This window comes from Providencia alcalifaciens (assembly GCF_915403165.1).
In the GTDB taxonomy this organism is placed as follows: Bacteria; Pseudomonadota; Gammaproteobacteria; order Enterobacterales; family Enterobacteriaceae; genus Providencia; species Providencia alcalifaciens_C.
Window position 1 is genome coordinate 346029 of record NZ_OU659204.1, and the last position, 57671, is coordinate 403699.

Below are 57671 nucleotides of genomic sequence, written 5' to 3' on the forward strand. Positions count from 1 at the left end.
TTAACTGGCAGTTATTACAAACACCACAGCGTCCAAATGACCGAATTCAACTTCGGTTAGCGATTAAAACAGGTTCGTTATCTGAAAAAGCCAGCGAAAAAGGATACAGTTATCTGATCCCTAGAATGGCGCTATTCCATCAATCTGAAGCTTTTCCTGCCGCTACATTACAAAATTTTTGGCGTCAGGCGACTGACCCTGATATGCCGTTGCCTCCAGCCGTGGTTTCTTACGACTACACAATTTATAGTCTAAGTCTGCCTAACAACCGCCCTGATTTGGTGAAACAAGCATTAAGTTGGTTGGCAACTTCTGTCGCTGGGGCGCAATATACAGAGAATTCATTGCAGAGTGGGTTAACGATTCCCAATATTCCAGTGGCTACCTTACCTGTAAATGCCAACGACCCTGTTTGGCGTGCTCGCCTCAATGGATCGGCGATGCTAGGTTATGATCCGGGGCAGAAGCCAAACGGTAAAGTCGATTTAGCCAGTGTGAATTCGTTCTATCAAAAATGGTATACACCTGATGTCATGACGTTATACGTCGCGGGGCATGTGGATTCTCGCATGTTATCTGACAGTATCACCCAAGCGTTTTCATCATTAGAAGGCAAACGTTCTGAGCCTGTTTCGGTAGCTGTTTTATCGTCAGTTAAGCCTCAGTCAATTGATATTCTTCAGGATAAATCAACGCAAGATACACTTTCTCTAATTTGGGATATCGATTGGTTACCAATTAAAGATTCCAATGTATTGCTGCGTTATTGGGGAAGTGACCTCGCTCGCGAAGCCATTTACCGCTCATTGCAGAAAACCTTTAAACAAAAGTTTGCTGAAGATGGTGTGACACCAGGCTTAGATTGTCGTGTTCAGTATCAAAAAGCGAGCTGTACGTTAGCCATTTCCGCGCCACCAGAAAAAATGGCTGCGGTGGCAGATGTGGCGTTGAATGAGCTGGCTGCAATCAGCCAAAATGGCATTGATCCAGAGTTGTTCAATAGCATGATGAAAGAGAAGCAAGTTCAATTATCACAACTGTTTGCGGCGTATGCTCGTACCAGTACCGATGTGTTAATTAGCCAGCGTTTGATTTCACAACAAAATGGCGTCGTGGATATCGCACCTGAGCAGTACCAATTACTCAGACAAGCGTTCTTAGGGACTCAAAATCTTGAACAAGTGAACATGGAAGCACGTCGTTTACTGTCTCAAGAAGCGGCGATTGTCTTAGCGCAGCCGAAAGAAAAACAGACCATGGACGCGGAGCAAATTCGTCAGAAATTTACGCAAGTGTTATGGCCTAAATTGCCAGCGGTTGTGGAGGCTGCACCAGAATCTCCAGCAGTAGCAGAGCCTCAAGAAGGTGAACCTGCACCAGCGTTACCGATCCCTGCTCCATTGACTCGATAGTGGTCAACTGAATAAAATAGCCCTCACTAGTGAGGGCTATTTTTTTGTGTTGATGGCGCTTTATTTAGACGTCAACAATGCTTCAATCGCGTTAATCAGTACGTTCCGTGAATCTCGGTTATCCACAAAACCCGCAGCGCTGGTTTGAGTTGCTGGTGAATAGTACGCAACGGAACCCCAAAAGCCCAAATGGGAATAGAGTGTCATGCCGTTGATCTCACTGACCATGATCCCTTGTCGATAGCCTTGAGCCCCTTCATGGGAACCTGCACTTAACATGGTGTCTAAGGTTTCTGATTTGGTAAAAATCTTACCGCTAAATAGCGCTTCAAAGAACTGCGCCATTTGTTTCGAGGACATCACTAAGCCACCACCGCCATACACATCCATTGAAGGATCCATGTCGGTGCAATCGAGTTTTCCGAGGTACTGTTTTGCACGAGGTTCCGTTGTGGTAGGGAATTCAAATGTTTCCCAGTAGGCGCTCAGCAAGCCAATTTCATTAAACTTCAAGAGTTCTCGGACGGCTTCTCCCAATGCTTGCCCCGTCATTCGCTCAATAATATTCCCAAGCAAAATATAGCCCGTATCAGAATAGATAAAAGCTTCGGAAGGACGGAAAAAGGAGTGATCTTGCTGAACATATAGCTCAATTTGCTCTGAACGTGTCCATTGATAATCAGGGCGTTTTAAGACGTCTTTGAGGTATTCCTCGTTGGCATGATCCAATAGCCCGCTACTGTGGTTGAGTAGGTGGCGGATCGTAATTGCATCAGTGTCGTATTTTGATGAGAGTAATTGATTGTATTTTGGTGAAATATAATGAGAAATACTGTCATCTACAAACAGCTTACCCATTTCAGCCAAGCGTAAAATCGCCGCAGCAGTAAAGGGTTTGGTGTTACTCGCAATGCGTAAAGGCGTATCGACAGTTAATGGTTTCCCCGCAAGATCGCTACCTCGCGCGCAGAATGTTCCAACGCAGTTTTGTGGCTGGTTATGGTAATAAACGACGACACCACAAGATAGATTTTCCAATTGAGAGATTAGCATTGTCGACTTCCTTAGGCAGGGGCTCACAGTATCTTAGCCAGTTTGTTGTTATAACATACACGCTTAAAATACGTTTAGTTTGCTAATTTTATGATAGTAATGAGAAATGCGGTCGCTATCACATTCCGAAAAACAGTTAGGTTCATTAGGAAAAGATTGGGATAGAATGATAAAGATACATATTATATGCAATTTATTAACATGCTATTCATCTATCGCGTAAGCATAAAAAGGTAAGGAAAGTATGAGCCATTCCAATGTATTAATGCATCGCCTCAACCTACGTTATCCTATTATTCAAGCACCTATGGCGGTGGTTTCAACACCTGCGTTGGTAGCCGCCGTTTGTGAGGCGGGCGGATTGGGCTCCTTAGCACTGGGTGCGAGCTCGGTAGACCAAGCAAGGTCAATGATTGCAGCCACTCAAGCACTGACGGACAAGCCGTTTAATGTGAATGTGTTTTGCCATACCACGCCACAACGTAATAGCCAGAACGAGCAGGCTTGGTTAGCGCATTTGCAGCCTAAATTTCAGCAATTTAACCGTCAAGCTCCAGAGCAATTGGATGAAATTTATCTCTCATTTTTAGATAATCCAGCCATGTTGGCGCTTTTCTTAGAAATGAAACCCGCTGTCGTGAGTTTTCACTTCAATGTGCCGTCTCGTGAAGTTATCAATGCTTTGAAAGAAAAAGGTATTTTTACGATGGCGACGGCGACAAACTTACATGAAGCCCAATTAATTGAACAAGCCGGCATTGATGCGATTGTGGCACAAGGAATAGAAGCTGGTGGACATCGTGGTATGTTTGATGTGCAATCCAAAGATGAAGAATTGACGACAAATCAGTTGGTTGCGCTACTTGCTAAACACACTCAATTACCGATTATTGCGACAGGGGGGATCATGGATGGTGCGGATATCAAGCAAGCCCTTGCTCATGGTGCCTCTGTCGCACAATTAGGAACCGCCTTTCTGTTATGCCCTGAATCTGCGGCAAATGAAGGATATCGTCGTAAGCTGAAAAGCCAAACGATGGACAATACTTATTTAACTGCTGCTATCTCAGGGCGGCCTGCTCGAGGTATTTTCAACCAGTTTATGCAAGCGGGGCAGCAGTATGATGAAAGTAAATTACCAGATTATCCCATCGCTTATGATGTAGGTAAGCAACTGAATGCCGCGGCAACTCACTCCGGCAATGATGAATTTGCCGCCCATTGGGCGGGACAAAATGTGGCAAAAGTCCGTGAAATGAGCGCAAAAGATTTGATGGCGGCATTAGTGAAAGAGATGGAATAAATGCATGAGGGGAATGATAAATCCGTCATTCCCCTATGATTGAGATTAAGAAGTGAGAACGTCTTGTGAACCACCTTTCGGCTCATCCGTGGCAATCCACGCGGCGCAAAAGAGTGTGAGTCGGGCAAAGAAATAGAAAAATGCCATTAACCCCAATACTGAACCGAAAGCTGCCCCCGATGGCGAAGAGGCTAAGGTTGGTAAAATCCATGTCATGATAGATTTGATGATTTCAAACCCAATCGCAGCGAGCAAGGTGCCTTTCAACAGTGAGCGGCGACGGTGCTGCATGCGTGGTAAAATCCAGAAAATCCACAAAAATAATAAGAAGTTAGCGGTAATGGAAATCGCTAAACCAATCAAGGTCCAAACAGGCTTAAGCCACTCAATGCTGTCTAAGCCAAGAGTGCTGACAATGGTCGCTTGTGCAGAACCTGCTACAGAGGTCAGTGTAATGGTGACAATTAACGCAATTAGCAAGCCAATTAGCGCGAAAAAGTCCCGAACATAGCGAAAAACGATATTCTCCTGCTCTGCTTCATTCCGTTCCCAAGTGGTGCGAGATTGCGCCAAAATCGCTAAGCGCAAGTTATTCACCCAGTTAACCCCAGAATAAACGGCTAATGCTAAACCCGTTAACCCCACGGTAGTACGCTGGCGGATGGCGGTATCAATGGTCTGCTCAAGGGTATTCGCGAGTGTGGGATCTGTAATGTTGGCAGAAATGCCACGAATGAGTTTTTCAAGTAATTCAGGATTGCTGGCTAACACGAAACCCGCCGCCGCGAAGCTAAACATCAGTACGGGGATCAGGGATAAAAATGAGAAATAGGTAATTGCGGCACCAAATTGGTTACCCATTCTATCGGTAAAACGCTGAGCAGTGCGGATTAAATGCGCGATAAATGGAATTGCACAAACAAAATCAACCACCCTCATTGAGAGCGTTAGGGCTTTTTTACTGCCATCTAGGCTTTTGTTCAGAGTGGATTTTAATTTGTTGGTCTCTTTTTGTTGCTCATCTTGCATGCCTGACATGCGTTCCCCTTTTCACTGCTTAATCAAAATGTTCTTATAATTCACCATTCTATATTCTTTTATACTATAGCCTAAGTTTGTTGATAATTTCACCCCATGCCTTTATTTATCCAAAATTAGGCATGGGGTGAGATAAAGAATGAAGGTTAACTATTTGATTAAAGCTGAGTTTTCACTAAAGGGTGTCTTTGTAGATATCTGAGAGGTCTTGGGCTTCTTGAAGCTCAGCCTTTGCTTCGGCAACTTTACGCTTATGTTTAGCGATTTTTTCAGGATCACCTTTTTGAATGGATTCTTGCAATTCAGCTTCGCGCTCAGCGACTTTTTTCTGCTTTTCGGCAATTTTCTGCTGGCTATCGCGATACAGTGAATCAGAGGTACAGTAGCGGTTAACGTTCTCGAGAGCGCGCTCTAAGCCATTTACGCGGTAAGTATTACCGTGTTCTTTGGCATATTTGAGCTGAGTTTCAATTTTCTGCTTTTTAATTTCACACCCTTGAGATGAATTTTTAGCCATTGCAGAATTATTCACTAAAAACAACGCTAATATTGAAGATATTATAAATACTCGTTTCATTGGTTTCCCCTGTTATGGTTTTTAATTTCGCTTAGGATAGCGTTTCGGTAAGGAAAGGTCATGTGCAATTTTGTCATGTTTTGTCACTATGACAATCCCATCAAATTTTAGCTATAATGGCGCGAAAGAAATTATTCGGTCTATTTTTCATTCAACAGACCTTCTGTACAGATTCTATTAACAGCGTTCACAAATGTGACTGCTGAATTCCTCAGGAAATAAACGCGACATGTTAAGTTATCGTCATAGCTTTCACGCAGGCAACCATGCGGATGTTCTCAAACATACGGTGCAAAGTCTGATCATTGAATCTCTTAAAGAAAAAGAGAAACCATTTCTGTATCTGGATACCCATTCCGGCGCGGGTCGTTATCAATTAACCAGCGAGCATTCAGAAAAAACGGGTGAATATCTCGAAGGGATTGCGCGTATTTGGGATCAGCCAGACCTGCCAGAAGAACTGCAACCTTATATGAATATCGTGCGCCGTTTAAATGAAAACGGACGTTTACGCTATTATCCGGGTTCCCCATTATTGGCGAAACATTTACTGCGTGAGCACGATAAACTGATTTTAACGGAATTGCATTCCAGCGATTATCCATTATTACGTGGTGAATTTTTAAAAGATCACCGCGCGCAAGTCTCCCGTGAAGATGGTTATCAACAATTAAAATCAAAACTACCACCACAAAGCCGTCGAGGCTTTATGTTGATGGACCCATCTTATGAAATGAAATCTGATTATGAAACGGTGGTTAAAGGGGTTGTAGAAGGTTATAAACGCTTTGCCACGGGTACATACGCTATTTGGTATCCTGTTGTTTTACGCCAACAAATCAAGCGTATGGTGAATCAGTTAGAAGCAACGGGTATCCGCAGAATTCTGCAAATTGAATTAGCGGTGCGTCCAGACAGCGACCAACGTGGCATGACTGCATCCGGTATGATTGTCATTAACCCGCCTTGGAAACTTGAGCAGCAGATGAAAAATGTCCTGCCATGGTTACATAAAACACTGGTGCCAGAAGGCACTGGTCATACATTAGTTGAGTGGATTGTACCTGAGTAAATTGTACCTGAGTCATTTATACCGGAATAACAATAGACTCTGGCTATTGCAGTAACAGGCAATAGCTATCTTAAATGTTTATGTTTACATAGCATAATAAGAGAATATTAACGTATTCGTAATTCAACAAATGGGAATCACCAAGTTATGAGCAAACATTACGACTATATTGCAATTGGCGGCGGTAGCGGCGGTATTGCGTCAATGAACCGTGCGGCCATGTACGGACAAAAGTGTGCCCTGATTGAAGCTAAAGAGTTAGGCGGCACTTGTGTTAATGTCGGTTGTGTACCGAAAAAAGTGATGTGGCATGCAGCACAAATTTCTGAAGCAATTCGCGCCTATGGTCCAGACTATGGTTTCGATACCACTATCAATGATTTCAACTGGAAGAAATTAATTGAGAGCCGTACTGCTTATATCGACCGTATCCACCAATCTTACGATCGCGTACTTGGCAATAACAAAGTCGATGTGATCAAAGGTTTTGCTCGTTTTGTTGATGCTCATACAGTTGAAGTGAATGGCGAAATTTACACCGCGGATCATATTCTGATTGCAACCGGTGGTCGTCCGGTGATCCCTGAGATCCCAGGTGCAGAATATGGCATGACCTCTGACGGTTTCTTTGAACTGGAAGCGTTACCTAAACGTGTTGCAGTCGTCGGTGCCGGCTATATTGCTGTTGAACTGGCGGGTGTTTTAAATGGTTTAGGTAGCGAAGCGCACCTGTTTGTGCGCAAACATGCTCCACTGCGTGCATTTGACCCGCTTATCGTTGAAACATTAGTAGAAGTGATGAACGCAGAAGGCCCAACGCTGCACACGGAATCCATTCCGAAAGAAGTGGTCAAAAATGCAGACGGTTCACTGACACTGAAATTAGAAAATGGTCACACGCAAACTGTCGATGCTCTGATTTGGGCAATCGGCCGTGAGCCAATGACGGATAACCTGAATATTGCAGCGGCAGGCGTTGAGCTAAACGCGAAAGGCTATATTAAAGTCGATAAATATCAGAATACTAATGTCTCTGGTGTTTACGCGGTGGGCGATAACACTGGTGCGGTAGAGCTAACACCAGTAGCGGTTGCTGCGGGCCGCCGTTTGTCTGAGCGCTTGTTTAACAACAAACCCGATGAGCATTTAGATTACACCAACGTGCCAACGGTTGTATTCAGCCATCCGCCAATTGGCACCGTGGGTTTAACTGAGCCAGAAGCCATTGAAAAATATGGCGCTGATGCAGTGAAATGCTATAAATCTTCATTTACTGCGATGTATACCGCGGTGACTTCTCATCGCCAACCATGCCGCATGAAGCTGGTGTGTGTGGGTAAAGAAGAGAAAATTGTCGGCATCCACGGTATCGGTTTTGGTATGGATGAAATGTTGCAAGGCTTCGCGGTCGCTCTCAAAATGGGCGCAACCAAGAAAGATTTCGACAACACTGTCGCAATCCACCCGACTGCAGCAGAAGAGTTTGTGACAATGCGTTAAGCATCGTTTAACTCTCTTTAGCAAGAAATTAAAAAGGCGCAGGTTAACTCTGCGCCTTTTTGTATTTTACGGATGGATAATATGTATTACATCGCCAGCAGCGCAGCAATCTCTGGGTGCGTTGCTAAGTTATCCATATACGTTTGCATTGCTGGTGTTGCGGTATGCCCGCAATACTTGATTAAAAACATCACAAAGCTGCCTACATACACATCTACTGCGGTTATGTTAGCACCACAAATAAACGGTTTGGCATCTTCTAAACCGATATTTAATGCAGCCATAGCGCGTTCATAGGTTCCGAAACCGAATGATTTTTGTTGTTCTTCGTTGAGTTCCACACCTAAATCACGAACAGTAAACGCAGATTCAATTGGACCTGCGGTGAACAAAAACCAGCGGTAATAAGCACCACGGTCAGGGCTATTGAGTGCAGGGGCAAATCCCTTTTCAATAAATTTGTCAGCAAGATATAGGCAAATCGCTGCACATTCAGTCACCACAACATCACCATCAACTAAAGCTGGCACTTTTGCCATCGGATTAATGGCTAGGTATTCTTTGGTGTGCATCTCTGCACCGTAGGCTACTTCGATTCGCTTATAGGGAACACCCATCATTTTTAACAATAAATCGACAGTGTTGCCACGGGACATTGAATTAGTAAATAGAACGAGCTCGCTCATCTTGGTTTTCCTTAAATGAAGTAGAAAACCTACTATAAGGGAGTGGAGTGTCAGAAATTGTCAGGAGTGTCGCAGAGAATTTCTTGCCTCCAACGATTGAACAAATAGCTTTTAGGATAGGGTAGTGAATCACTTAAAACCACATAAGATTGAATTCTATCTAAGCGGAAATGGCGATAGCTTTGGCGTAGCTCGCACCACGCCGCTAACACTTGTGTCTCTTTCATATAGCCAACCGCAATCGGCCAAATAATGCGTTCACTGGATTGTCCTTTAATATCCACATACGCCATTTTGGCTTTGCGCTCTTCTCGTAAACTCAGGCGCAAATCTTTCGCGACATTATCGTCAATTTGATTAAGTTGGGTGGTAGGAGCGAATAGGGTATTGCTGTTTAGGATGATCTGCGCATCTTTGGCAACTACAGCATTAATTTTATTGAGTGTGCGTAACGCAGAATTTTTGAGTTCTTCATCGGCATTACTTTGTACCCAGCGTAAACCTAAAATCAGCGCTTCCAGTTCATTCTCATCAAACATCAATGGCGGCAGTAATAATCCGCTTTTTAATTGATAACCGATGCCGGCTTCCCCGGTAATTTCAGCTCCCTGATCTCGCAGTGATTCAATATCACGATAAATGGAACGAACACTCACCTCTAACTGACAGGCGAGGGCATCTGCGGTGACCGGATAGCGATTCTCTTTTAGGATCTGGATCAGCGTGAGTAAACGTTGGGTGCGAGTCATTCGGCTCTCAGTTAGGATGTTATGCAAAGAATTGCCAATCATACTAAAGAAAGCCGCTATTGAATTCCAATCGTCTTTGCCATTCTGAATAAAACCTTCACTTCATCTTCATCTAACTGTCATCTTCCAGCCGTAGCCTGCCATGGCAATTTGAACGCGCGTGCAAAAACGACTCAACCGAAAATTCATACAAAAAACAAGAGACATCCACTAGGAGAAGCAAATGATTAAGCGCACATTATTGGCATCCGCTCTGATAGCCTCAACACTTGGCGCTAGCGCCTCAGAATTAATTATTGCCGGACGAGACAGCAGCTACGGTGATGCGATGCAGTTTGTTGTCGACGAATATAAAAAAAATAATCCCAAGGCAGACATCACGTTAGTTAAGCGCCCGAGTAAAGGGCTGTATGAAAGCGTCGTGCTCTCCATGCGCGAAAAAACCGGTAACTATGATGTGATTTTAATGGATGACACCTGGGCACCTGAATTCCTCGCTAACAAGTGGTTATCCCCACTTCCTGATTCACTCCAAGATAAAGACTTTATTCAGTCCACCGTGGATATTGGTCGCCAAGATGGTAAAGGTGCGAGCTATGCATTGCCAATGGTGGGCAACGTGGCGATGTTTGCGTGGAATAAAGATCTGTTCGACCAGTACAAGCTTCAACAGCCGAAAACATGGACGGATGTGTTGAACTCTGCGAAAACCATTAGCCAAGATGGCAAAGCCAATGGCGTGGTATATCGCGGAGTGAAAGGTAACCCGATCGTGACGGGATTTTTACCCATTCTGTGGGGATATGGTGGCGATGTTGTCGATAAAAACGGAAAACCGACCTTAAATACCCCGCAAGCCAAACAAGCGTTAGAAACCTTCTTAGCCATGAAGCAATATGCGCCGAAAGGGGTGGATGTGTTTAATGCGGATGAAGTTCGTGATGCATTACAAAAAGGTACCGCAGCGATGGCAATCGAAGTGTGGCCAGCTTGGGTGCCTGATCTTGATAACGCCAAAGTCTCAAATGTGGTCGGCAAAATGGAAATGATGGCTCCACCAGCAGAAACCGGACAGCCAGCACCGATGCTGGGGATCTGGCAGCTAGCCATTCCGGCAGATGCGAAAAACAAAGTGGAAGCGGAGCAATTCCTCGCATTTGCGAGCAGTGCTGAAATGCAAAAAGCATTAGCACTAAACTTCGGTACACCGCCAACGCGCCATAGCGTGTATGCCGACCCGCAAGTTGTTAGTCAATACCGTTGGTATCCGCAACAAGCTGCCGCATTAGAAGCCGGTAAAGCACGCCCACGCATTCAAAATTGGGCAGAAGTAGAAAGTATTCTTGGGGACTTTTTACAAATGGCGATGATGGGGCAAATGACCGCGGATCAAGCTTTGGAACAAGCGCAAAAACGTATTGAGCGTAGTACCAAAAAATAGCACCCAAAAAATAGTGATGTTTTTCATGGCGCTAGTTTCTAGCGCCTTTATGGAATGCTGAGTATGTTATTTGAAAACCGTAAACAGTTGTTTTGGTTACTCCTCCCAGCGTTGATTATGCTGGGGTTATTGACGTTGTATCCCATCGTATCTGTGCTGTATCACGCATTTGGGCAAGTGGATTATATCGATGACAGCTATCACTTTATTGGCTGGTCGAATTTCTCGGAATTGTTCGACGACTTTTTCTTTCTGGCTGCAATTAAAAATACCTTCGTGTTTACCCTCGTGGCCTCCATCGCCCAAGTTCTCTTAGGGCTGTGGCTTGCACTGTTGTTTAACCGTCAATTTGCTGGGCGCAAATTTGCGTTACCCATCATTATTTACCCGATGATGCTCTCCACGCTGGTGTGCTCCTCGATTTGGCGCTCTTGGTACAACTATGATTTTGGATTCTTAAATAGCCTGCTAATGGCAGTGGGGCTACCCGCCCAAGAGTGGCTGTTTAACCCGAATTTAGCACTGTATGCCATTGCATTGGTGGATACATGGCAATGGACGCCAATGGCATTTTTGATCATTTTGGCGGGCTTGCAGTCCATTCCTAAAGATATTGGTGAAGCGGCGATGGTGGATGGGGCAAAAGGTTGGAAATCCTTTGTCTACATCACGCTTCCACTGATCAAGAAGCAACTGATGCTGGCATTTTTATTGCGATCTATCGATACCTTTAAGTTATTCGACAAAGTGTATGTGATGACGGGGGGCGGCCCAGGAAATTCAACCGAGACATTATCTATGTTTGTCTATAAATACGGTTTCCGCTTCTTTGACTTGGGTATGGCGAGTGCGGCGGCGCTAGTGATGTTGGCGATTTCCTTGCTGATGACATTGATTTATGCCCGCAACGTAATGAAAGGACGCTGATCATGAAAGCCAAAATACACACATTGTTGGTCTGGTTGGCGGTGTTTTTCATGACGCTGCCGATTATTTGGATGTTCGGCACGGCGTTTAAATCCCCGTCAGAAATTATGCAATCGGGGGCAAAGTTACTGCCGAGCCAATTGAGCTTATCGTCGTTTGAAAAGCTATTTGAAGGGGATTTGCTGCGCTTAGTGGGCAACACGGTTTTAGTCTCGGTGGGGGCAACCGCGGTTTCGGTGGTGCTCGCGTTCCTTTGTGCTTACGCTTTAGTGCGTTATCGCTTCCCCGCTAAGCTCGATAACGTGTTTTTGCTCGGTGTATTGATTATCAAGATGATGCCGCCGATTGTGATTGCCATTCCACTCTATTCCTTAATGAACCAAGTCGGGTTACTGAATACGCGCATTGGGCTGATTTTGTCTTATCAGGTGTATACCTTGCCGTTTTGTATCTGGATGCTGCTCGGTTTTATTCGCGATATTCCATTAGAAATTGAAGAGGCTGGGGCGATGGATGGGGCGAACTTACTGCGCCGCTTAGCTTATATCGTATTTCCTCTGTGCGCGCCGGGGTTAGTCGCGACGGCGATTTTCTCCATGATCCTCGGTTGGAATGAATTTTTATTTTCGCTGTTATTTATTCACACACCAGACAAATTCACCATCCCATTATTTATCTCTAACTTTATGACTGAAGACGGTACCGCGTGGGGAGAAATGATGGCGATAGGGATTGTTTCTTCGTTGCCGATGTTGGCACTGGCAGGCTATATGCAGCGTTATTTATTACGTGGTTTCTCGATGGGATTGAAATAGTAGGCACTTATCATGAAAAAACTCGAATTGATTAACATTGGTAAAAGCTACGCAGGGCACTGCGTGATCCCGCAAGTGGATTTAACCATCGACAATGGCGAATTTGTGGTGTTTGTCGGGCCTTCTGGCTGTGGGAAATCCACATTGCTACGCATGATTGCAGGGCTTGAATCCATCACCGAGGGAGAGCTGAAACTTAATGGCCAACCTCTAAATGATGTGCATCCCTCACTGCGACAAGTGGCAATGGTGTTCCAATCCTACGCCCTGTATCCCCATATGAGTGTGGAAAAAAATATGGGATTCCCGCTGAAGATGGCGGGAATGAGAGCGAGAGAAATTACCCAAAAAGTACGGGAAACCGCAGAGAATTTACAATTAACCCATTTGCTTGACCGCCTACCTTCGGCGTTGTCTGGCGGGCAGCGTCAGCGGGTGGCGATTGGGCGCGCGATAGTGCGTGACCCGGAGTTATTTTTGTTTGATGAGCCGCTGTCTAACCTTGATGCCAAATTACGCGGGGAGATGCGCATTTACTTGAAGCAACTTCATCAAAACTTGAAAGCCACCATGATTTACGTGACTCACGACCAAGTTGAAGCGATGACCTTGGCTGACCGCATTGTGGTCTTAAATCAAGGACGCATTGAGCAAGTAGGCACGCCTGAAACCCTGTACCAGCAGCCAGCCAATAAATTTGTAGCGTCATTTATTGGGTCACCGGTGATGAATTTTCTCCCACCGCAAATGTTCGATTCAATCGATATTTCGCTACCTGCTGGGGCGGAGTGTATAGGCGTTCGCCCTAATCAAGTGGTGGTGGATAGCCAAAACCCAGATGCCTTTATGCCAATCACGGTGGTGGAACCTCTTGGGCATTCACGACTCTACTATGGCCTATTACAAGACAAGGGTTCTCTCCAAGGGCAGCATTTTGTGGTGGAAAGTGACCAAGTTTATGGTTTGGGAGATAAGCTACCCATAAGCTTAGCGCGTTCGACGTTGCACTTTTTTGATGGGCAAGAACAACGGATTGAAATGGCTAAAACAAGGACAAACCATGCAGCCTAGCTTTCAAATTACGGTAGTGGGAACGGGGGATGCTTATGATAGTGAACGCACCAATGCCAGTATTCTTGTGGAAGAGTCAGACTACCAATTGCTGGTGGATTGTGGCCCGACGGTGCCTCAAGCGCTGTTTGGGCAAATGCATGTGGAAGAATTGGATGCTATCTATTTGACCCACACTCATCCAGATCACTGTCTTGGGTTAACCACGTTACTCAATTGGATGGATTCGTACCGACGCCAGCGCCCACTCACAATTATTGCTCAGGGGGAACAACGGGCGCTATTAGCGCCGCTTCTTGCCTTTGCTCATTGGCCAAAAGCGCAATTAGGTTTTGAGGTCATCCAACAAAATAGTGAAGAAATTCAATTTATTGGTGATTGGAAAGTGACGACGGCATTAACCCAACACTCGGTAAGTAACCGTAGTTTGCACCTGACGGCGAATTCGGGGCGCAGTCTGTTCTACTCCGGTGATGGTGAGATTTCACCTCAAGGGGAACAACTGGCACTGCAAAGTGATTGGGTATTTTTGGAGTGTGAAACCCTCGATATTCACCCGAGTCATGGCTCTTGGGCGTCGCTACACCAGCGGTTGCAAAAGTTATCCCCCAAACCTAATAGCCAATGGCGGCTTTATCATATTGAACCTCGTTACCGAGATAGCCTGCGTGAACATATAGCCGAATATCTGTTTCTTCAGTTGGCTCAGCAGGGGGAATGCTTATCATGATGCAAAATCGAAAAGTGACGGCATCGGATGTGGCGGAAGTGGCAGGCGTTTCCCGCTCGTCGGTATCCCGGGCATTTACCGAAGGCGCGAGTATCCACCCGAAAAAACAGCAAAAGATTTTAGATGCGGCGAAGCAGTTGGGTTATCAACCTAATTTTTTTGCTCGTACACTGAGTACGCCTAACCAGAAAAAACGTTCCAATATCGTGGCGATCCTTGTCAGTGATTTATCGAACCCGTATGAATCCTATTTGTTTGAAGCCTTATCCAGCGCATTACAAGGGCACGGAAAACAGCCGATGTTGTTGAATGTGAAGCAGGCGGGCGACCTTGATGCGGCGATTTTGCAATTATCGGGATACCAAATTGATGGAGTGGTCGCTGTGGTGGGGTCACTGCCAGCGGAGCATTTTCATCAATGTTTAAAGCTCTCTTTACCGCTAATTACACTGGGGCGCAGTGATGCTGCGGGATTGATCCCTTCAGTACAAACAGATAACCAATTAGCCGGTGAAATGGCAGCAAAATATCTATTAAGTTTAGGCTTAACTAAGTTAGGATTTTTGGCAGGGCGTGGAGATGGGCAGGCATCAAATGAACGCTATCAAGGCTTTAAAAACCATTTAATGGCAGCGAACTATCCTGAGCCAGCGCGTCTATCAGCGGGGAGTTATCGTTATCAAGCGGGCTTTGGGGCGGCGTTACAACATCAGCAGCAACTTCAAATGCTGGATGGTTTATTTTGTGCCGCAGATTCTTTGGCGCTGGGGGTAATGGATTGTTGCCAGCAAGCGCTGAATATTGCGGTTCCTGAGCAACTTAGGATCGTGGGGTGTGATGATATTCCGATGGCGGGGTGGGAAGGGTATCAACTCACGACATTGGCGCAGCCTGTGGATCGCATTGCTCAGCAAGTGATTACCTTGCTTGAAGGCATTTGGGCGCAGTCAGAGAATCAACCGAATCTTATCAAGCTTGAACCTGAGCTGATGGTGCGCAAAAGTGCATAAAAAATGCCTCGAATGAGGCATTTAGAGCGGCAATTACTGGCTTTTCTGCCACCAGGAAACAATATAGTCCGCCACTTGTTCAGGGTTATTGATATCCAATTGAGGGACGTCGGTATCAATAATTTCATCGCTGGCAACCGCCACCACATACTCGTCGATTAAGCCGTTTAGCGGTTTACCCACATCGGATCGAAACAGCGCGATTTTATCGATGGACTCACTTTTGAATCCTTCCACTAAGATCAGATCTAACGAAGCAGGATCAAAGCGGCTAGCCAGATAGCTCAGATCCATTTCATTGCATTCAGGGGTTTCGGTCATTAATGCCCAGCGCTGATTGCTTGCCACTAACGTTTGGTCTGCTCCTGCTTTGCGTAATTCATAACTGTCTTTGCCCGGCGTATCAATTTCCATATCGTGATGAGTGTGCTTGATTAGGCCCACACGAACATGACGCTGTCTCAGTAAAGGGATAACTTTCTTGAGCAAAGTTGTTTTCCCGGTGCCACTGTAGGCGGTGATCCCGAGTAGAGGTAACGTGTTCTGGTTCATGATTTTTTTTGTTGTAACTCCCAGTTACGGCTATCTTCCGGCGTATTTAAATTAGCAAATGTGCCAGTTTCAGAGGTAAACATGACGCCTTTTGCATCGATTTCACGCATAAATAGCATCAGTTTGCGATCTCCTCTTGCGAGGTAATCATCCAACGATTTCTGGAGAGACCGATGGAGTAGGGTAAATGTCGGGTGCTCCCGTTCGTTATCGCAGGCGTAGCAGGCAAGGTGCTCGCCTTTTTCGCGAAACATTTTTTCGGCTAAATCAGTTGGAAATTCGGGAACATCGCAAGGTACAAATAATAGCCAATCGGTGGTGACTTGATGGAGTGCGGCTTGCATACCGGCTAAGGGGCCCGAAAAATCCGCAGTTAAATCCGTGAAAACAGGCAGCTGGCTTTGTGCATATTCTGCATGATGGCGATTAGCATTGATCATCAATTGACCGACTTGCGGTTGCAAACGTTCAATAATGTAGCGGTATAAAGGTTTGTCCAATAAAGGTATTAAACCCTTATCTTGGCCGCCCATGCGGGTGCCTTTGCCCCCTGCGAGGATAACGCCTGTAATCGACTGACGAAATGACATGTTCAATATCTCTGAAAATCTTAGCGAAAATGTTTTAACGAACTTAAGTAGTTTTTTGAGTATAGTAACAGCTAAAATCTATTCTATTTTCCTATAAAATCAATGAATATTAATACAAGAAACGGTTAAACTTTACTTAGATTGACAACTGTTCCCTTTTTCTCTTGTAGGATTATTGGTAACTTGTATCGAATATTCGTGATAAGGAATAAACATGAAATGCCATCGTTTAAATGAAGTCATCGAACTTCTGCATCCAGTATGGAAGGACAATTCAGATTTAAATTTAGTGCAATTACTGCAAAAACTGGCAGATGAAGCGGGTTTTAAAGGCAGTTTATCTGAACTGACAGACGACGTATTAATTTATCATCTAAAAATGCGTGGCACCGACAGTAATACGGTGATCCCCGGTATTCAAAAAGATTACGAAGATGATTTTAAAACGGCCATCCTACGTGCTCGTGGCATCATAAAAGATTAAATGAACATGGATTTAACAGAACAATCGAGCTTCCATTTTAGTGGGATCTCCCCTGATTTAATTCTTGATGCGCTGATGGAAGCGGGGATTTACCCTGAATCAGGGCTGACAGAGCTTAACAGCTATGAAAATCGCGTTTACCAATTTCAGGATGAAAACCGCCAACGCTATGTGGTGAAATTTTACCGTCCTGAGCGCTGGAACCGTTCTCAAATTCAAGAAGAGCATGATTTTACCCTTGAGCTACAAGATGAAGGTTTATCGGTGGCTGCGCCTTTAGAATTTGCCGGACAAACGGTATTAGAGTTTGGTGGGTTTATGTTTGCACTCTTTCCGAGTATCGGAGGGCGTCAATATGAAACGGATAACTTATTCCAGCTTGAGGGTGTCGGTCACTTATTAGGGCGTGTGCATCAAATTGGTAAACAGCGAAACTTTGCATTTCGTCCGACTCTTGGTGTGGAAGAGTACCTTGAGCAACCGAGAAATATTATCGCCGCCAGTTCATTAATTACTGAACGTGATAAAGCACCATTGATAGATTCACTGGATAAGTTGATTACCCAAGTTAAAGCCCTGTGGCCTGCTCCGCAATCTTTTATTCGCCTACAAGGGGATTGCCATCCCGGCAATATTTTGTGGCGTGATGAAGCTTGGCTGGTGGATTTTGACGATGCACGCAATGGTCCTGCGGTGCAAGATTTATGGATGTTGCTTAATGGTTCGCGCCAAGAGCAAATTGTCCAACTGGATACGTTATTAGAAGCGTATAACGAGTTTTGTGATTTTGATGTACGTGAGTTAAAGCTGATTGAACCGCTACGTGCGATGCGAATGGTGCATTATTTAGGATGGATCCTTCGTCGCTGGCAAGATCCCGCTTTCCCGAAAGCATTTTCTTGGATCCAATCTGCTGATTTTTGGCAAAAACAATCTATCGAGTTTGCACAGCAAACTGAGCGGTTGTTAGATGCTCCTTTGCAATTGAACCCGCAATATTAATATTTAAGACTGTGTTTTTGGAGAAAGTTTTCTATGAAAAAAATCATGTTGGCTTTGATTGGTATCGCCATGTCTTTTGGTGCTGCAGCAGCAAATTATTCAGAAGGTAAAGAGTACACGGATGTTAAGCCTCCGGTACAAGACTTACCGCAAGTTTTGGAGTTTTTCTCATTCTACTGCCCACACTGTTATCAGTTTGAAAGTATCTACAAAGTGCCACAAACGGTTGAGAAAAATCTGCCGGAAGGTGTCACTAAAGCGCGTTATCACGTTGATTTCTTAGGCCCTCTAGGGGCTCAAATGACTCAGGCGTGGGCTGTGGCGATGGTGCTGAAAGTTGAAGATAAAGTGACGCCAATTCTGTTTGAAGGCATTCAGAAAACCCAAACTATCAATACCCCTGCGGATATCCGTAATGCGTTTATTAAAGCGGGCGTAACGGGTGAAGAATACGATGCAGCGCTAAATAGTTTTGTCGTGAAATCGTTAGTTGCTAAGCAACAAAATGCCGCACAAGATTTAAAACTGCGTGGCGTGCCAGCGTTATTCGTCGATGGTAAATATCAAATCCGCAATAACGGAATTTCTGTCGATAATGCAGACGATTATGCTAAAGAATACTCAAAAGTTGTGAACTTCTTAGTCAGTAAAAAATAATCAGTGAAGATAGCGGCAATTTGCCGCTATCTTTTTATTTGCTGATTGTCCGTTATCAATATCCACAATTCGACCATCCCCCCTGATTTGCGACAAATCAAAGCTTTGTTAGCTAACTTATTGATTTTATTTTGTTGTTTTCTTCTTGCGATTTTCTTACTCATTGAATCCGTTAGATAAGTGAATTTTACTCACAAAGTTATCCACAGGATGTTATCGCGTAAAAAATGGGATAACTCGGCGGGAAATTGAATCTCAAGGTGTATCTAAAGCCACAATGTGGCATCCTATCCCCCATTCATTCCCGATAAAAAAGATGATGACAGATTATGGCTCAGATTGCTGAAAATCCCCTTATTTTGGTAGATGGCTCTTCCTACCTGTACCGTGCTTATCATGCATTCCCTCCATTGACCAACAGCGCCGGTGAACCTACCGGAGCGATGTATGGCGTGTTGAATATGCTGCGTAGCCTAATCATGCAATATACCCCGAGTCATGTGGCGGTTGTCTTTGATGCCAAGGGAAAAACGTTCCGTGATGAACTGTTTGAAAGCTACAAATCCCATCGCCCGCCAATGCCGGACGATCTGCGTGCTCAAATCGCACCATTGCATGAGATGGTAGAAGCCATGGGGCTGCCGCTGCTAGTGGTACCTGGTGTGGAAGCGGATGACGTCATCGGTACGTTGGCGCGTGAAGCCAGCAGCAAAGGGATGTCAGTGCTGATCAGTACAGGTGATAAAGATATGGCGCAGTTGGTGGAGCCGAATATCACCCTGATCAACACGATGACCAACACCATTCTAGGCCCTGAAGAAGTGGAAGCGAAGTATGGGGTTCCACCAAGTCTCATTATCGACTTTTTAGCCTTAATGGGTGACTCATCGGATAATATTCCAGGGGTGCCGGGTGTCGGTGAAAAAACGGCATTAGCGTTATTGCAAGGTATTGGTAGCTTAGATGACATCTATAAAAACTTAGATGCGATTGCCCCACTCGGTTTCCGTGGCTCTAAGACCCTAGCGCCAAAAATGGAAGAGAACCGCGAACTCGCACTTTTATCTTACCAATTAGCGACGATTAAGACAGATGTTGAGCTAGAAAAACCGTGTGAAGAACTCAAAGTGACGGAACTGGATGCGGATAAACTTCATTCGCTGTTTAGCCGTTATGAATTTAAACGCTGGTTGGCCGATGTGGAAAATGGTAGCTGGATGGACGGCAAAGGGGTTAAACCTGCCAAAGCCGCAGAAAGTTACCGCGCACCAGAAAGCCAACCTGCGGCAAAATCTAAGCCAGCAGTCCCAACGCTATGTGCTGAAAATTACCAAACAATTCTCGATAAAGAACAGTTAGATAGCTGGGTGAAAAAACTCAGCGAAGCCACGCTGTTTGCCTTTGATACAGAAACTGACAGCCTTGATACTCAAGAAGCGCGTTTAGTGGGTATGTCTTTTGCCATCGAAGCTGGCCATGCTGCGTATTTACCTATTGGACATGACTATCTTGATGCGCCAGACCAGTTGCCTTTAAAAGATGTTTTGGCAGCCATGAAGCCTATCTTAGAAAATGAGAAAATCGGTAAAATTGGTCAGAACCTAAAATACGATGCGGAAGTGTTATTAAATTACGATATTTCGCTAAAAGGCATCGCGTTTGACACTATGTTGGAATCTTATGTGTTGAACAGTGTGGCAGGTATGGGGCGTCATGATATGGACAGCCTTGCAGATCGCCATCTCAACCATAAAACTGTGAGTTTTGAAGAGATAGCGGGTAAAGGTAAAAAGCAGTTAACCTTTAACCAAATTGCATTGGAACAAGCGGCAAACTATGCGGCGGAAGATGCGGATGTGACATTGTTACTGCATCAAGCGCTGTATCCGCAACTGGAAGCAGAGCCAAAATTAGCTCACGTTTTCCAAAATATCGAAATGCCGTTGGTACCAGTGTTGGTGCGTATGGAGCGCAAAGGGGTGCTGATTGATGCGGCGGCATTAGGGGCGCAGTCTCAGGTGATCACCGCACGTTTAGCGGAGCTGGAAAAACAGGCGTTTGAGTTAGCGGGTGAAGAGTTCAATTTGGCATCTCCGAAACAGTTGCAGACGATTTTATTCGAAAAGCTGCAATTACCAGTTATCAAGAAAACGCCAAGTGGCGCAGCTTCAACCAACGAAGAAGTGCTTGAAGAGTTGGCATTAAACCATGCATTACCAAAGTTACTGTTAGAGCATCGTAGCTTAGCGAAGCTAAAATCCACCTATACAGATAAGCTGCCGCTGATGATTAATCCAAAAACTCATCGTGTGCATACCTCTTATCACCAAGCAGTAACAGCGACGGGGCGTTTGTCTTCCCGTGACCCTAACTTGCAAAATATTCCGGTGCGTACTGAAGAAGGTCGCCGTATCCGCCAAGCGTTCGTGGCGCGCGATGGCTACAAAGTGATGGCGGCGGACTATTCGCAAATTGAATTGCGTATTATGGCGCACCTTTCCCAAGATAAAGGCTTATTGACGGCGTTTGCGGAAGGGAAAGATATCCATAGAGCCACCGCAGCCGAAGTGTTTGGGGTTCCATTAGAGGAAGTCACCAGCGACCAACGCCGTAGTGCAAAAGCGATTAACTTCGGTTTGATTTATGGCATGAGTGCATTTGGTTTGGCTCGCCAGTTAGGGATCCCACGCGGGGAAGCGCAGCGTTATATGGATCTCTACTTTGAGCGTTATCCAGGTGTATTGCGTTATATGGAAAATACCCGTCTGCAAGCGTCTGAACAAGGTTATGTTGAGACATTAGAAGGCCGTAGATTGTATCTTGCAGATATTAAATCCAGCAATGGTATGCGCCGTAAAGCGGCTGAACGCGAAGCGATCAACGCCCCAATGCAAGGTACTGCTGCCGACATCATCAAAAAAGCGATGATAGCGGTAGATAACTGGCTCGAAACCGAAAAACCAGATGCAGATATGCTTATGCAGGTGCACGATGAACTGGTGTTTGAAGTCAAAGAGTCCGAGCTAGAGAAGGTGCAAGCGAAGGTTCAGACGCTGATGGAGCAGAGTATGACGCTGGATGTTCCCCTAAAGGTGGAAGTCGGTGTTGGCTCGAACTGGGACGAAGCCCACTAATACTCGTCTACTCGTCATATTTCGGGCTGTAGGGGTGTTGGCTGCACTCGGCCACCCTAGTCACATACTTGTGTATGCTCCTAGGGATATCCTCATTTGCCGCCTACCTACAGCCGCGAACTATTTAGAGTATTGGATGGGTAAGAGATAAAGAGAAAAACTCTTAGTAAAACCTAAAAGAAAAAGACAAGAGCAAAAGCTAAGAGTTAAGCAGAAGATAATGTAAGGCACCCCAAAGGTTGGCAACAATGTTTGGGGTGTTTTTTTATGTTTAGAATATTTTTTATAGTGGTATTTACGCAGCTAATTGGAGGCGTGTTATTCCCTTTAAATTGCACATAATTCATGGGTAAAACACTGAATTTTAAATATATCGTTGGGATGGGGAATGGCGTTATTATGCGACTTAGATCTCATAAATATGTAGTAAAAATACGTTTTTAACGAATTATTAGGCAATAAATAGGGCTGAATCGTAGTAAGCTTTGAAAAAAAACTACAAAAATCCTTTTTTTCGGGCGGAAAATAAAGTACATTATTAGGCGTAGGGTACAGAGGTAAGATGTTCTATCTTTCAGACCTTTTACTTCACGTAATCGGATTTAGCTGAATATTAGCTGCTCCAGTCAAGTTTTTGACTGGAGCATTTTTTTTGCATAAATTCTGATGCGCTAACGGCATAGACCGTTGTACGCCACATGGGCGCACAAGGAATGAAAAGATTATTCTGCGGCGTTATTGTACCAACTGTCGAGTTTGATACGTAATTTATCGATACCCATTTTTTTCAGAGCAGAGAAATATTCCACTTCAATATCGCCTTCCGCTGATAATGGCGCTAATGCTTGGCGAACTTCCATTAACTGTTTCTTTCTTGCGCCTGACGCGAGCTTATCCGCTTTGGTCAGTAGAACAAGAACAGGAATACTCATGGCGACTGACCATTCGATCATCTGCATATCGAGGTCTTTTAATGGATGACGGATATCCATCAAAATCACTAACCCTTTGATACATTCTCTTTTCTGTAAATATTCACCGAGAGCTTGCTGCCATTTGCGCTTCATCTCTTCAGGTACTTCGGCATAACCGTAGCCTGGAAGGTCAACTAGGCGAATGCCCTCTTCAACTTCAAATAGGTTGATAAGCTGAGTTCTTCCCGGTGTTTTACTGGTTCGCGCTAAGCTTTTTTGCTGTGTTAATGCATTTAATGCACTGGATTTGCCCGCGTTAGATCGGCCAGCAAACGCCACCTCAATGCCCGTATCTTTTGGTAGATGACGGATATCGGGGGCACTGATGACAAATTTTGTCATGTGGTAGTTGTGGTTTTTAATTGCCATTGGTGGTTCTCCCTGAGTAGCCTCAAAAGGCTGGGGGATTATAGCGACTCAATAGCATACAAACAACAAAAGGGGGATATTTGGTGTGATATCTATTTGAGAATGGCATTATGTGAAGGCTTTTTCATTAAATTACTCTACAATTGATTTAATTCAGCAAAATTTAACTATTTGGCGTAAATATAGGTAAATCTTTAGTAATTACTCCCGCTTCGCTCTAGAATTGGGCATTAATATGTTTTTGGGTATTAACAAAAGGGATCTTGAATGTTGAAACGAATTTTTGTGCCATTATTGGCAATCTGTGCAATGAGCACAACTTCTCTTGCATTAGCCGCGGGTGAAACTTACGTTAAATTAGTCACCTCCGCAGGTAATATTGAATTAGAACTCAATAGTAAAAAAGCCCCTGTTAGTACTGAAAACTTCCTGCAATATGTTAATGAAGGTTATTACAATGGTACAACCTTCCACCGTGTTATTCCTGGATTTATGATCCAAGGTGGCGGTTTTAATAAAGAATTGCAGCAAAAACAAACTCGTGCACCAATCGCTAATGAAGCTGATAATGGATTACGTAATTTACGTGGCACTATTTCAATGGCTCGTAGCGCAAATAAAGACAGTGCAACTAGCCAATTCTTTATTAATGTCGCTGATAATGCGTTTTTAGATCACGGTCAACGTGATTTCGGCTATGCGGTATTTGGTAAAGTCGTTAAAGGAATGGATGTTGCAGACAAAATTTCTAAAGTGAAAACAGAGAACGTAGGCCCATATCAAAATGTTCCTGTTGAACCTATTACGATTATTTCCGCGGAAGTGATTAAAAAGCCTTAATATCATTTCTAATGAAGAGGGTGGTTTATTGCAATCATCCTCTTATCTACAAAGCCTTTCTTTGCATTTTTTCTTACACTCTTTCCATTATAAGTCATCCCAACTCACTTCTATTTCATCATCATCCATGCGTGCGATTGCTTTTTCTAATAGGAGTTGATCGCCAAGTTTTTCTACCATTAGCTCGAATAAATCGGTAGGTACGCAGTAAAAGATCGCTTTGTTGTGGCTCAAAATGGCAACAGGCTCTCCATTTGATTCATTCATTGCGGCGGAGGGATTCTTTTTAAATTCGCTAATTGATGATGTTTTTTTAGCAAGAAGCGTTTTGGTATACATAGCAACCTCTAAAATTAGCACTAAATATGGAGCTTATTTTAGAGTAAAAAAACATATTGTCCATGAAATACACAATATGAAGGGCAATCTAATTTAGTCTGGCTGCTGCTATTTTATTCCATTGTATTTAAAGCAATTATTATCAAATTTTGAATGTTGTTATATTCTTGTAAACATAATCCCATGATTTTTATATGGAAATTTTGTACTGAAAGTGGGTTACTTGACGTAAATAGGCTATTTTCCTGTCTTGGCTGTGCTATGATAGCCGCCCTTTGTGATAATTTATGGTTTTTGGGACGCGTTCTAATTGCTAACCGCCACAAATTATGCATAAACAAAAAAACTTATAATGATAAAAATCAGTCGGATAGGCTACTATGCTTTTACTTATTGATAATTACGATTCATTTACATACAACTTATACCAATATTTCTGCGAACTAGGGGCGGAAGTGCTGGTGAAACGTAATGACGAAATTACCATTGAAGAAATTGAACAATTGGCTCCAACCCATTTGGTCATTTCACCGGGTCCTTGCACGCCTGATGAGGCGGGGATTTCTCTGGAAGCGATAAAACATTTTGCCGGAAAGGTCCCCATCTTGGGGATATGCTTAGGTCATCAAGCCATTGGGCAAGCTTTTGGTGCCTCTGTCGTGAAAGCGAGAGAGGTGATGCACGGCAAAACGTCATCTATCCACCATAATCATCAAGGGGTATTTAAAGGACTCAATCGGCCTTTAACTGTAACTCGCTATCACTCTTTAGTGATTGCGGCGGAAACGCTACCAGCCTCTTTTGATGTCTCCGCGTGGTCATTGAATAATGGGGATATCGATGAAATTATGGGGATCCGCCATAAAACCCTGCCAATTGAAGGGGTTCAATTCCATCCTGAAAGTATTCTCAGTGAGCAAGGCCATGAGCTGCTGAGTAATTTTCTCAAATATTAGTGGTTAATTTTTGCGAATAGCAAAATTAATTATGCATATTTTACCCTTTCCTATTGCTCTTTATTGATTTTTTATTCATATTTGATGCTTATATTTTCACTTAAGCATTCGATAAAGAGCAGGTGAGGGGTATGTCAGAACAACACGCAGTCAATCGGCAAACTTTTGATCAGGTTATGTTACCTATTTTTTCGCCAGCTGAATTTATTCCAGTTAAAGGCGAAGGTAGCCGCGTTTGGGATCAGCAAGGTAAAGAATATATTGATTTCGCAGGCGGGATCGCGGTTTTAGCTCTGGGTCATTGCCATCCAAGTCTAGTTGCTGCTGTTCGTGAACAAAGCGAAAAACTTTGGCATGTGAGCAATGTTTTTACCAATGAACAGGCGTTAAAACTGGCCCAAAAATTAACGAAAGCAACGTTTGCAGATCGCGCATTTTTTGTGAACTCAGGTTCTGAAGCGAATGAAGCCGCATTCAAGTTAGCGCGTCGTTATGCCATCACCAAATATAGCCCATATAAAACGAAGATCATTGCATTCAAGCAAGCGTTCCACGGCAGAACATTATTTACTGTCTCAGTCGGTGGGCAAGCGAAATATGCAGATGGTTTTGGTCCAAAGCCTGCGGATATTATTCACGTGCCTTTTAATGACCTTGATGCCGTTAAAGCCGTGATTGATGAAAATACTTGCGCGGTGGTATTGGAGCCTGTTCAAGGGGAGGGCGGAGTAACCCCGGCGACATCAGAATTTCTGCAAGGAGTACGTAAACTTTGCGATGAAAATAATGCATTACTTATTTTTGATGAAGTGCAAAGTGGTATGGGGCGTACGGGGAAATTATTCTCTTATATGCATTATGGTGTGACTCCCGATATTTTAACCACGGCAAAAGCCCTCGGTGGCGGTTTCCCTATCAGTGCGATGATAACAACTGCGGAAATTGCGAAAACAATGGAAGTAGGTTCACACGGAACAACTTATGGCGGTAATCCGCTGGCGTGTGCGGTCGGTAATGCTGCTTTTGATATTATCAATACCGATGAAGTACTTGATGGGGTTGCTAAACGTCGTGAGTTATTTGTCGCCCATTTAAACAAACTTAATGACCAATATGGAATTTTTGCTGAAATTCGCGGTATGGGCTTATTAATTGGCGCAGAACTAAATGGCAAATTACTGAATCGCTCAAAAGATATTTTGCAAGCTTGTGCGGCAGAAGGGCTGATGATGCTGAATGCGGGCACGAATGTATTGCGCTTTACACCATCGCTGATTATTTCTGAAGATGAAATCAATAGCGGTATGGCGAAGTTAGAAACAGCAATTAGTAAACTGTTGGGTTAATTGTTTTTTTATAGTAACAGAGGCATATTTGCCTCTGTTACTGAACTATTATTCAAGTTGTTACTTGTTATTAAGCTTAGCTAATTTTATTTTAATCTTCGCAGAATGTACTTCTTCTTTGGCTATTTGCTCGCTTAGACTATTTAGACCATGAAGGGTTTCTTGCGTTTTTTCCAACAGCGCATCTAATTTTTTAGTATCGGGTTTTCCTTGATTTGATGCTATGTCTGGTGAGTTTTCATTTAGTGAAAACTGATATTTTTCACTATTATGTTTAGCTCTTAGCATTGATGTTTTAGTTTGGTATATTTTCCCATCAAATTGATATGTTTTTTTCTTTGGCTTCACGAAAAAATATGTTTTTTTCTGCGGTGTCTCTGTATTTTCTGCTTTTTTGCTTTTTAACTCATTATTTTTTTGAGTGGTAATATGATCATTTTTTATATGCATCTTTGTTGTTTCTTCTGAACTATATCCTGATTCCCCCGTTGTTTCTGAAAAATAGCCAGATGAGTTGGAATTTAAGCTTTCATTGCTAGAAAATAGTTTACTTTCTCGTTCGTTCAGTGAATCCATATCTTTAAGAAGTCGATTTATTGACTTCATGTCTGTTTTATCGACAAGTAATTTATCGAGCTGATGAGTTGATGGAATTGCTAATTTAACGAGGCGCTCGGTAATTTTTTTTTGTAAATTATCTTGCAAGTCACTAGTGTCATTATCCCAATCAAGCTCATCATTGAACTCAAATTCGGTATCACTGCTCTTTGTTTTATTCTCATTTTTTATTTTTGAAATAGAATTTTTCTGTATCATGCTTGATTCAGCTTCTTTTTTTATTCTCTCTTCATCTGCTTTTATTGCATTTTCTTTGTCTGTCTCTATTTTTTTTAATTGCTCATCCAGATTGGATTTTAATGATTTTAGCGTGTTAAGGTTATTTTCAATCTTTTGAGTCGAAGCGGTGTTTTGATAAGTTATTACATTGTTTTCTATTGTTTCTTCATGTTTTTTTTGGGTTTCAATTATGTTTTTAAAGGTAACAAAAAATTTTTCATTATTATTTTTTTTAAAGATATTTTTTAAATATCGAATACCTTTTTCATGTGTTGATTTTATTTCTAAAATAAAATTTGAGAATCGGTTTGATGAACGTTTTAAATTAAACTCTTTAAAAGCGTTGGTTTCTGGAGTGCTTTTTTTATCAATTATCATTAGCTCGGCATCCTGTTTTTCATTAATAAATGGTTCGTTTTTTATTGAGACGAAATGGTTAAAAATACGTGGGGATTTAAGAATTAAAAAATGGTCATTAACTTCAATAGCTTCATGGTATTTATAGGGAAGTTTTATTTTCTCTACTGGAGGGGAGTATTTAATTAGGTTAATTTCTTTTTGTTCACTTGGTTCAAAATGGCAAGTCGATACGGCAAAATGTTTTTTTTGATAATTTAAATTAGGTAGGTGGTTATTTTCAGATACGCATAAACTAATATTATTTGTTTTTTTTATTTCATTAGATAATGATGAAGTGGTTATCATTTTATTATCATTGATATTAATGATGCTTTCGTTTCTTGGATTGATATTTTTAATCATCGTGTCGTCAACTCTTAATAATGGTTTAGTTACCACTATCTTAGTTTGATAATTAACTATAATTATATAAAGAAACGATACTCATCAATGAACATATATAAATGAGGGGGGAATATAAAGGATCTTAATTGAGAGAAAAATAGCTTTGTACGTGAAGTATAAAGCTATTTCAATATAGAAGCCTCACCAAGAAGGGTGAGGCTAACAAGGGGATCAGCGAGTACCGTAAACAACAATCGTTTTGCCGTGTGCGGAGATTAAGTTTTGATCTTCCAGCATCTTTAAAATACGACCGACAGTTTCGCGAGAACAACCTACGATTTGACCGATTTCCTGACGAGTAATTTTGATTTGCATACCGTCTGGGTGAGTCATCGCATCAGGCTGCTTAGCTAAATTCAATAATGTTTGAGCAATACGACCAGTAACATCTAAGAATGCAAGGTTACCCACTTTTTCGGACGTGGTTTGTAAACGACTCGCCATTTGCGCAGAAAGGCGCATCAGAATATCTGGATTGACTTGAATCAGCTGACGGAATTTTTTGTAAGAAATTTCCGCGACTTCGCAAGCAACTTTCGCGCGAACCCACGCAGTTCGTTCTTGCCCTTCTTCAAATAACCCAAGTTCGCCAATGAAATCTCCCTGATTTAAGTAAGAGAGAATCATTTCCTTGCCTTCTTCATCTTTGATTAAAACAGCCACTGAGCCTTTAACAATGTAGTAAAGGGTTTCTGCTTTTTCACCCTGATGTATCAGAGTGCTCTTGGATGGATACTTATGAATATGGCAGTGTGACAAAAACCATTCAAGAGTAGGGTCTGTTTGTGGCTTGCCGAGAACCATTAGCGTTATCCTCTGTATGTTATTGCAACCTTTCGAAAAGTAGGGAAAGGCTGACTTCAAAGTGTCTAGCTTAGCATATTAAGTCACATTGATACCCATTATTAATATCGCCCTAGGTCAATGCAAATTAATATCAATTGTATAATATAATCAATTAAATCGTTGAGTATTGATCTTAATCCTATCAACTAACCATTGTTTGTATCATATCCAATGCGGAAAGTCTCCCCTGTATCGCTTCAGCTTAATAATGCTGATATAACATTATCTAGATATATGGAACAATGTGGCGATAAATATCACTATTTTCGAGAGGAATAAAAATGGAAGCACGCGTAAAGTGGGTTGAAGGGCTCTCTTTTCTAGGTGAGTCAGCATCAGGTCATCAAATTATGATGGATGGCAATGCAGGCGACAAAGCACCAAGTCCGATGGAAATGGTTCTAATGGCGGCAGGCGGATGCAGTGCGATTGATGTGGTTTCTATTTTACAAAAAGGTCGTCAGGATATTGTTGATTGTGAAGTGAAGTTAACTTCACAACGTCGTGAAGAAGCCCCGCGTTATTTTACGGATATCAACCTGCATTTTATTGTGACGGGACGTGAATTAACGGACAAAGTGGTGGAGCGTGCGGTTCAACTTTCAGCAGAAAAATATTGTTCCGTTGCTATCATGTTAGAAAAAACGGTAAATGTGACTCATAGTTTCGAAATTAAAATGCCGTAATTGTTTTCTTGATAATAAGATGCTTATCGATAATTAAGATAAACATCTTATTATTTATCTATTTAATTAGAATCTCAAACTATCCATTTCGTTGTTTCATTAGTTTTTCTACTAATGGCATCATAATAAGCTCCATCGCGAGTCCTAATTTCCCACCGGGTACTACAATGGTATTTATCGCTGAAATAAACGAGCCATTTAACATGGATAATAAATAAGGAAAATCGATCTGTTCTAATCCTCTAAAGCGAATAACGATAAAACTTTCGTCCTGTGAAGGAATTGCTTTGGCAGAAAAAGGGTTAGAGGTGTCAACGGTAGGAACCCGTTGGAAGTTAATATGAGTACGAGAAAACTGTGGCGTAATATAGTTAATATAATCACCCATCGAACGTACCACGGAATCCATGACTGCTTCACGAGAATGCCCTCGCTCGGTGGTATCGCGGATCAATTTCTGAATCCATTCAAGGTTAACAATCGGCACTACACCTACAAGTAAATCAACATGTTGTGCAACATCGTGCTCAGGGGTAACAACACCGCCATGTAATCCTTCATAAAACAGCACATCGGTATTGGCGGGTAGCGATTCCCACGGGGTAAATGTGCCGGGTTGCAGACCGTAAGGCACCGCTTCATCGTAAGTATGTAAATATTTCCGAGATTGGCCACCACCCGTTTGGGCATAATCAATTAGGGTTTGTTCAAGTAGAGAAAAATCATTGGCTTCTGGGCCGAAATAACTGATATGGCGTCCTTGTTCGCGGGCTTTACGAATGGCCATATCCATTTCAGGGCGGGTATAACGATGAAAACTATCGCCTTCAAGGGTGGCAGGGCGGATATTTAATTGATGGAAAATTTTACGAAAAGCTTGGCTCGTTGAGGTTGTTCCTGCGCCACTCGAACCCGTCACTGCAATAATCGGATGCTTCTTCGACATAGTGGACTCCCTGTTTTACGCCATGACCACTATTTTTGAGAAACAGCGCTACGGGCGAAACTGGTTATTAGGCATGAAATTTACCGACTCATGTAACTCAGACCAGACTAGCACAATTTCGCCAGAAACTAACTGCCGTTTCACATCATTGACTTTGTCCTGCAAGCTTTTTTCGTGAACTCCGTAATCGGTTCCTTCGCGTAAAACATAACTCTCGATAAGGTTTTCAAGCGTTTCAGGGGCAAGATCTTTCCACGGAATAATCATGGTTTTTGCTCATTCAAATATGCAGTTAGCCACAGAGGAATACGAGTTTCTAACCACATTTGTGGCTTCCTAAAACTACCGCCGACAAAGCCTACGTGTCCACCATGCTCCGTCATTTGGTATTCAATATTTTCGGGTAAATGGCTCAAATCAGGAACAACCTCTGGTGCCATAAACGGATCGTCTTTCGCGTGAATAATCAGGGTTGGCTTAGTAATTTGAGATAATTTAGGCAGCGCACTGCATTTTTGATAATAATCCGCAGCATCATCAAAACCATGAATACGTGCGGTGATCACATCATCGAATTCACGAATGCGTTTTAACTGTTTAAGCTGCAACAAATTAAGAGGAAGTGAACCTGGATAACGTACCAACTTACGGGTGGCGTTACGTTTCAATCCATTTAATAGGTAGCGCTGATAGAGCTGAGAAATTCCTTTCTCCATTTTCATGGAGCAGGCTTCGAGCATTAATGGAGCCGAGACAACAACGCCGGCATCTAATTCAGCGTTCTCACCATTTTCAGCTAAATAACAGGCGAGCATATTACCGCCAAGGGAATAACCTACGGCGGCGGTGGGGGCATCACCCCATGTCTGTTTTAACCAATGTAAGAAATAGCGCGCATCACTGGTTTCACCTGAATGATAAATACGTTTTTGGCGATTAGGTTCACCGCTGCATCCTCTAAAATGCATGATCACGCCGAGCCACCCTTGTTTTTGGGCGCTTTCTAACATCCCGTGGGCATAGGGGCTTTTAAAATTTCCTTCCAACCCATGAAAAATCACTAAGCGAGGCTTTTTACTCGCTTGCTCTGGGTTTTCACTCCAAGCAAGATCGATAAAATCACCGTCAGGCAATTCTAATCGCTGCCATGTTGGGATAATTTTCGGGGTACGACGAAAGATCCTTGGCAATAAGGTTTGGAGGTGTGGGTTCTTTGCCCAGCTCATAGGGCGGAAATTTTCTGACATGGCCTTATTTTTTATTTAGTGGAACGCTTGTGAGTCACATAACATACTGTTATTTTTCTGTGATGCAAGTAAACAAATTTAGAAACAAATTTAGGTTGAGGAACATAGTATAAATGACTCTGGGGCTAATTTTTTCGCTTTTTACGTTTTTATTCATTGCAGCAGTCACTCCCGGCCCTAACAATATGTTGTTGACCTCTTGTGCAGCTAACTACGGTTTTCGTCGCAGTATCGGATTATTATTAGGAATAATGCTGGGGATGCAGTCAATTTTATATTTGTCTGCCTTCGGTGTTGCCGCGTTATTACTATTATATCCTGCAATTCACATTGTGCTGAAGATCATTGGTAGCGTTTATTTATTATGGCTAGCATGGAAAACAGCCACTGCCAGCTACGAACCACTCAAAACAGACAGCAAAGCCTCTAAAAGCGTCACTTGGTTTCAAGGTGGATTATTACAGTTCTTAAACCCAAAAGCATGGATGATGGGGTTAGGTGCAGTAGGGAGCTTTAGCCTTCCTGGGGAGTTATTTACCCAATCTATTATCGTGATGAGCATCGCTTTTGTGATTGTGAATTCTGTAGCGGGCTTAATTTGGATGGGATTTGGTTCCTTGATTGGTGTTTTCTTACGTAGCCGCCGCGCATGGTTTATTTTCAATCTTGTGATGGGTATTTTGACTGCCGCGTGTGTGCCGCTAATTTGGTTAGAGTAAGTTTTTCTCGTAGAAAAAAGGCACCTTAGGTGCCTTTGTTGCTTTTCAATCCACACTATTTTTTAGTCTAAATCGACATTTTTGCTACCGAACAGATAAGTAAAAATAAATCCGCACAGATAAGAGACTAAGACACCGCCAGCATATACCGCCATTGCAGGAAGCACGCCTTGGCCTGATGTCATCAGTGGAATAGCGATTAACCCTGAAGGTCCGAACACCGTATTAAGCCCAACAGGCAGACCCATCCACGCGACTGCCCCGATAAAGAAACCACCGGCAGCGCCCCCTAAACAGGCGGTTACAAACGGTTTCACGCGCGGTAGCGTCACCCCGTAAATTAATGGTTCACCAATGCCTAAGAAACCCGGGAATAGAGCACCACCAATTTGACTACGGGTAACAGAGCCTTTCTTCGCCTTCACATACAGTGCCAGTGCCGCACCTACTTGACCCGCACCCGCCATCGCTAAGATTGGGAATAACGAGTTAAACCCTTGGGCTTCAACTAACGCGACATACACCGGAATAAAGCCTTGGTGGACACCGAACATTACCGCAATCAGGAATAGACCCGCTAAGACGGCGGTACCGATAGGGTTTCCGTTTAAGTGCATGAATAACCAAGACATCCCTTCGAACAGCCACACACCAATAGGCATGATGAAGACAAAGGTCGCAGCACCGACGATTAACAGCGTAATCGTTGAGGTTAAAATAATATCTAAACTAGCCGGAATGATTTTGCGTACTTGTTTTTCAACCCAAGCACCAAAAATACAGGCAATTAGGATCCCGATAATGTTGCCTCTCGGGTCGATATACCAACCAAAGAAGTCTGTCATTCCAGAATAGAAGCCTTTAGTGGCCGCCGGGTCGTAACCTAAAATAAACAACGCAGCGATAATGGCACCGTTAACGCCACTTCCCCCAAACGCTTTTTGGGCGTTATAACCAATCAACAATCCCATAAAAGTGAATAACCCTTTACCGAATACACTCATATAGGCAATTAAGCTTTTGAGATGGCCAAGTTGAGTTGAATCTGCAGGGAATAGGTTTTGGTTCGCCGATAATAATGTAAGTAATGAGGCCAAGCCCATTAAGAGACCTGCGCCGATAAAGCCCGGAATTAATGGGGTAAAAATAGTCGCAAATTTAGATAAAAAGCGATGAACGGCGCTGGTTTGTTTCTTCTTCAGCTGCTGTTTATTGGCTGAAGCAATCTCTTTCAGATCTTGGGTCGCGGCAGAATCATGAGCTTCATCCGCTTCGCCATTTTCTAGCATTTGTTTCATTAAATCTGCGGCTGCTTGGGCTTTTCCTGGGCCTAAAACAATTTGCAGCTGGTCGTCACTTTCAAGCACACCCAGTACACCGGGGATTTTTTTGATTTCGGTTTTATCAACAAACTGGTCATCATGTAAGGTGAGTCGTAAACGCGTCATGCAGTTACCACACTGCTTGATATTGCGACCGCCACCTATGTGTTGCAGGATCTGCTGTATCATTTCATTTGTTATTTTAGCCATACTGTTTCTCTCATAGAGATCCGCCGGTTAGACGGATTTTGCGATGTTGAGGGCAGTGCGAATAAAGCCATGATTTTGAGCGAGTAATTGACGAGCATCATCAGCATTTAAGCCAGATAAAATCATCAAAATCGCTGTCTTACAGTGTCTATCACATTGTTGTAATGCAGATTCTGCGCTTTGGCGGTCACATTCGGTTGCTTCCATCACAATTTTAGTCTGGCGCTCAATGAGCTTGGCGTTGGTCGCCTCTACATCTACCATTAAATTGCCAAAGACTTTACCGATGCGGATCATCGCCCCTGTAGTGATCATATTTAAAATCAGCTTTTGTGCGGTTCCCGCTTTCATGCGCGAAGAGCCGGTGACAACTTCAGCGCCCACAATCGGGGTGATGGCAATGTCAGCGGCTTGAGAGACAGGGCTATCAGGGTTACAGCTAATCGAGGCAACGGTTGCACCTAAGGAGCGTGCATATTTCATGGCACCCAGAACATAAGGCGTGCGGCCACTGGCGGCGATCCCAACTAGAATATCTTTTTGATTAAAATCGATATTCTTCAAGTCTTGCTCCCCTAATTCGGGTTTATCTTCCGCATTTTCAACCGCACGGAAGATAGCTTGGTGACCACCAGCAATCAGCCCAATAACTTGCTCATGAGGGGTTCCATAGGTCGGTGGGCACTCACTGGCATCGAGGATCCCTAAACGTCCCGAAGTACCCGCGCCGGAATAAATCAGACGACCACCTTGTTGGAAAGCTGCCGCAACTTTATCGACCAATTGTGCAATTTGCGGTAAGGTTTTTTCGACAGCCAAAGGGACTTTTTTATCTTCATTGTTGATTACTTGAAGCATTTCAATGGTAGATAATTGGTCAATGTGGGTACTGGCTTCGTTACGGCTTTCCGTGACCATCTTGCTTAAATCAATCGACATAGTAATAACTCCTTAAACGTATCATGAGGGTATGCTATGGAATTATTTATTCCCTTGATGTGATGGTTATCACGGTGTTATCTATTCTCTCTTGCCAATATAAGCGAATAAATTTGGTTGTTTATCACTCGGTGAAATAGTAGTTGTTTGAATTTAAATGATTAATTATCAAGCATTGAGTTTTTATTAAAGGAATAATTTATTTGTAAATTTATTCTGTTGATGAGGATTTATCTACTTGAGGGTTACTATGACGTTACTCGATACCATCACGTACCTATTACCGCGATTAGCGGAAAATCAACGTAAAATTGCACAATTTATCTTAGAAAGTCCAGAAAATGTGCTTAAACTGTCATCTTCACAATTAGCAGAGCAGTTGGGGATCAGCCAATCCGCTATTGTGAAGTTCAGTCAAAAGTTAGGTGTAAAGGGGTATCCCGCGCTGAAATTGGCGCTGAGTGAAATCATTGGTCGCCAACAACAAGAGTTGGGGGAGCCTCACAGTGCATTACATAACCGTATTACTCAAACGGATAGCTTGATGGTGGTCGCGCAGAAGTTGGCATTAGAGAAAAATTATTCCATCACGGAAACAACTAAACGCCTTGATTTTAAACAATTTGAAAAAATCATTCAGCGCATAGATAGCGCACAACGCGTGCAGATTGTTGGGATTGGCGGCTCAGGACTCACTGCGAAAGATTTAAGCTATAAACTCCAGAAGATAGGCATTACCACTCTTGTGGAGCCAGATCATCACGTTCAAATTGCTGCGGCCTTAACCTTGACGCCGAAAGATGTGCAAATCGTCATTTCCTTCTCTGGAAAGCGCAAAGATATGCTTACTGCCGCGAATATTGGGCATCAAAATGGTGCTTGCGTTATCGCTATCACGCGCTCGAAAGATTCACCCCTCGCTCAAATGTCAGACTATATGTTGGAAAGTGTGGCGGAAGAGAACGAATGGCGCAGCTCATCAATTTCGTCAAGAACGGCACAAAATACCCTTACCGATTTGCTGTTCATGGCGTTGTTACAAAAACGGGAAGATAAAGCGAAAGCATTGGTGATGAATGCCAAAGTGATGATTAATAAACTTGACGAATAACTATTAATACCCCGATAACTTTGCAAAATAATCTTATCTGCGTTAAGACTAAAGGAGGAATTATTTCGCTTAAAACAATTCATTGAGGGAGAGTCCATGAGGGCATTGATCGTTTATACCGAGCTAACAGACGAAGATTCTGTGATCAGTCATGCGGTTGCACGGCTGGCAAGCGAACTGAATGACGAACACGTCGAAACGGTGATTATCCGTGATTTTGAAGACGGTCTTGCCTATATTCGCTCAAATACCAGCATTGACTGCTTGCTTTACGGGCGAGATATGTCCGATAAGGAAGAACAAGCTCAAGCCCATCGCCTAATCACTCAGCTTCATCGCCGTCAAGAAGACGTGCCCGTTTTTCTCCTGAGTGATCGTGAAGAAGCCTTAGTGGCATTTGATAGAAAAATGATGGAGCAAGTGGATGAGTTTGCATGGATTTTAGAGGATTCTGCGGACTTTATTGCTGGACGCGTTCTTGCAGCCATCATTCGTTACCGTGCGCAATTGCTCCCACCATTAATGAAAAGTTTAATTAAATACAGCGATGTACACGAACACTCATGGGCAGCTCCGGGGCACCAAGGGGGTGTCGGCTTTACCAAAACGCCAGCAGGGCGTATTTATCACGACTTTTTTGGCGAAAATTTATTCCGTACAGATATCGGCATCGAGCGAGTTGCCGTTGGTTCGTTACTCGATCACACTGGGGCATTTGGCGAGTGTGAGAAAAACGCGGCACGGATTTTTGGTGCTGACCAATCCTATTCCGTTGTGGTTGGGACTTCGGGTTCGAATCGTACCATTATGCAAGCTTGCATGACGGATGACGACGTGGTGGTTATTGACCGGAACTGCCATAAATCCATTGAGCAAGGTTTGATTTTAACGGGAGCAAAACCTGTTTATATGGTCCCGAGTCGTAACCGCTATGGGATTATTGGACCGATTTACCCCACAGAAATGTCCCCTGAAGCCATTCAGAAAAAGATCGCTGATAATCCATTTACTGCCGATAAAACGGATAAAAAGCCAGCGTATAGTGTGGTAACAAACTGTACTTATGACGGTGTTTGCTACAACGCGCGTAAAGTGCAAAATTTATTGGATAAATCCCTCGATCGAATTCATTTTGATGAAGCATGGTACGGTTACGCGCGATTCAATCCTATTTATCGTGACCATTTTGCGATGCGCGATGAAGAGCGCAAAGAGAATGACCCTACCATTTTTGCTACTCACTCAACCCATAAATTATTGAATGCGCTGTCCCAAGCCTCGTTTATTCATGTTCGAAATGGACGCAATGCTATTGATTTTAATCGCTTTAATCAAGCCTATCACATGCATGCAACCACCTCGCCGCTGTATGCCATTTGCGCCTCAAACGACATTGCTGCGGATATGATGGATGGAAATAGTGGGCGCTCATTAACCGATGAAGTGATCCGTGAAGCCATCGACTTTCGTCAATCTCTCGGCTACTTGTACAAAGAGTTCCAAAATGATGGTGAATGGTTTTTCAAACCATGGAACCAGGAAACGGTGAAGGATCCTGCAACCGGCGAGCGCTACGATTTTGAGTTTGCTCCTGTTGAATTGCTGATGAAAGAGCAAAGCTGCTGGGTAATGAATCCTGAAGATACGTGGCATGGCTTCAAAAATATTCCCGCTGACTGGGCTATGTTAGATCCAATTAAAGTGAGTATTTTGGCTCCGGGGATGGGGGATGATGGCAAGCTACTCGATTCCGGTGTCCCAGCGGCGCTCGTGACCGCATGGCTAAATCATTATGGTATTGTGCCGACTCGTACCACTGATTTCCAAATTATGTTCCTGTTTTCTATGGGGATCACCAAAGGAAAATGGGGCACATTAGTTAATGCATTGCTCTCCTTTAAACGCCACTATGATACCAATACTCAACTGAAAAAAGTGTTACCGGAAGTAGTGGAAGTGGCACCTGATATTTATGGCGAGATGGGGCTGCGGGACTTGGGGGATAAGATGTTTGCTTATTTGCAGCGCAATAACCCAGGAAGTCAGCTGAATCAAGCCTATTCAGAGTTACCAAATGTCATGATGAGCCCGCGTGATGCCTATCAACAGATCGTTGCGAATCGCGTTGAAGCTGTGCCATTAGATAAGCTGTCTGGGCGTATTGCGGCGAACTCGATTATTCCTTATCCACCGGGGATCCCAATGTTGTTATCTGGCGAAAGCTTTGGAGAAACCAACAGCCCACATATTGGTTATCTGCGTAGTTTACAAGCGTGGGATAGCGAGTTTCCGGGCTTTGAACATGAAACGGAAGGCACAGAAAAAATTGATGGCGAATATCATGTAATGTGTGTGAAGGTGTGAAGCGGTACCCTATAACAATTGCATGAAATGCGTCTAATATTTTTTATTCTTGTATTACCTAGCCAAGTTTCACTAGTCTGTTTTTTGCCATACATTTGAAAGCTGCCTTCGCTATTTTTTTATAGCGTTTGGCAGGCTTTTTTTATTATCGACGTATTGCTTGAGAAAACTGGTTATCAATAAACTGTATAATAGGAATCTGCTGTTTATTAAAATAGTCTTTATCTTCAATAAAGCCTAATTGATGACAATATTGTGAAGCGTAGCCACTGACTAACAGCTTCCAGTTAAATTTAAAGTCAGGGTAGGTTTTCTTTGCGATTTTATAAATACTGGTTGTACAGTTATTCCACATAGAATGATATTTTTCGTTGGTCACTTTGAGCTGATTAAGTTTACTCATATAATTGAGAAATAGTTCGGTAATAAGTGGCTTATCTAAATTTAAGGGATAAATATAGACTTGTTCATTGCGTAAATTAACGCGAGTACCAATTAAATCCTGCTCATCAGCGACCACATAGATAATATCGTAGTTATAGAAAAACCCCTTCCAAACCGAAAATTGTTGATGTGATTTTCGCCTTGTTTCGATAGAAAAAGAGACATAATCCCCATTGGTAAAACCGAAGCTCAGAAAAACATGGGCGATCATTTTGCCAGACCAGTGGGATTGTACTAGATCTACGCTTTGCAAGTTAGATAGGTTGTAATGCTTAGTATCCCAAGTGTATTCATTCTTATCGGCAAATAGAAAAGAGCGAAAATTATGAATGGCGACGTCCGAAGTTTCGTGATTAAAATCCATATGGGATTTATAACGATACTCTGTTCTCCACTCATTTTGAGGCAATAGATTGCTCATCTGCACGCTACATTTTTAATAGAACAGACATGGCGCGGGAATAATCTAAAACAATGCCCGGTGTCCACGTCATAATGCTTGCATGTTTTCTGAGTTGGGACATGACCCAAAGTTCAGGGCTAAAGAGCAATTTAAGCAGCAGCATGAAGCCGCCTTTTTTCTCAGTAAAATATCCCTCGGTACTTTTTATTAGCGCCAAAGAAACGACGGTTGAGCAATTGCGATTCGTTAAATTGTAGGTCGTGTCTTTACTATATTCTTGCCAAAATGCATCTAGCTTTTCTTTACTGATCCCTTCAATGGTCAATTTGAAATTTGATGGCGGCGCGATTTTCATTTCATCAACATAACTTATTTGAAAAACCCCCGTGTCATTGTTTTCTTCGGTGGATTTTAATATCTGCAAAAATTGTGCTGTATCGCGGTCGATATCTTTCTCTGGGTAGTGGCTGATATATATTTCATCCAGTTCGAAAGCAACATGCCCTGTACTAATTACGCCTAATGAATTACGGGAAACAATATAGCGTTGGATAATTTTAAAAAATAGAGGCAGTTGCCCGGTAGTTGTCCATACGTGTAAGGTGGCGCGTTCTCTGCTTGAAGAGTCATCATTGCGTGTAAATACCATCTGGTTAACATTTGAAATCTGGCTGCTCACAACAAAGTAGTAAACAAAGAATGAATCTAGGGAGAAAATCATAATCAGCGTGCCAACATCCCAATAAACTTGGCGAGATGAATAGTCAAAAGACCAAGGAATGAAATTCCATAAACCTAATGAAAATTCAATAATGGAGACGGTGAACATTAACTTCCAGCGTTCAAATTTTAAAACCACACTATTGGACATTTTCCAGATAGCACTGACCATCAGATATAAGCCAGTAATAAACCCAGAGAGAACCGTTTCCCACGCATGTATTTTAGAAAATAAGACAATGTAGACCATTAAAAGTAGTACTAATCCACGGCTGATCCGCAGCCCTCGGGTAGCACCTTGGCAATACATCGCGCAGACAAATGAGCGAATGGCTTCCAATAAAATTGGAATACAGAGGAAAATCATAAACTCATGGGGATCGGCAAAAAAAGGTAGTAGAAAAAAGCAGGCACCAATCAGGACACCAAATAATGTGAGTGCCAGAATAAACCAGAAATATTTTTTTGCTGTGTCTCTGCCATAGAGCATTGTAATGATATAAATCATGCTGCACCAACCATAGAATCGTGATAAGTGCTAATGCCTTATCTTTATAGGTTTTTATTTTTAATTTGTAGGATTGGCTTCATTATAATAGGGATATTTCAGCGACAAAATAGATGGCAATTTGTGCGTTGTATGGTGATTTTAATTCATTGAAGAATAAGTGTTATTTTTAGTGTTACACTTTGATTGTGTGGCTTTAACTGCTTTAGGTTAACGATATGTTAATATTTAATTCTATTAATAACTCGTCAATACTTCGGATTATGTTTTAAAGAAACCATAAATAAGATTTTTATGTGTAATTAAATTCTTAAACTTAAAACTCCAATTATGATTATCTTTTTTGGTTATTTATTGAAATAACCCCTTATTAGTCTGATCTTAATAAAGGGTTATTATTGAAGAACGATTACGAATTAACCCACTTCAAACTCATTGGTCATGGTTTCTAACTGCTCTTGCAGATCCATCCATTCCATTTCAACGTCTTCAAGGGCTGACTTATGTTCAGTCTGCTTTTTCAAACAGTCAGTCAGCTCCGCTTTTTTATCTTGCTCATAAATGGCGGCATCGGATAACTTCGCCTCTAACTCGGCTAATGATGCAGAATGTTTTTCCATTTTCTTTTCCAATTCCGTAATTTTTTTACGGATAGGCTGGGTCAGTTGACGGAATTCGGCATCGCGGCGTTTTTGGTCTTTTCTATCTTGCGCCGTCACGGTTGAGGCGCTGGCTGGTTTATCTTTTTCTAGCAGATCACGAGTCTGTTGTAACTCGAGTTTATTTTGCTCCGCTAGCCATTGTTGATAATCATCTAAATCGCCATCAAATTGAGCCACCATACCGCCATGAACCAGATAAAATTCATCCGTTGTTGAGCGCAATAAATGCCTATCATGGGAGACCACAACTAAAGCGCCTTCAAAGTCCATTAGCGCATCAGTAAGTGCTTGACGCATATCTAAATCAAGGTGGTTAGTCGGTTCATCGAGTAACAGTAGGTTAGGGCGCTGCCATACCACTAAAGCTAAAACTAAGCGCGCTTTTTCACCCCCAGAAAAACGCCCCGTTGGATCTGTGACTTGGTCGCCTTTAAAGCCAAAACCGCCTAAATAATCACGCAGTTGTTGTTCGGTTTGGTCAGGAGCAAGGCGGGCGATATGCTGTAATGGTGATTCATCCGCATGCAAATATTCTAATTGATGTTGAGCAAAGTACCCAAGTTTGATGCCTTTTGAGAGCGAGATTTCCCCATGTAATGGAGGTAAATCACCCGCAAGCATCTTGATCAAGGTTGATTTACCTGCTCCGTTACGGCCTAATAAGCCGATACGTGAACCGGGGACTAAGTTCAATTTAATGGACTCTAAAATCACTTTCTCGGCGTAACCTGCGCTGACTTTTTCCATTTTCAATAATGGATTTGGTAAGCTTTCGGGTTTACGGAATGAAAAATGGAAGGGATTATCCACATGTGCAGGAGAAACCATTTCCATTTTTTCGAGCATTTTAATCCGGCTTTGAGCTTGTTTTGCTTTAGTGGCTTGCGCTCTAAAACGATCAATATAACTTTGTAAGTGTGCGGCTCTAACTTGTTGGCTCTCATATAAAGCTTGTTGCTGTGAAAGCTTCATCGCGCGTTGCCCTTCGAACGATGAATAGTTACCGGTATATTCGAACATGGATTCTTGTTCAATATGCAGCACTTTGTCGATGATTGGGTCGAGGAAGTCCCTATCATGGGAAATCAAAATCAGGGTGCCAGAATAGCTTTTAAGCCATTTTTCTAGCCAAATCACCGCATCTAAATCTAAGTGGTTAGTTGGTTCATCGAGAAGTAATAAGTCGGAACGGCACAGTAGGGCTTGCGCAAGGTTCAGGCGCATACGCCATCCACCGGAAAACGATTTTACCGGAGACTGTAGCTGTGCTTGGCTAAAGCCAAGGCCATGTAGCAAGCTCGCAGCACGGGATTGAATTGTCCACGCATCAATGGCATCTAACTGCCCATGAATGACGGCAATAGCGTGGCCGTCATTTTTTTCGTTCGCTTGTTGGAGTTTATGTTCTAAGGCGCGAAACTCACGATCGCCATCAATCACATACTCAATACAAGGTACATCAAGGGCTGGGGTTTCTTGGTTCACCCATGCCATAGACCAATTGCTTGGAAAGGTTGCTGATCCTGCTTCCGCTTGCAATTCACCCTTTAACAGTGCCAGCAATGTGGATTTTCCGCAGCCGTTTTTACCCACTAATCCGACTTTTTGCCCCGGATTGATAGTCGCAGTTGCATTGTCCAGCAGAACACGTACACCTCGGCGAATTTGTAATGAAGAGAAAACAATCATAGAAACCGTCTATTGAAAATATGTTAAATTGTTGAGTTAGATATATTCGAATAATAAAGTTATTACTGAAATATATTAAGCTTAAAGTACATTTAGCAGGCTGCATGGTAACGGAAAATTATCCGCCTGACACGCCTTTGAGGAGGGAAAGATGTCAAATACGCCAAAAGTGCTCGTGGTCTACGCTCACCCAGACCCCCATGAATCTGTTGCTAATCGTTTATTGTTAAATGCAGTGCGCGATTTTGACAATGTCACTATCCACGATTTATACGCAACATATCCCGATTACTTTATTGATGTCACTGCAGAACAAAAGCTACTTTGTCAGCATGATATCATCGTATTTCAGCATCCGCTGTACACTTATAGTTGTCCCGCGCTATTAAAAGAGTGGTTTGACCAAGTTCTGACTCGCCGATTTGCCACAGACCAAGGATACCAAAAACTGAAAGGCAAATATTGGCACTCGATTATTACTACCGGAGAGCCAGAAGAGGCATACCAGTATGGCGGCTATAATCGTTATCCATTATCTGAAATTCTTCGTCCATTTGAGTTGACCTCATTGATGTGTGATATGCACTGGATTGAACCGAACATTATCTATTCTGCCCGTCGGCAGAGCCCACAACAGTTACAGCAAATGGTTGATGAGTATAAGCGATGGATGAGACAACCCCTCAAGACGGGAGACATTTCAAATGGATGAATTAAATCTATTTGAGTCGGTGATCATATTTTTATGCGCCGGTGTGGTGATGGTGCCGATTGCCCAAAAAATCCGTTTGGGTGCGGTGTTAGGCTATTTATTAGCGGGGATTGTGATTGGCCCATTTGTATTGGGTTTTATTCGCAATGTTGATGACATCCTGCATTTCTCGGAGCTGGGTGTCGTCTTCTTAATGTTTTTGATTGGGTTGGAATTGAAGCCCTCAAAATTGTGGGAGCTGCGCCGGTCAATTTTTGGTGTCGGTACCATTCAAGTGGTTGTAACCGCGGCTTTGATGGCTGGGATCTTGATTCTAGCTCAGTTTTCATGGCAGGCAGCGGTCGTTGGCGGGCTGGGCATGGCGATGTCCTCAACAGCAATGGCGCTGCAATTAATGAATGAAAAAGGGATGTCCAACCAAGAAAGTGGGCAGCTCGGCTTTTCTGTTTTATTGTTCCAAGATATGGCGGTCATTCCGATTATGGCGCTGATCCCGTTATTGGCAGGGGATACGGGAAGCAGCGATTGGTACAAAATTGGATTGAAAGTGGTAGCGTTTGCGGGGTTATGGATTGTCGGTCGTTATTTATTACGCCCACTATTTAGGCTTGCAGCGAAATCGGGCGTTCATGAAATTTTTACGGCAGCGGCGTTGTTAGTCGTACTGGGTTCCGCGTTAATTATGGAAAGCCTTGGCTTTTCAATGGCATTGGGTACGTTTATGGCGGGGGTGATGCTCGCTGAGACGGAATTTCGTCATGAACTTGAGATTAATATCGAGCCGTTTAAAGGCTTGCTGCTGGGGCTGTTTTTCATCTCCGTCGGTATGTCATTAAATTTACAAGTGTTATGGGCTTATCTCCCTCAAGTTTTATTGGCGGTTTTGGTGCTGGTCACCGTGAAAGCGCTCATATTATATGTGCTGGGATTTGTGGCGCGTTTACGCACAGGCGCTCGAGCGCAATTTTCAGGGGTACTTAGCCAAGGTGGTGAGTTCGCTTTTGTGATTTATGCCACGGCATTCGGTGCTAGCGTGATTGATGAAAGGCAAATGGATTTATTGTTGGTGGTGGTGACGCTATCGATGATGACAACGCCACTTGTGATGCAGTTGATAGATGCGTATCTCAATCGCCGCTACAATCAGCAACCGATATCGACAGAAAAGCCATTTGTAGAGGATACCAATCCCCACGTTATTTTAGTGGGATTTGGGCGAATGGGGCAGGTGGTTGGTCGTTTACTGATGGCGAACAAAGTGAATATTACGGTGCTTGAACAAGACGTTACCGCGATTAGTACCATGCGTCGCTATGGTTACACTGTCTATTATGGGGATGCGCGCGAGCTGCAACTTCTGCGCTCAGCGGGAGCGGATAAAGCCAAAGCGATTGTGATCACCAGCAACGTTCCCGAAGAAGTGATGGAAATTGTGCGTATTTGCCAAGAAAATTTCCCGAATTTGCATATTATTGCCCGTGCAAAAGGGCGTTTAGAAGCTCACGAATTGCTGCATAGCGGCGTGACGGACTTTAGCCGTGAAACCTTTTCAAGCGCGTTAGAAATGGGAAGCAAGGCGCTGATTAGTACAGGAATGCATCCTCATAAAGCCTATCGTGCAAAACAGCATTTCCGTCGGCTTGATATGCGTATGTTAAGGGATATTATTCCTGAAAGTGAGAACAGCGATAGCGGGCAAATTTCGCGTATTAAAGAGGCTCGGCGTGAACTCAATGAACTCTTCGAAAAAGAGATGCAAAGAGAAAATCGCCAACCGCACAGCTGGAATAACGAACAGTAAGGTAGAAAAATGGCAGCAACACGTAAGCGTTTTATTGCTGGGGCAACCTGTCCTAAATGTAAGTCTCAAGATACCTTAATGATGTGGCGAGAAGATAAAATTGATGTGGTTGAATGTGTGAATTGCGGGGATCAACAGCGTCAAGCTGAAGGCGATGCTACTGAGCATGTGAGACAGCAAGAACAAGTTATTGGAATTTTTACCCCAGAGTAAGAGAATTTTGTCAATTCTCAATACAGCACAATTGTTTTCCGGTACAATTGGCAAAAATTTTTCCCTTACGGGTCGTAGGAGATGTCATGAAAGTAGCAAAAGACTTGGTTGTAAGCTTAGCTTACCAAGTAAGAACAGAAGACGGTGTTTTAGTTGATGAGTCCCCAGCAAATGCGCCAATGGACTATCTGCATGGCCGTGGTTCTTTAATTTCTGGTCTGGAAAAAGCATTAGAAGGTCGTGAAGTTGGCGAACATTTCGATGTTGAAGTCGCTTCAGACGATGCATATGGTCAATATGATGACAACCTAGTTCAACGCGTACCGAAAGATGTATTCATGGGCGTTGACGAGCTGGAAGTGGGTATGCGTTTCTTAGCGGATACTGACATGGGCCCAGTTCCAGTTGAAATCACTGGCATTGAAGGCGATGAAGTTATCGTTGACGGTAACCATATGTTAGCAGGTCAAAACCTGAAATTTAATGTTGAAGTCATGGCTATCCGTGAAGCAACTGAAGAAGAAATCGCTCATGGCCACGTCCATGGTGCAGATGGTCACGACCACGACCATGACCACGAAGGTGGTTGTTGTGGCGGTGGCGGTCATAGCCACGGTTCAGAAGGCGGTTGCTGTGGCGGTGGTGAAGGCGAAGGCCACGGTCACAAGCATGGCGGTTGTGGTTGCCACTAATCTCTAGCGCCAATGAGTAAAAAAAAGGAAAGCATCTGCTTTCCTTTTTTCGTTGATAGTTTCAGTAATGTGGTGGTGGCGTTTCTTCTTCTGGGCGAGCCAAGTGAGATGACTGCGATGCTTTTAATCTCTCAGCCACAATACGTAAATGTTCCTGCATTTTTGACAGCTGCATTTGTTGTTCTGTAATCACTTGGTTAAGCTGCTCAATAGTCAATTCTTGGAAAGCAACTTTGCTTTCTAAAAGTTCTAAACGCTGTTCAAAAGTGTCTGATGAATCCATTTTAGACTCTCCTTATGGGTTCCCATCATAAAAAAACATCATAATAACCGAACATTACAAATCAACAGATAAGTTTTATTTAAAGGTGTAGGCGTTGAAACCTCTTTTTGTTAATGTGGTCTAAGATATTCTTATATTTTTTGTGTTAACTGACAGCTTGTTTTTTAAGATAAGGAACAGCTATCAATAAAAATGAGCCGTATGGCTCGAATAATAGCTATCGGAGATTAGGATGAAATCACTGTTTAAGGCAAGTCTATTAGCAACAACATTAGCATTCGCTTTTACTGCCCCACAAGTTATGGCAGAAGAAGCAAAAACACAAGCGAGCGCTTTCAAAAATGCAGAAGAGCGTAACGCATACGCATTAGGTGCCTCTTTAGGCCGCTATATGCAAAATTCTTTAGAAGAGCAAAAATCGATCGGTATTAATCTGGACAAAGCCCAATTACTGGCGGGTGTTCAAGATGCATTCAACGGCAAAAGCAAAATGACTGATGCGCAAGTTGAAGAAACATTACGTCAATTCGAAGGCCAAGTGAAGAAAGCAGCTGAAGACAAAATCAAAGCTGAATCTGCCGCTAACGTGAAGAAAGGCGAAGAATACCGCGAGAAATTTGCGAAAGAAAAGGGCGTAGTGAAAACTAAGTCTGGCCTACTGTACAAGATTGAAAAAGATGGTACTGGCGCAAAACCTAAAGAAGACGAAACCGTTGTTGTTCACTATAAAGGCTCTTTAGTTGATGGCACAGAATTCGATAGTTCTTATTCTCGTAACGAGCCACTGACTATCCCATTAAATTCAGTGATCAAAGGCTGGACTGAAGGTTTATCTAACCTGAAGAAAGGTGGCAAGATGACATTAGTTATCCCACCAGAATTAGCTTACGGTGAAAACGGCGTTCCTGGTATCCCTGCAAACTCAACGCTGATCTTTGATGTTGAATTATTAGACATCAAACCTGCTGCAAAATAAGATTTCACTCATTAAAAATGAAAAAGCTCAGATTTGTTCTGGGCTTTTTTTATTGCGTTAGCAATTCAAGGCTAAAAAAGCCCAGTTGTGTCATTCTCAATTAAAAATTTGCATTTAAAAATCTTATATTCATTAAAACTTGTGATAAAACATACTCTCTTGCATTCATTCGCTTGACGGCAACGCCTCGGAGTTTTAACTTCAATAGATTCGTTTTTATTTTTAATCATCACATCCGTTGACTATGTACGATAAAATGAAGGCAAATGAGTCGAATAATGAATGCCTCATTGGTTGACGTGATGAATTTTATACACTTTAGAAGGATGCCGTTGAAATGTCTGATGCATTACAATCCCAAGACCTCAGTGATATTAATATTCTTGATAACCAGCCATTTACTGAGACTGACCACGAAATTTTAAAATCATATGAAGCTGCGGTTGACGGGCTCGCTATGCTAATTGGTGAGCATTGTGAAATTGTTCTTCACTCTTTAGAAGACCTCAAATGTTCAGCAGTGAGAATAGCGAATGGTCAGCATACAGGGCGTAAAATTGGCTCACCTATCACTGACTTAGCATTAAGAATGCTTCATGACATGGCGGATGCAGAATCCAATGTCTCTAAAGCCTATTTTACGAAAGCGAAAAGCGGCGACTTAATGAAGTCTGTGACGATTGCGATTCGTAATCGTAAGCAACGAGTTATCGGCTTACTGTGTATCAACATGAACTTGGATGTGCCATTCTCTGAAATCATCAAATCTTTTGTACCGGAAGAAAAGCAAGAAGTGACTTCTGATGTTAACTTTGCGTCTTCAGTTGATGATTTAGTTGCACAAACATTAGAATACACCATCGAAGAAGTTAGCAATGACCGTAATGTTTCTAACAACGCGAAAAATAAACAAGTGGTTCTGAACTTGTACGAAAAAGGGATCTTTGATATCAAAGATGCCATCAACCAAGTGGCTGATCGTCTGAATATTTCGAAACACACTGTCTATTTATATATCCGCCAATTTAAGAGTGGTGAATGAGTAAAACAACCCCGCTAACCTATTGTTTGTTAGTGACAGGCCCCGCATACGGCACTTCACAATCAGCAAGTGCCTATCAATTTGCCAAGGCCCTTCTTAAAGAGGGGCATCTATTGAAGACGGTGTTTTTCTATCAAGATGGCGTTCTTAATGGCAGTGTTTTAACTTCCCCTGCAAATGATGAATTTGACCTAGTTAAAGCGTGGTGCCAGCTGGCACAAGAGTCGGGCTGTGAAATGAATATCTGTGTTGCGGCAGGGTTACGTCGTGGTATTACAGATGAAGAGCAAGCTAACGCGCTATCGCTATCTGCTTATAACTTATCTGAAAGTTTTACCATGAGCGGTTTAGGAAGTCTGGCTGAAGCCATGTTGACTACTGACCGCACAATCCAGTTTTAAGCCTGAACATCATTAACCACGTCACTCTATAAGATAAGGTCTCTTGTGAAGAAAATAGCCTTTGTTTTTACGACTATGCCACATGGTAGTGCTAGTGGGCGTGAAGGACTGGATGCGTTATTAGCGACATCAGCACTGACAGAAGAAATCAGCGTATTCTTTCTCTCTGATGGCGTATTCCAATTACTCGCTCACCAGCAGCCTAAAGAAATTTTAGCTCGGGATTACATTGCTACATTTAAGATCTTACCTCTTTATGATATTGAAAATATTTACCTATGTTCAGAGTCATTAAAGGAAAGAGGCCTTAGTCAGCAAAATGAGTGGATTGTGACGCCTGAATTTTTAACACCCCAGCAGATCCAAGAGCAGTTATCTGCCTGTGATGTTGTGTTGAAATTTTGATCTTGCGTTCAAATTTTGATCTGTAGTAGGATCCCGCCTATGCTATACACCCTAGCCACCTCTCCATTTAAATGTGATTTTTCCGCGCTACTGCGTTTAATCACCAATGAAGACGCTATATTGCTTTTCCAAGATGGTGTGATTGCCGCTGTTTCACAATCCAAATATCTTGCGGAATTACAAAATAGCGGCGCAAAAATCTATGCCTTAAATGCAGATATTCACGCCCGAGGGCTACAAGATCAAGTAGCTGATAGCGTTTCTATCATCTCATATCAAGGTTTTGTAAAGCTAACTGAAGCTCATAAGCAACATTTTGCCTTATAAAGTCACTAAAAGTTGTATATTTCTTGACACCTGAGCCAGTCGGCAATAAAATTTCGCGTCCTCGTGTATCGTCATGTTGGCGAACGAGGTCAAAATCCGTGTTTACGAAGCAAAAAAACCAGGAGCTTTTTTAATAATGGCAACTATTAATCAGCTGGTACGCAAATCTCGTAGCTCGAAAGTTGTGAAAAGCAACGTTCCAGCACTGGAAGCTTGCCCGCAAAAACGTGGCGTATGTACTCGTGTATATACTACCACTCCTAAAAAACCAAACTCAGCATTACGTAAAGTATGCCGTGTTCGTTTAACTAACGGTTTCGAAGTATCTTCCTACATCGGTGGTGAAGGCCACAACTTGCAGGAACACTCCGTAATCCTGATCCGTGGCGGTCGTGTTAAAGACTTGCCAGGTGTGCGTTATCACACCGTTCGCGGCGCACTGGACTGTTCTGGTGTTAAAGACCGTAAGCAAGCTCGTTCTAAATACGGCGCGAAGAAACCTAAGGCTTAATGGATTTCCGTTAAGTAAGGCCAAACATTTTTAATCTTAATGTCAAAATACTCTCGTAGAGTTTTGGACAAACCTGAATTAACAACGGAGTCATATCCATGCCACGTCGTCGCGTAATTGGTCAACGTAAAATTCTTCCAGATCCTAAGTTCGGATCAGAATTACTGGCCAAATTTGTAAATATCCTGATGGTAGACGGGAAAAAATCTACTGCTGAAGCAATCGTATACAACGCACTTGAAACCCTTGCTCAGCGTTCTGGTAAAACTGAACTTGATGCATTCGAATTAGCACTTGATAACGTGCGTCCGACTGTGGAAGTTAAATCCCGCCGTGTTGGTGGTTCAACTTACCAAGTTCCAGTTGAAGTTCGCCCGGTTCGTCGTAATGCCCTGGCAATGCGTTGGATCGTTGATGCTGCTCGTAAACGCGGTGATAAATCTATGGCGCTTCGCCTGGCAAACGAATTATCAGACGCTGCTGAGAATAAAGGTTCATCTGTTAAGAAACGTGAAGACGTTCACCGTATGGCAGAAGCTAACAAGGCGTTCGCACACTACCGTTGGTAATCTCTTACCAATCTTAGTGATGTATCTCAGGGTAGCTTTTGCTGCCCTTTATATAAAGAATTGAACGCCCACGAGAGAGGAAAAAATGGCCCGTCAAACGCCCATAGCACGCTACCGTAATATCGGTATCAGTGCACACATCGACGCTGGTAAAACCACAACTTCTGAACGTATTCTGTTCTATACTGGTGTAAACCATAAAATCGGTGAAACCCACGAAGGTTCTGCAACTATGGACTGGATGGAGCAGGAGCAAGAGCGTGGTATTACTATCACTTCAGCTGCGACTACTGCATTCTGGTCTGGTATGGCTAAACAGTATGAGCCACACCGTATCAACATCATCGACACCCCAGGACACGTTGACTTCACAATCGAAGTAGAACGTTCTATGCGTGTTCTTGATGGCGCGGTAATGGTTTACTGTGCGGTTGGTGGTGTTCAGCCACAGTCTGAAACTGTATGGCGTCAGGCTAACAAATATAAAGTTCCACGTATCGCGTTCGTTAACAAAATGGACCGTATGGGTGCGAACTTCTTACGCGTTGTTGAGCAATTAAAAACTCGTTTAGCAGCTACTGCAGTTCCACTGCAATTACCAGTTGGCGCAGAAGAGTCGTTCACTGGTGTTGTTGACTTGCTGAAAATGAAAGCAATCAAATGGAGCGATGAAGACCAAGGCGTTACCTTCGAATACGAAGATATCCCTGCGGACATGCAAGAGCTGGCTGAAGAGTGGCACAACAACCTGATCGAATCCGCTGCAGAAGCATCAGAAGAACTGATGGAAAAATATCTGGGCGGTGAAGAACTGACTGAAGCAGAAATTAAAGGTGCTTTACGTCAACGTGTTCTTGCTAGCGAAATTATCCTGGTTACCTGTGGTTCTGCATTTAAGAACAAAGGTGTTCAGGCGATGCTGGATGCGGTCGTGGATTACTTACCAGCTCCTACAGATGTACCGGCAATTAACGGTATTCTGGACGATGGTAAAGATACTCCAGCTGAACGTCATGCGAGTGACGAAGAGCCGTTCTCATCTTTAGCATTTAAAATTGCAACTGACCCATTCGTTGGTAACCTGACATTCTTCCGTGTTTACTCCGGTGTTGTTAACTCAGGTGACACCGTTCTGAACGCTGTTAAATCGAAGAAAGAGCGTTTTGGTCGTATCGTTCAGATGCACGCTAACAAGCGTGAAGAGATTAAAGAAGTTCGCGCTGGTGACATCGCGGCTGCTATCGGTCTGAAAGACGTAACTACAGGTGATACTTTATGTGCAGTTGATGCACCAATCATCCTGGAGCGTATGGAATTCCCAGAGCCAGTAATCTCTGTTGCAATCGAACCAAAAACTAAAGCTGACCAAGAAAAAATGGGTATCGCATTAGGCCGTCTGGCTCAAGAAGACCCATCATTCCGCGTATCAAGTGATGAAGAGACTAATCAGACTATCATCGCTGGTATGGGTGAATTGCACTTGGACGTTCTGGTTGACCGTATGCGTCGTGAATTCAAAGTTGAAGCGAACGTTGGTAAACCACAAGTAGCTTACCGCGAAGCAATCACTATGAAAGTGACTGATATCGAAGGTAAACACGCGAAACAGTCTGGTGGTCGTGGTCAGTACGGTCATGTCGTTATCGATATGTTCCCACTGAACAAAAACGATAAAGATGGTCTGCCAATGGACTACGAATTTGCCAACGACATTAAAGGTGGTGTAATTCCTACGGAATACATCCCTGCCGTTGATAAAGGTCTGCAAGAGCAGCTGAAATCTGGTCCATTAGCGGGTTATCCAGTAGTTAACATGGGTGTTCGTCTGCATTTCGGTTCTTACCATGATGTTGACTCCTCTGAATTGGCGTTTAAACTTGCGGCATCAATCGCATTTAAAGACGGCTTCAAAAAAGCGAAACCAGTTCTGCTTGAGCCAATCATGAAAGTTGAAGTGGAAACTCCAGAAGACTACATGGGCGATGTAATTGGTGACCTGAACCGTCGTCGTGGTATGATTGAAGGTATGGATGACTTACCTACTGGTAAAGTTGTTCGTGCACAAGTACCATTATCCGAAATGTTCGGTTATGCTACTGACCTGCGTTCTCAGACACAAGGTCGTGCTTCATACTCTATGGAGTTCCTGAAGTACAATGAAGCGCCAAACAACGTTGCACAAGCTGTAATCGAAGCTCGTAACGCTAGATAATCGATTTTTATCGATTTAACTACTTTAATTTAAGTTCCTTCTTTATCGTGAAGAGGGGACTCCATAAGGAATAGAGTCGTGTCTAAAGAAAAATTTGAACGTTCAAAACCGCACGTTAACGTTGGTACAATCGGCCACGTTGACCATGGTAAAACTACCCTGACAGCAGCAATCACTACTGTTCTGGCTAAAACTTACGGCGGTAACGCTCGTGCATTCGACCAAATCGATAACGCACCAGAAGAAAAAGCGCGTGGTATCACCATTTCTACTTCTCACGTAGAATACGATACTCCAACTCGCCACTACGCACACGTAGACTGCCCAGGACACGCCGATTATGTTAAAAACATGATCACTGGTGCTGCTCAGATGGATGGTGCAATCCTGGTTGTTGCTGCGACTGATGGCCCAATGCCACAAACTCGTGAGCACATCCTGTTAGGTCGCCAAGTAGGTGTTCCTTACATCATCGTTTTCCTGAACAAATGTGACATGGTAGACGACGAAGAACTGTTAGAATTAGTTGAAATGGAAGTTCGTGAACTTCTGTCTCAGTACGATTTCCCAGGCGACGACACTCCAGTTGTTCGTGGTTCAGCACTGAAAGCGCTGGAAGGCAACCCAGAGTGGGAAGCGAAAATTGTTGAATTAGCAGGCTACTTGGATTCTTACATCCCAGAACCAGAGCGTGCAATTGACAAGCCATTCCTGCTGCCAATCGAAGACGTATTCTCAATCTCTGGTCGTGGTACAGTAGTAACAGGCCGTGTTGAGCGTGGTATCGTTAAAGTTGGTGAAGAAGTTGAAATCGTTGGTATCCAAGCAACGGCTAAAACAACTTGTACTGGCGTTGAAATGTTCCGTAAACTGCTGGACGAAGGTCGTGCGGGTGAGAACGTTGGTGTTCTGCTGCGTGGTACTAAGCGTGAAGAAATTCAACGTGGTCAAGTACTGGCTAAACCAGGTTCAATCAAGCCACACACCCAATTCGAATCAGAAGTTTATATTCTGAGCAAAGATGAAGGTGGTCGTCATACTCCATTCTTCAAAGGCTACCGTCCACAGTTCTACTTCCGTACAACTGACGTAACCGGTACTATCGAACTGCCAGAAGGCGTAGAGATGGTAATGCCAGGCGATAACATCAACATGATCGTGACACTGATTCACCCAATCGCGATGGATGATGGTTTACGTTTCGCAATCCGTGAAGGTGGTCGTACTGTAGGTGCGGGTGTTGTTGCAAGAATCATTGCATAATACCGCTCTTTCTGAATAAGAAAGAACCACTTTAGTAAAAAGGGCATCGACTGATGCCCTTTTTATACTCAAGTTTTTAAAATGTTAGCGTTTAAACCTAAGAACCTATCTCATCAATCGTTTTCATAATTATTGGTGAGATAGGCTCTGAAACAACGATTTACTGACTGTATTGAGAGTCCGATACAGTTATATGAGATTTATTAAGGTTTTGCCCAGAAGTTATGGTATATTTTACCGCTGCCACGAAAAGATATTTATTTTCGAAATAGGGTGGTCATTAAATTTACTGGGTATGCTGGCATATTCTATTGGTGTGCTCTGATTGCCATACTGCATAGGTAAGGCAAGCGAGCTTTATACATACTTCATGGTAACAGGTTGAATTATGAGTGCGAATAGCGAAGCTCAAGGAAGTGGACGCAGTGTAGACATCTTTAAATGGATAGTTGTCTGTGCCTTATTATTAGTTGCTATCGTGGGCAACTATTACTTCCGTCAATATAATCTCGCACTGCGTGCTTTTGCAGTTGTGGCTGTAGTAGCTATTGCTGGTGCTGTTGCTTTGTGGACCACAAAAGGTAAAGCAACTCTGGCGTTTGCGCGCGAAGCTCGCATCGAGGTGAAAAAAGTCATTTGGCCTACTCGCCAGGAAGCATTACAAACGACTTTGATTGTTGCTGCTGTAACGGCTGTAATGTCACTAATCCTGTGGGGATTAGATGGTATCCTAGTGCGTTTAGTTTCATTTATTACAAGCCTGAGGTTATTCTAAATGTCAGATTTACCTAAAAAACGCTGGTATGTCATTCAGGCATTCTCTGGTTTTGAAGGTCGCGTAGCACAGTCTCTGCGTGAACATATCAAATTACATAATATGGAAGAGTCGTTTGGTGATGTTATGGTCCCAACTGAAGAAGTTGTTGAGATCCGTAGCGGCCAGCGCCGTAAAAGTGAGCGCAAATTCTTCCCTGGTTACGTATTAGTTCAAATGGTCATGAATGATGACTCTTGGCACTTAGTACGCAGTGTTCCGCGTGTAATGGGCTTTATCGGTGGGACTTCAGATCGTCCAGCACCAATTAGTGATAAAGAAGTTGATGCGATTATGAATCGCTTACAACAAGTTGGTGATAAGCCACGTCCTAAAACACTATTTGAACCAGGTGAAATGGTTCGTGTTAGCGAAGGTCCATTCGCTGACTTCAACGGTGTTGTTGAAGAAATCGACTATGAAAAGAGCCGCTTAAAAGTCTCTGTTTCTATTTTTGGTCGTGCAACCCCAGTTGAGTTAGACTTCGGACAGGTAGAAAAAGCCTAACTAATCCGAATAGCAGACTTGCAAAAGGCGCGAAATTTTCATACAATTTCGCGCCTTTTGTTTTTTATGCTTGGCATGATACTGTGTAAACGGTATTTTGCGGGGCGTTAATGTAACGGGGAGCCTTAATCCTTTAAGGCGTTATTACCCAATTTGAGGAAATATTCATGGCTAAGAAAGTACAAGCCTACGTTAAGCTGCAAGTAGCAGCTGGTATGGCAAACCCAAGTCCACCGGTTGGTCCAGCACTGGGTCAGCAAGGTGTGAACATCATGGAATTCTGTAAAGCGTTCAACGCAAAAACAGACAGCCTGGAAAAAGGTTTACCAATTCCTGTTGTTATTACTGTTTATGCAGACCGTTCATTCACTTTCGTAACTAAAACTCCACCGGCAGCAGTTCTGCTGAAAAAAGCGGCTGGCGTTAAGTCTGGTTCTGGTAAGCCGAACAAAGACAAAGTTGGTAAAGTGACTTCTGCACAGGTTCGCGAAATCGCAGAAACTAAAGCTGCGGATATGACTGGTGCTGACGTTGACGCGATGATGCGTTCAATCGCTGGTACTGCTCGTTCCATGGGCCTGGTAGTGGAGGACTAATAGAATGGCTAAACTGACTAAGCGCATGCGCAATATCCGTGAAAAAGTTGATGTAACTAAACAGTATGACATCAATGAAGCTGTTGCTCTGCTGAAAGAATTAGCGACTGCTAAATTCGTTGAAAGCGTTGACGTAGCTATCAATCTTGGTATCGATGCTCGTAAATCTGACCAGAACGTTCGCGGTGCAACTGTACTGCCACACGGTACTGGCCGTTCAGTTCGCGTTGCTGTGTTCGCACAAGGCGCAAACGCTGAAGCTGCGAAAGCTGCTGGCGCTGAACTGGTTGGTATGGAAGATCTGGCTGATAAAATCAAAGCTGGTGAAATGAACTTTGACGTTGTTATTGCTTCTCCAGATGCAATGCGCGTTGTTGGCCAATTAGGTCAAGTTCTGGGCCCACGTGGTCTGATGCCAAACCCGAAAGTTGGTACTGTAACTCCTAACGTTGCTGAAGCAGTTAATAACGCTAAAGCTGGTCAGGTTCGTTACCGTAACGACAAAAACGGAATCATCCATACCACTATCGGTAAAGCTGATTTCGACGCTGATAAACTGAAAGAAAACCTTGAGTCTCTGCTGATCGCGCTGAAAAAAGCAAAACCAGCTTCTGCTAAAGGTATTTTCATCAAGAAAATCAGCCTGTCCACTACAATGGGCGCAGGTGTTGCTATCGACCAATCTGGTCTGTCAGCAGCAGTTTAATTCCATTAGCATTTGCTAATCGGCAATTAGGCTTTACCTTTGCGTTAAATTTGTATAAAATTTGACGCCTTGAGTTTGTTGGGTATAGAAATGTGCCCAACAAACCACAAATTTCGGTATGGAGTCTGGCCTTTCCAGACCCCGTCCAAGACCGCAGGTGTAGTTTATGAATTACTAGTAGCTACTTAATTTACCTGCGTAGACGGTGACAGAGATACCTAGAATTTAATTCTGGATTTCTATTCTGCTCACCGTGTTTTAGCGCTCTTACATAATGTTGTGTTTGAGTGATGTGAGTCCCGGGTTTTCCCGGTTAATCCAGGAGCAAGAAGCTAATGGCACTAAATCTTCAAGACAAACAAGCGATTGTTGCTGAAGTCAGCGAAGTAGCCAAAGGCGCGCTTTCTGCAGTTGTTGCTGATTCACGCGGCGTAACTGTAGCAAAAATGACTGAACTGCGTAAAGCAGGTCGCGAAGCTGGCGTTTATATCCGTGTTGTTCGTAACACACTGATTCGTCGTGCTGTTGAAGGTACTGCTTATGATGTACTGAAAGAC

The 57671-nt window shown here is 43.1% G+C and carries 59 protein-coding genes (2 of these 59 cut by a window edge); 39 read left to right on the forward strand and 20 right to left on the reverse strand.

Annotated elements, in window-relative coordinates; genetic code table 11:
- Positions 1–1412 carry the 3' portion of a M16 family metallopeptidase gene (locus LDO73_RS01515; protein WP_224059884.1) on the forward strand. 121 nt of this gene lie to the left of the window's left edge, so 1412 of the gene's 1533 nt are visible here — the last part of the coding sequence; the start codon falls outside the window, past its left edge; its stop codon occupies positions 1410–1412.
- Positions 1413–1472: 60 nt separating this feature from the next.
- Here the strand turns inward: LDO73_RS01515 and LDO73_RS01520 are convergent, their stop codons facing one another.
- On the reverse strand, positions 1473–2465 hold the full coding sequence (locus tag LDO73_RS01520) for a serine hydrolase domain-containing protein (RefSeq protein WP_224059885.1): 993 nt from the start codon (positions 2463–2465) through the stop codon (positions 1473–1475).
- A 244-nt stretch (positions 2466–2709) separates the two neighbouring features.
- On the opposite strand from LDO73_RS01520, the gene LDO73_RS01525 reads away from it, so the two are divergent.
- The gene (locus LDO73_RS01525) at positions 2710–3768 is read left to right on the forward strand and encodes an NAD(P)H-dependent flavin oxidoreductase (RefSeq protein ID WP_224059886.1); all 1059 of its coding nucleotides are present in this window, start codon (positions 2710–2712) and stop codon (positions 3766–3768) included.
- Between the two features lie 45 nt (positions 3769–3813).
- Here LDO73_RS01525 and yhjD read toward each other — a convergent pair whose 3' ends face one another.
- Positions 3814–4806, reverse strand: coding sequence for an inner membrane protein YhjD (gene yhjD / locus LDO73_RS01530; RefSeq protein ID WP_224059887.1), 993 nt, complete (start codon positions 4804–4806; stop codon positions 3814–3816).
- 175 nt (positions 4807–4981) lie between these two features.
- Entirely contained in the window at positions 4982–5383 is a 402-nt protein-coding gene (locus LDO73_RS01535) for a DUF1090 domain-containing protein (RefSeq protein WP_224059888.1), read from the reverse strand.
- Between the two features lie 229 nt (positions 5384–5612).
- Here LDO73_RS01535 and LDO73_RS01540 point away from each other — a divergent pair, with 229 nt between their 5' ends.
- The gene (locus LDO73_RS01540) at positions 5613–6455 is read left to right on the forward strand and encodes a 23S rRNA (adenine(2030)-N(6))-methyltransferase RlmJ (RefSeq protein WP_224059889.1); all 843 of its coding nucleotides are present in this window, start codon (positions 5613–5615) and stop codon (positions 6453–6455) included.
- 147 nt (positions 6456–6602) lie between these two features.
- A complete protein-coding gene (gorA, locus tag LDO73_RS01545; RefSeq protein ID WP_224059890.1) occupies positions 6603–7955 on the forward strand; it encodes a glutathione-disulfide reductase in 1353 nt (450 codons plus the stop codon).
- An 86-nt stretch (positions 7956–8041) separates the two neighbouring features.
- Here gorA and LDO73_RS01550 read toward each other — a convergent pair whose 3' ends face one another.
- Positions 8042–8641, reverse strand: a complete 600-nt coding sequence (locus tag LDO73_RS01550; protein WP_224059891.1) for a glutathione S-transferase family protein — start codon at positions 8639–8641, stop codon at positions 8042–8044.
- 50 nt (positions 8642–8691) lie between these two features.
- Entirely contained in the window at positions 8692–9390 is a 699-nt protein-coding gene (locus LDO73_RS01555; protein WP_224059892.1) for a helix-turn-helix transcriptional regulator, read from the reverse strand.
- A gap of 223 nt (positions 9391–9613) precedes the next feature.
- Here LDO73_RS01555 and LDO73_RS01560 point away from each other — a divergent pair, with 223 nt between their 5' ends.
- The 6 genes from LDO73_RS01560 (at position 9614) to LDO73_RS01585 (ending at position 15384) form a co-directional block, all read left to right on the forward strand.
- On the forward strand, positions 9614–10831 hold the full coding sequence (locus LDO73_RS01560; RefSeq protein WP_224059893.1) for an ABC transporter substrate-binding protein: 1218 nt from the start codon (positions 9614–9616) through the stop codon (positions 10829–10831).
- A 63-nt stretch (positions 10832–10894) separates the two neighbouring features.
- Complete coding sequence (locus LDO73_RS01565; RefSeq protein WP_224059894.1) at positions 10895–11758, forward strand: carbohydrate ABC transporter permease; 864 nt, start codon at positions 10895–10897, stop codon at positions 11756–11758.
- 2 nt (positions 11759–11760) lie between these two features.
- Entirely contained in the window at positions 11761–12573 is an 813-nt protein-coding gene (locus tag LDO73_RS01570) for a carbohydrate ABC transporter permease (RefSeq protein WP_224059895.1), read from the forward strand.
- Between the two features lie 12 nt (positions 12574–12585).
- Entirely contained in the window at positions 12586–13644 is a 1059-nt protein-coding gene (locus LDO73_RS01575) for an ABC transporter ATP-binding protein (protein ID WP_224059896.1), read from the forward strand.
- Positions 13634–14374, forward strand: a complete 741-nt coding sequence (locus LDO73_RS01580; RefSeq protein WP_224059897.1) for a ribonuclease Z — start codon at positions 13634–13636, stop codon at positions 14372–14374. Before LDO73_RS01575 ends, LDO73_RS01580 begins: the two co-directional genes overlap by 11 nt.
- A complete protein-coding gene (locus LDO73_RS01585) occupies positions 14371–15384 on the forward strand; it encodes a substrate-binding domain-containing protein (protein WP_224059898.1) in 1014 nt (337 codons plus the stop codon). Before LDO73_RS01580 ends, LDO73_RS01585 begins: the two co-directional genes overlap by 4 nt.
- A gap of 33 nt (positions 15385–15417) precedes the next feature.
- Here the strand turns inward: LDO73_RS01585 and mobB are convergent, their stop codons facing one another.
- Together mobB and mobA are read right to left on the reverse strand one after the other, a co-directional pair.
- The gene (gene mobB, locus LDO73_RS01590; protein WP_224059899.1) at positions 15418–15936 is read right to left on the reverse strand and encodes a molybdopterin-guanine dinucleotide biosynthesis protein MobB; all 519 of its coding nucleotides are present in this window, start codon (positions 15934–15936) and stop codon (positions 15418–15420) included.
- A complete protein-coding gene (mobA, locus tag LDO73_RS01595; protein WP_224059900.1) occupies positions 15933–16526 on the reverse strand; it encodes a molybdenum cofactor guanylyltransferase MobA in 594 nt (197 codons plus the stop codon). Before mobA ends, mobB begins: the two co-directional genes overlap by 4 nt.
- Positions 16527–16740: 214 nt before the next feature.
- Between mobA and LDO73_RS01600 the strand changes: the two genes are divergently transcribed.
- The 4 genes from LDO73_RS01600 (at position 16741) to polA (ending at position 21803) form a co-directional block, all read left to right on the forward strand.
- Positions 16741–17010: a YihD family protein gene (locus LDO73_RS01600; RefSeq protein WP_224059901.1), complete on the forward strand. Its 270-nt coding sequence runs from the start codon at positions 16741–16743 to the stop codon at positions 17008–17010.
- Positions 17011–18012 carry a serine/threonine protein kinase gene (locus tag LDO73_RS01605; RefSeq protein ID WP_423810865.1) on the forward strand — a complete coding sequence of 334 codons (1002 nt, stop codon included), beginning with the start codon at positions 17011–17013 and terminating at the stop codon, positions 18010–18012.
- A 33-nt stretch (positions 18013–18045) separates the two neighbouring features.
- Positions 18046–18669 (forward strand): thiol:disulfide interchange protein DsbA, encoded by a 624-nt coding sequence (gene dsbA / locus LDO73_RS01610; RefSeq protein WP_224059903.1) that lies wholly within the window; start codon positions 18046–18048, stop codon positions 18667–18669.
- 329 nt (positions 18670–18998) lie between these two features.
- Positions 18999–21803: a DNA polymerase I gene (gene polA / locus LDO73_RS01615; protein ID WP_224059904.1), complete on the forward strand. Its 2805-nt coding sequence runs from the start codon at positions 18999–19001 to the stop codon at positions 21801–21803.
- 722 nt (positions 21804–22525) lie between these two features.
- Here the strand turns inward: polA and yihA are convergent.
- Entirely contained in the window at positions 22526–23146 is a 621-nt protein-coding gene (gene yihA / locus LDO73_RS01620) for a ribosome biogenesis GTP-binding protein YihA/YsxC (protein WP_224059905.1), read from the reverse strand.
- 267 nt (positions 23147–23413) lie between these two features.
- Between yihA and ppiA the strand changes: the two genes are divergently transcribed.
- The gene (gene ppiA / locus LDO73_RS01625; protein ID WP_108478750.1) at positions 23414–23986 is read left to right on the forward strand and encodes a peptidylprolyl isomerase A; all 573 of its coding nucleotides are present in this window, start codon (positions 23414–23416) and stop codon (positions 23984–23986) included.
- 87 nt (positions 23987–24073) lie between these two features.
- Here ppiA and LDO73_RS01630 read toward each other — a convergent pair whose 3' ends face one another.
- Positions 24074–24325, reverse strand: a complete 252-nt coding sequence (locus LDO73_RS01630) for a type II toxin-antitoxin system Phd/YefM family antitoxin (RefSeq protein ID WP_211887233.1) — start codon at positions 24323–24325, stop codon at positions 24074–24076.
- A gap of 380 nt (positions 24326–24705) precedes the next feature.
- Here LDO73_RS01630 and LDO73_RS01635 point away from each other — a divergent pair, with 380 nt between their 5' ends.
- Both LDO73_RS01635 and LDO73_RS01640 read left to right on the forward strand, forming a co-directional pair.
- Entirely contained in the window at positions 24706–25281 is a 576-nt protein-coding gene (locus tag LDO73_RS01635) for an aminodeoxychorismate synthase component II (protein ID WP_036948669.1), read from the forward strand.
- A 131-nt stretch (positions 25282–25412) separates the two neighbouring features.
- Positions 25413–26627, forward strand: a complete 1215-nt coding sequence (locus tag LDO73_RS01640) for an aspartate aminotransferase family protein (protein WP_224059906.1) — start codon at positions 25413–25415, stop codon at positions 26625–26627.
- A gap of 60 nt (positions 26628–26687) precedes the next feature.
- Here LDO73_RS01640 and LDO73_RS01645 read toward each other — a convergent pair whose 3' ends face one another.
- Together LDO73_RS01645 and crp are read right to left on the reverse strand one after the other, a co-directional pair.
- Complete coding sequence (locus LDO73_RS01645; protein WP_224059907.1) at positions 26688–28226, reverse strand: hypothetical protein; 1539 nt, start codon at positions 28224–28226, stop codon at positions 26688–26690.
- Positions 28227–28439: 213 nt separating this feature from the next.
- Entirely contained in the window at positions 28440–29072 is a 633-nt protein-coding gene (crp, locus tag LDO73_RS01650; protein WP_006813718.1) for a cAMP-activated global transcriptional regulator CRP, read from the reverse strand.
- Positions 29073–29395: 323 nt separating this feature from the next.
- On the opposite strand from crp, the gene LDO73_RS01655 reads away from it, so the two are divergent.
- Entirely contained in the window at positions 29396–29800 is a 405-nt protein-coding gene (locus tag LDO73_RS01655) for an OsmC family protein (RefSeq protein WP_224059908.1), read from the forward strand.
- Between the two features lie 79 nt (positions 29801–29879).
- On the opposite strand, the gene LDO73_RS01660 is transcribed toward LDO73_RS01655, so the two are convergent.
- Genes LDO73_RS01660 through LDO73_RS01670 form a run of 3 tightly spaced genes read right to left on the reverse strand, consistent with a single transcriptional unit; the run spans position 29880 to position 31993 of the window.
- Positions 29880–30746, reverse strand: coding sequence for a phosphoribulokinase (locus LDO73_RS01660; RefSeq protein ID WP_224059909.1), 867 nt, complete (start codon positions 30744–30746; stop codon positions 29880–29882).
- A gap of 48 nt (positions 30747–30794) precedes the next feature.
- The gene (locus LDO73_RS01665) at positions 30795–31013 is read right to left on the reverse strand and encodes a YheU family protein (protein ID WP_108478754.1); all 219 of its coding nucleotides are present in this window, start codon (positions 31011–31013) and stop codon (positions 30795–30797) included.
- Positions 31010–31993: a hydrolase gene (locus tag LDO73_RS01670; RefSeq protein WP_224059910.1), complete on the reverse strand. Its 984-nt coding sequence runs from the start codon at positions 31991–31993 to the stop codon at positions 31010–31012. Before LDO73_RS01670 ends, LDO73_RS01665 begins: the two co-directional genes overlap by 4 nt.
- A gap of 113 nt (positions 31994–32106) precedes the next feature.
- On the opposite strand from LDO73_RS01670, the gene LDO73_RS01675 reads away from it, so the two are divergent.
- Entirely contained in the window at positions 32107–32712 is a 606-nt protein-coding gene (locus tag LDO73_RS01675; RefSeq protein ID WP_224059911.1) for a LysE family translocator, read from the forward strand.
- A 62-nt stretch (positions 32713–32774) separates the two neighbouring features.
- Here LDO73_RS01675 and murP read toward each other — a convergent pair whose 3' ends face one another.
- Together murP and murQ are read right to left on the reverse strand one after the other, a co-directional pair.
- Positions 32775–34244, reverse strand: coding sequence for a PTS N-acetylmuramic acid transporter subunit IIBC (gene murP, locus LDO73_RS01680; protein WP_224059912.1), 1470 nt, complete (start codon positions 34242–34244; stop codon positions 32775–32777).
- 27 nt (positions 34245–34271) lie between these two features.
- A complete protein-coding gene (gene murQ / locus LDO73_RS01685; protein WP_224059913.1) occupies positions 34272–35183 on the reverse strand; it encodes an N-acetylmuramic acid 6-phosphate etherase in 912 nt (303 codons plus the stop codon).
- Between the two features lie 250 nt (positions 35184–35433).
- Here murQ and LDO73_RS01690 point away from each other — a divergent pair, with 250 nt between their 5' ends.
- Positions 35434–36294 carry a MurR/RpiR family transcriptional regulator gene (locus tag LDO73_RS01690; protein WP_224059914.1) on the forward strand — a complete coding sequence of 287 codons (861 nt, stop codon included), beginning with the start codon at positions 35434–35436 and terminating at the stop codon, positions 36292–36294.
- Positions 36295–36390: 96 nt separating this feature from the next.
- On the forward strand, positions 36391–38658 hold the full coding sequence (gene adiA, locus LDO73_RS01695) for an arginine decarboxylase (protein WP_224059915.1): 2268 nt from the start codon (positions 36391–36393) through the stop codon (positions 38656–38658).
- A gap of 145 nt (positions 38659–38803) precedes the next feature.
- Here the strand turns inward: adiA and LDO73_RS01700 are convergent, their stop codons facing one another.
- From LDO73_RS01700 to LDO73_RS01710, 3 genes are all read right to left on the reverse strand, one after another.
- Complete coding sequence (locus LDO73_RS01700; RefSeq protein ID WP_224059916.1) at positions 38804–39523, reverse strand: DUF4105 domain-containing protein; 720 nt, start codon at positions 39521–39523, stop codon at positions 38804–38806.
- A 7-nt stretch (positions 39524–39530) separates the two neighbouring features.
- Complete coding sequence (locus LDO73_RS01705; protein ID WP_224059917.1) at positions 39531–40733, reverse strand: peptidase; 1203 nt, start codon at positions 40731–40733, stop codon at positions 39531–39533.
- 416 nt (positions 40734–41149) lie between these two features.
- Entirely contained in the window at positions 41150–43084 is a 1935-nt protein-coding gene (locus LDO73_RS01710) for an ABC transporter ATP-binding protein (protein ID WP_224059918.1), read from the reverse strand.
- 151 nt (positions 43085–43235) lie between these two features.
- Here LDO73_RS01710 and kefG point away from each other — a divergent pair, with 151 nt between their 5' ends.
- From kefG to slyD, 4 genes are all read left to right on the forward strand, one after another.
- Positions 43236–43796: a glutathione-regulated potassium-efflux system ancillary protein KefG gene (gene kefG / locus LDO73_RS01715; RefSeq protein WP_224059919.1), complete on the forward strand. Its 561-nt coding sequence runs from the start codon at positions 43236–43238 to the stop codon at positions 43794–43796.
- Positions 43789–45597, forward strand: a complete 1809-nt coding sequence (gene kefB / locus LDO73_RS01720) for a glutathione-regulated potassium-efflux system protein KefB (protein WP_224059920.1) — start codon at positions 43789–43791, stop codon at positions 45595–45597. Before kefG ends, kefB begins: the two co-directional genes overlap by 8 nt.
- A gap of 9 nt (positions 45598–45606) precedes the next feature.
- Entirely contained in the window at positions 45607–45810 is a 204-nt protein-coding gene (locus tag LDO73_RS01725; protein ID WP_224059921.1) for a YheV family putative zinc ribbon protein, read from the forward strand.
- Between the two features lie 86 nt (positions 45811–45896).
- Positions 45897–46502 carry a peptidylprolyl isomerase gene (gene slyD, locus LDO73_RS01730; protein ID WP_224059922.1) on the forward strand — a complete coding sequence of 202 codons (606 nt, stop codon included), beginning with the start codon at positions 45897–45899 and terminating at the stop codon, positions 46500–46502.
- Between the two features lie 61 nt (positions 46503–46563).
- Here the strand turns inward: slyD and LDO73_RS01735 are convergent, their stop codons facing one another.
- Positions 46564–46785, reverse strand: a complete 222-nt coding sequence (locus LDO73_RS01735; protein WP_224059923.1) for a SlyX family protein — start codon at positions 46783–46785, stop codon at positions 46564–46566.
- Between the two features lie 232 nt (positions 46786–47017).
- Between LDO73_RS01735 and fkpA the strand changes: the two genes are divergently transcribed.
- The 14 genes from fkpA to rplJ form a co-directional block, all read left to right on the forward strand.
- The gene (gene fkpA, locus LDO73_RS01740; RefSeq protein WP_224059924.1) at positions 47018–47761 is read left to right on the forward strand and encodes an FKBP-type peptidyl-prolyl cis-trans isomerase; all 744 of its coding nucleotides are present in this window, start codon (positions 47018–47020) and stop codon (positions 47759–47761) included.
- A gap of 337 nt (positions 47762–48098) precedes the next feature.
- Positions 48099–48803, forward strand: coding sequence for a helix-turn-helix transcriptional regulator (locus LDO73_RS01745; protein ID WP_036948726.1), 705 nt, complete (start codon positions 48099–48101; stop codon positions 48801–48803).
- Complete coding sequence (tusD, locus tag LDO73_RS01750; RefSeq protein ID WP_224059925.1) at positions 48800–49204, forward strand: sulfurtransferase complex subunit TusD; 405 nt, start codon at positions 48800–48802, stop codon at positions 49202–49204. Before LDO73_RS01745 ends, tusD begins: the two co-directional genes overlap by 4 nt.
- A gap of 45 nt (positions 49205–49249) precedes the next feature.
- Positions 49250–49609 (forward strand): sulfurtransferase complex subunit TusC, encoded by a 360-nt coding sequence (tusC, locus tag LDO73_RS01755; RefSeq protein ID WP_224059926.1) that lies wholly within the window; start codon positions 49250–49252, stop codon positions 49607–49609.
- A 39-nt stretch (positions 49610–49648) separates the two neighbouring features.
- Positions 49649–49936 carry a sulfurtransferase complex subunit TusB gene (gene tusB, locus LDO73_RS01760; protein WP_224059927.1) on the forward strand — a complete coding sequence of 96 codons (288 nt, stop codon included), beginning with the start codon at positions 49649–49651 and terminating at the stop codon, positions 49934–49936.
- A 136-nt stretch (positions 49937–50072) separates the two neighbouring features.
- Entirely contained in the window at positions 50073–50447 is a 375-nt protein-coding gene (gene rpsL / locus LDO73_RS01765; protein ID WP_004265905.1) for a 30S ribosomal protein S12, read from the forward strand.
- Between the two features lie 98 nt (positions 50448–50545).
- Positions 50546–51016, forward strand: a complete 471-nt coding sequence (gene rpsG, locus LDO73_RS01770) for a 30S ribosomal protein S7 (RefSeq protein ID WP_008912851.1) — start codon at positions 50546–50548, stop codon at positions 51014–51016.
- Positions 51017–51101: 85 nt separating this feature from the next.
- Positions 51102–53228, forward strand: a complete 2127-nt coding sequence (fusA, locus tag LDO73_RS01775; RefSeq protein ID WP_224059928.1) for an elongation factor G — start codon at positions 51102–51104, stop codon at positions 53226–53228.
- Positions 53229–53306: 78 nt separating this feature from the next.
- Positions 53307–54491 carry an elongation factor Tu gene (tuf, locus tag LDO73_RS01780; RefSeq protein WP_224059545.1) on the forward strand — a complete coding sequence of 395 codons (1185 nt, stop codon included), beginning with the start codon at positions 53307–53309 and terminating at the stop codon, positions 54489–54491.
- Between the two features lie 388 nt (positions 54492–54879).
- The gene (secE, locus tag LDO73_RS01785) at positions 54880–55266 is read left to right on the forward strand and encodes a preprotein translocase subunit SecE (protein WP_224059929.1); all 387 of its coding nucleotides are present in this window, start codon (positions 54880–54882) and stop codon (positions 55264–55266) included.
- Entirely contained in the window at positions 55267–55812 is a 546-nt protein-coding gene (nusG, locus tag LDO73_RS01790) for a transcription termination/antitermination protein NusG (RefSeq protein ID WP_224059930.1), read from the forward strand.
- Between the two features lie 167 nt (positions 55813–55979).
- Positions 55980–56408, forward strand: coding sequence for a 50S ribosomal protein L11 (rplK, locus tag LDO73_RS01795; protein WP_006657044.1), 429 nt, complete (start codon positions 55980–55982; stop codon positions 56406–56408).
- 4 nt (positions 56409–56412) lie between these two features.
- Entirely contained in the window at positions 56413–57114 is a 702-nt protein-coding gene (gene rplA / locus LDO73_RS01800; protein WP_224059931.1) for a 50S ribosomal protein L1, read from the forward strand.
- A gap of 335 nt (positions 57115–57449) precedes the next feature.
- Positions 57450–57671: the 5' end (the start) of a 50S ribosomal protein L10 gene (gene rplJ, locus LDO73_RS01805; protein WP_224059932.1), read on the forward strand. 276 nt of this gene lie beyond the right edge of the window; the window shows 222 of its 498 coding nt (coding positions 1–222); the start codon lies at positions 57450–57452; the stop codon falls past the right edge of the window.

What these genes read in the sequence shown, in the direction of transcription:
- LDO73_RS01670 (WP_224059910.1), bottom strand. Translation starts at nt 31,993, where the DNA reads ATGTCAGAAAATTTCCGCCCTATGAGCTGGGCAAAGAACCCACACCTC.
- fkpA (WP_224059924.1), top strand. Translation starts at nt 47,018, where the DNA reads ATGAAATCACTGTTTAAGGCAAGTCTATTAGCAACAACATTAGCATTC.
- LDO73_RS01535 (WP_224059888.1), bottom strand. Translation starts at nt 5,383, where the DNA reads ATGAAACGAGTATTTATAATATCTTCAATATTAGCGTTGTTTTTAGTG.
- rplK (WP_006657044.1), top strand. Translation starts at nt 55,980, where the DNA reads ATGGCTAAGAAAGTACAAGCCTACGTTAAGCTGCAAGTAGCAGCTGGT.
- rpsG (WP_008912851.1), top strand. Translation starts at nt 50,546, where the DNA reads ATGCCACGTCGTCGCGTAATTGGTCAACGTAAAATTCTTCCAGATCCT.
- murQ (WP_224059913.1), bottom strand. Translation starts at nt 35,183, where the DNA reads ATGTCGATTGATTTAAGCAAGATGGTCACGGAAAGCCGTAACGAAGCC.
- LDO73_RS01705 (WP_224059917.1), bottom strand. Translation starts at nt 40,733, where the DNA reads ATGATTTATATCATTACAATGCTCTATGGCAGAGACACAGCAAAAAAA.
- LDO73_RS01710 (WP_224059918.1), bottom strand. Translation starts at nt 43,084, where the DNA reads ATGATTGTTTTCTCTTCATTACAAATTCGCCGAGGTGTACGTGTTCTG.
- LDO73_RS01605 (WP_423810865.1), top strand. Translation starts at nt 17,011, where the DNA reads ATGAACATGGATTTAACAGAACAATCGAGCTTCCATTTTAGTGGGATC.
- LDO73_RS01580 (WP_224059897.1), top strand. Translation starts at nt 13,634, where the DNA reads ATGCAGCCTAGCTTTCAAATTACGGTAGTGGGAACGGGGGATGCTTAT.
- LDO73_RS01565 (WP_224059894.1), top strand. Translation starts at nt 10,895, where the DNA reads ATGTTATTTGAAAACCGTAAACAGTTGTTTTGGTTACTCCTCCCAGCG.
- LDO73_RS01745 (WP_036948726.1), top strand. Translation starts at nt 48,099, where the DNA reads ATGTCTGATGCATTACAATCCCAAGACCTCAGTGATATTAATATTCTT.
- crp (WP_006813718.1), bottom strand. Translation starts at nt 29,072, where the DNA reads ATGGTTCTCGGCAAGCCACAAACAGACCCTACTCTTGAATGGTTTTTG.
- kefG (WP_224059919.1), top strand. Translation starts at nt 43,236, where the DNA reads ATGTCAAATACGCCAAAAGTGCTCGTGGTCTACGCTCACCCAGACCCC.
- gorA (WP_224059890.1), top strand. Translation starts at nt 6,603, where the DNA reads ATGAGCAAACATTACGACTATATTGCAATTGGCGGCGGTAGCGGCGGT.
- adiA (WP_224059915.1), top strand. Translation starts at nt 36,391, where the DNA reads ATGAGGGCATTGATCGTTTATACCGAGCTAACAGACGAAGATTCTGTG.
- LDO73_RS01570 (WP_224059895.1), top strand. Translation starts at nt 11,761, where the DNA reads ATGAAAGCCAAAATACACACATTGTTGGTCTGGTTGGCGGTGTTTTTC.
- mobA (WP_224059900.1), bottom strand. Translation starts at nt 16,526, where the DNA reads ATGTCATTTCGTCAGTCGATTACAGGCGTTATCCTCGCAGGGGGCAAA.
- yihA (WP_224059905.1), bottom strand. Translation starts at nt 23,146, where the DNA reads ATGGCAATTAAAAACCACAACTACCACATGACAAAATTTGTCATCAGT.
- LDO73_RS01700 (WP_224059916.1), bottom strand. Translation starts at nt 39,523, where the DNA reads ATGAGCAATCTATTGCCTCAAAATGAGTGGAGAACAGAGTATCGTTAT.
- ppiA (WP_108478750.1), top strand. Translation starts at nt 23,414, where the DNA reads ATGTTGAAACGAATTTTTGTGCCATTATTGGCAATCTGTGCAATGAGC.
- LDO73_RS01555 (WP_224059892.1), bottom strand. Translation starts at nt 9,390, where the DNA reads ATGACTCGCACCCAACGTTTACTCACGCTGATCCAGATCCTAAAAGAG.
- yhjD (WP_224059887.1), bottom strand. Translation starts at nt 4,806, where the DNA reads ATGTCAGGCATGCAAGATGAGCAACAAAAAGAGACCAACAAATTAAAA.
- rplA (WP_224059931.1), top strand. Translation starts at nt 56,413, where the DNA reads ATGGCTAAACTGACTAAGCGCATGCGCAATATCCGTGAAAAAGTTGAT.
- LDO73_RS01645 (WP_224059907.1), bottom strand. Translation starts at nt 28,226, where the DNA reads ATGATTAAAAATATCAATCCAAGAAACGAAAGCATCATTAATATCAAT.
- LDO73_RS01520 (WP_224059885.1), bottom strand. Translation starts at nt 2,465, where the DNA reads ATGCTAATCTCTCAATTGGAAAATCTATCTTGTGGTGTCGTCGTTTAT.
- polA (WP_224059904.1), top strand. Translation starts at nt 18,999, where the DNA reads ATGGCTCAGATTGCTGAAAATCCCCTTATTTTGGTAGATGGCTCTTCC.
- mobB (WP_224059899.1), bottom strand. Translation starts at nt 15,936, where the DNA reads ATGAACCAGAACACGTTACCTCTACTCGGGATCACCGCCTACAGTGGC.
- LDO73_RS01575 (WP_224059896.1), top strand. Translation starts at nt 12,586, where the DNA reads ATGAAAAAACTCGAATTGATTAACATTGGTAAAAGCTACGCAGGGCAC.
- LDO73_RS01690 (WP_224059914.1), top strand. Translation starts at nt 35,434, where the DNA reads ATGACGTTACTCGATACCATCACGTACCTATTACCGCGATTAGCGGAA.
- LDO73_RS01600 (WP_224059901.1), top strand. Translation starts at nt 16,741, where the DNA reads ATGAAATGCCATCGTTTAAATGAAGTCATCGAACTTCTGCATCCAGTA.
- LDO73_RS01550 (WP_224059891.1), bottom strand. Translation starts at nt 8,641, where the DNA reads ATGAGCGAGCTCGTTCTATTTACTAATTCAATGTCCCGTGGCAACACT.
- tusD (WP_224059925.1), top strand. Translation starts at nt 48,800, where the DNA reads ATGAGTAAAACAACCCCGCTAACCTATTGTTTGTTAGTGACAGGCCCC.
- rpsL (WP_004265905.1), top strand. Translation starts at nt 50,073, where the DNA reads ATGGCAACTATTAATCAGCTGGTACGCAAATCTCGTAGCTCGAAAGTT.
- LDO73_RS01665 (WP_108478754.1), bottom strand. Translation starts at nt 31,013, where the DNA reads ATGATTATTCCGTGGAAAGATCTTGCCCCTGAAACGCTTGAAAACCTT.
- dsbA (WP_224059903.1), top strand. Translation starts at nt 18,046, where the DNA reads ATGAAAAAAATCATGTTGGCTTTGATTGGTATCGCCATGTCTTTTGGT.
- slyD (WP_224059922.1), top strand. Translation starts at nt 45,897, where the DNA reads ATGAAAGTAGCAAAAGACTTGGTTGTAAGCTTAGCTTACCAAGTAAGA.
- fusA (WP_224059928.1), top strand. Translation starts at nt 51,102, where the DNA reads ATGGCCCGTCAAACGCCCATAGCACGCTACCGTAATATCGGTATCAGT.
- kefB (WP_224059920.1), top strand. Translation starts at nt 43,789, where the DNA reads ATGGATGAATTAAATCTATTTGAGTCGGTGATCATATTTTTATGCGCC.
- LDO73_RS01640 (WP_224059906.1), top strand. Translation starts at nt 25,413, where the DNA reads ATGTCAGAACAACACGCAGTCAATCGGCAAACTTTTGATCAGGTTATG.
- nusG (WP_224059930.1), top strand. Translation starts at nt 55,267, where the DNA reads ATGTCAGATTTACCTAAAAAACGCTGGTATGTCATTCAGGCATTCTCT.
- LDO73_RS01585 (WP_224059898.1), top strand. Translation starts at nt 14,371, where the DNA reads ATGATGCAAAATCGAAAAGTGACGGCATCGGATGTGGCGGAAGTGGCA.
- LDO73_RS01660 (WP_224059909.1), bottom strand. Translation starts at nt 30,746, where the DNA reads ATGTCGAAGAAGCATCCGATTATTGCAGTGACGGGTTCGAGTGGCGCA.
- murP (WP_224059912.1), bottom strand. Translation starts at nt 34,244, where the DNA reads ATGGCTAAAATAACAAATGAAATGATACAGCAGATCCTGCAACACATA.
- LDO73_RS01560 (WP_224059893.1), top strand. Translation starts at nt 9,614, where the DNA reads ATGATTAAGCGCACATTATTGGCATCCGCTCTGATAGCCTCAACACTT.
- LDO73_RS01675 (WP_224059911.1), top strand. Translation starts at nt 32,107, where the DNA reads ATGACTCTGGGGCTAATTTTTTCGCTTTTTACGTTTTTATTCATTGCA.
- LDO73_RS01635 (WP_036948669.1), top strand. Translation starts at nt 24,706, where the DNA reads ATGCTTTTACTTATTGATAATTACGATTCATTTACATACAACTTATAC.
- LDO73_RS01630 (WP_211887233.1), bottom strand. Translation starts at nt 24,325, where the DNA reads ATGTATACCAAAACGCTTCTTGCTAAAAAAACATCATCAATTAGCGAA.
- LDO73_RS01525 (WP_224059886.1), top strand. Translation starts at nt 2,710, where the DNA reads ATGAGCCATTCCAATGTATTAATGCATCGCCTCAACCTACGTTATCCT.
- tusB (WP_224059927.1), top strand. Translation starts at nt 49,649, where the DNA reads ATGCTATACACCCTAGCCACCTCTCCATTTAAATGTGATTTTTCCGCG.
- LDO73_RS01540 (WP_224059889.1), top strand. Translation starts at nt 5,613, where the DNA reads ATGTTAAGTTATCGTCATAGCTTTCACGCAGGCAACCATGCGGATGTT.
- LDO73_RS01655 (WP_224059908.1), top strand. Translation starts at nt 29,396, where the DNA reads ATGGAAGCACGCGTAAAGTGGGTTGAAGGGCTCTCTTTTCTAGGTGAG.
- secE (WP_224059929.1), top strand. Translation starts at nt 54,880, where the DNA reads ATGAGTGCGAATAGCGAAGCTCAAGGAAGTGGACGCAGTGTAGACATC.
- LDO73_RS01725 (WP_224059921.1), top strand. Translation starts at nt 45,607, where the DNA reads ATGGCAGCAACACGTAAGCGTTTTATTGCTGGGGCAACCTGTCCTAAA.
- LDO73_RS01735 (WP_224059923.1), bottom strand. Translation starts at nt 46,785, where the DNA reads ATGGATTCATCAGACACTTTTGAACAGCGTTTAGAACTTTTAGAAAGC.